56 protein-coding genes and 2 tRNA genes (2 of these 58 cut by a window edge) are annotated in these 56,336 nt (G+C 64.3%); 40 read left to right on the forward strand and 18 right to left on the reverse strand.

Features of this window, described 5'->3' with window-relative positions; all coding sequences use genetic code 11:
* The 12 genes from hisC to CVS48_RS05160 all read left to right on the forward strand — a co-directional run.
* Positions 1-611: the 3' portion of a histidinol-phosphate transaminase gene (gene hisC, locus CVS48_RS05105; RefSeq protein WP_100853531.1), read on the forward strand. The gene continues 496 nt to the left of window position 1, outside the view; only the last 611 of its 1,107 coding nucleotides appear in the window; the start codon falls outside the window, past its left edge; its stop codon occupies positions 609-611.
* Position 612: 1 nt separating this feature from the next.
* Positions 613-1,200 carry an imidazoleglycerol-phosphate dehydratase HisB gene (gene hisB, locus CVS48_RS05110; protein WP_006216836.1) on the forward strand — a complete coding sequence of 196 codons (588 nt, stop codon included), beginning with the start codon at positions 613-615 and terminating at the stop codon, positions 1,198-1,200.
* 33 nt (positions 1,201-1,233) lie between these two features.
* Positions 1,234-1,932: an imidazole glycerol phosphate synthase subunit HisH gene (gene hisH / locus CVS48_RS05115; RefSeq protein ID WP_100853532.1), complete on the forward strand. Its 699-nt coding sequence runs from the start codon at positions 1,234-1,236 to the stop codon at positions 1,930-1,932.
* A 57-nt stretch (positions 1,933-1,989) separates the two neighbouring features.
* Positions 1,990-2,730: a 1-(5-phosphoribosyl)-5-[(5-phosphoribosylamino)methylideneamino]imidazole-4-carboxamide isomerase gene (gene hisA / locus CVS48_RS05120; RefSeq protein ID WP_046805342.1), complete on the forward strand. Its 741-nt coding sequence runs from the start codon at positions 1,990-1,992 to the stop codon at positions 2,728-2,730.
* On the forward strand, positions 2,727-3,548 hold the full coding sequence (gene hisF, locus CVS48_RS05125) for an imidazole glycerol phosphate synthase subunit HisF (protein ID WP_100853533.1): 822 nt from the start codon (positions 2,727-2,729) through the stop codon (positions 3,546-3,548). The genes hisA and hisF overlap by 4 nt, the downstream gene beginning before the upstream one ends.
* Before the next feature lie 2 nt (positions 3,549-3,550).
* Positions 3,551-3,955 carry a phosphoribosyl-AMP cyclohydrolase gene (hisI, locus tag CVS48_RS05130; RefSeq protein WP_100853534.1) on the forward strand — a complete coding sequence of 135 codons (405 nt, stop codon included), beginning with the start codon at positions 3,551-3,553 and terminating at the stop codon, positions 3,953-3,955.
* Entirely contained in the window at positions 3,952-4,302 is a 351-nt protein-coding gene (locus CVS48_RS05135; protein WP_100853535.1) for a phosphoribosyl-ATP diphosphatase, read from the forward strand. Before hisI ends, CVS48_RS05135 begins: the two co-directional genes overlap by 4 nt.
* Positions 4,303-4,319: 17 nt before the next feature.
* Positions 4,320-4,688 carry a histidine triad nucleotide-binding protein gene (locus CVS48_RS05140; protein ID WP_100853536.1) on the forward strand — a complete coding sequence of 123 codons (369 nt, stop codon included), beginning with the start codon at positions 4,320-4,322 and terminating at the stop codon, positions 4,686-4,688.
* A 14-nt stretch (positions 4,689-4,702) separates the two neighbouring features.
* Positions 4,703-4,930 carry a Sec-independent protein translocase subunit TatA gene (tatA, locus tag CVS48_RS05145; protein WP_100853537.1) on the forward strand — a complete coding sequence of 76 codons (228 nt, stop codon included), beginning with the start codon at positions 4,703-4,705 and terminating at the stop codon, positions 4,928-4,930.
* Between the two features lie 72 nt (positions 4,931-5,002).
* Positions 5,003-5,572, forward strand: a complete 570-nt coding sequence (gene tatB / locus CVS48_RS05150) for a Sec-independent protein translocase protein TatB (protein ID WP_100853538.1) — start codon at positions 5,003-5,005, stop codon at positions 5,570-5,572.
* Positions 5,569-6,360 carry a twin-arginine translocase subunit TatC gene (gene tatC, locus CVS48_RS05155; protein WP_100853539.1) on the forward strand — a complete coding sequence of 264 codons (792 nt, stop codon included), beginning with the start codon at positions 5,569-5,571 and terminating at the stop codon, positions 6,358-6,360. The genes tatB and tatC overlap by 4 nt, the downstream gene beginning before the upstream one ends.
* Positions 6,361-6,550: 190 nt before the next feature.
* Positions 6,551-6,940, forward strand: a complete 390-nt coding sequence (locus tag CVS48_RS05160; RefSeq protein WP_100853540.1) for a helix-turn-helix domain-containing protein — start codon at positions 6,551-6,553, stop codon at positions 6,938-6,940.
* A gap of 31 nt (positions 6,941-6,971) precedes the next feature.
* On the opposite strand, the gene CVS48_RS05165 is transcribed toward CVS48_RS05160, so the two are convergent.
* Positions 6,972-8,132 carry a trypsin-like peptidase domain-containing protein gene (locus tag CVS48_RS05165; RefSeq protein WP_100853541.1) on the reverse strand — a complete coding sequence of 387 codons (1,161 nt, stop codon included), beginning with the start codon at positions 8,130-8,132 and terminating at the stop codon, positions 6,972-6,974.
* A 19-nt stretch (positions 8,133-8,151) separates the two neighbouring features.
* Between CVS48_RS05165 and CVS48_RS05170 the strand changes: the two genes are divergently transcribed.
* Entirely contained in the window at positions 8,152-8,928 is a 777-nt protein-coding gene (locus CVS48_RS05170) for a Nif3-like dinuclear metal center hexameric protein (RefSeq protein WP_100853542.1), read from the forward strand.
* Positions 8,929-9,007: 79 nt separating this feature from the next.
* On the opposite strand, the gene mscL is transcribed toward CVS48_RS05170, so the two are convergent.
* Positions 9,008-9,454 carry a large conductance mechanosensitive channel protein MscL gene (gene mscL / locus CVS48_RS05175; RefSeq protein ID WP_100853543.1) on the reverse strand — a complete coding sequence of 149 codons (447 nt, stop codon included), beginning with the start codon at positions 9,452-9,454 and terminating at the stop codon, positions 9,008-9,010.
* A gap of 140 nt (positions 9,455-9,594) precedes the next feature.
* Here mscL and petA point away from each other — a divergent pair, with 140 nt between their 5' ends.
* The 5 genes from petA to CVS48_RS05200 all read left to right on the forward strand — a co-directional run bounded on the left by petA (position 9,595) and on the right by CVS48_RS05200 (position 13,815).
* Positions 9,595-10,236 carry a ubiquinol-cytochrome c reductase iron-sulfur subunit gene (gene petA, locus CVS48_RS05180; protein ID WP_100853544.1) on the forward strand — a complete coding sequence of 214 codons (642 nt, stop codon included), beginning with the start codon at positions 9,595-9,597 and terminating at the stop codon, positions 10,234-10,236.
* A 73-nt stretch (positions 10,237-10,309) separates the two neighbouring features.
* The gene (locus CVS48_RS05185; RefSeq protein WP_100853545.1) at positions 10,310-11,698 is read left to right on the forward strand and encodes a cytochrome b; all 1,389 of its coding nucleotides are present in this window, start codon (positions 10,310-10,312) and stop codon (positions 11,696-11,698) included.
* Between the two features lie 23 nt (positions 11,699-11,721).
* Entirely contained in the window at positions 11,722-12,582 is an 861-nt protein-coding gene (locus CVS48_RS05190) for a cytochrome c1 (protein ID WP_100853546.1), read from the forward strand.
* A 152-nt stretch (positions 12,583-12,734) separates the two neighbouring features.
* On the forward strand, positions 12,735-13,346 hold the full coding sequence (locus tag CVS48_RS05195; protein WP_050448901.1) for a glutathione S-transferase N-terminal domain-containing protein: 612 nt from the start codon (positions 12,735-12,737) through the stop codon (positions 13,344-13,346).
* 13 nt (positions 13,347-13,359) lie between these two features.
* Positions 13,360-13,815, forward strand: coding sequence for a ClpXP protease specificity-enhancing factor (locus tag CVS48_RS05200; protein ID WP_100853547.1), 456 nt, complete (start codon positions 13,360-13,362; stop codon positions 13,813-13,815).
* 70 nt (positions 13,816-13,885) lie between these two features.
* Here CVS48_RS05200 and iolB read toward each other — a convergent pair whose 3' ends face one another.
* The 7 genes from iolB to CVS48_RS05235 are packed head-to-tail and all read right to left on the reverse strand — an operon-like array spanning position 13,886 to position 22,485.
* Positions 13,886-14,683: a 5-deoxy-glucuronate isomerase gene (iolB, locus tag CVS48_RS05205; protein ID WP_100853548.1), complete on the reverse strand. Its 798-nt coding sequence runs from the start codon at positions 14,681-14,683 to the stop codon at positions 13,886-13,888.
* Positions 14,680-15,618, reverse strand: a complete 939-nt coding sequence (gene iolE / locus CVS48_RS05210; RefSeq protein WP_100853549.1) for a myo-inosose-2 dehydratase — start codon at positions 15,616-15,618, stop codon at positions 14,680-14,682. Before iolE ends, iolB begins: the two co-directional genes overlap by 4 nt.
* A gap of 13 nt (positions 15,619-15,631) precedes the next feature.
* Entirely contained in the window at positions 15,632-17,494 is a 1,863-nt protein-coding gene (gene iolD / locus CVS48_RS05215) for a 3D-(3,5/4)-trihydroxycyclohexane-1,2-dione acylhydrolase (decyclizing) (protein ID WP_100853550.1), read from the reverse strand.
* On the reverse strand, positions 17,491-19,488 hold the full coding sequence (locus CVS48_RS05220) for a bifunctional 5-dehydro-2-deoxygluconokinase/5-dehydro-2-deoxyphosphogluconate aldolase (RefSeq protein ID WP_100853551.1): 1,998 nt from the start codon (positions 19,486-19,488) through the stop codon (positions 17,491-17,493). Before CVS48_RS05220 ends, iolD begins: the two co-directional genes overlap by 4 nt.
* A gap of 7 nt (positions 19,489-19,495) precedes the next feature.
* Complete coding sequence (locus tag CVS48_RS05225; RefSeq protein WP_100853552.1) at positions 19,496-20,281, reverse strand: ATP-binding cassette domain-containing protein; 786 nt, start codon at positions 20,279-20,281, stop codon at positions 19,496-19,498.
* Between the two features lie 11 nt (positions 20,282-20,292).
* Positions 20,293-21,429, reverse strand: coding sequence for an ABC transporter permease (locus CVS48_RS05230; RefSeq protein ID WP_100853553.1), 1,137 nt, complete (start codon positions 21,427-21,429; stop codon positions 20,293-20,295).
* A 15-nt stretch (positions 21,430-21,444) separates the two neighbouring features.
* On the reverse strand, positions 21,445-22,485 hold the full coding sequence (locus CVS48_RS05235) for a sugar ABC transporter substrate-binding protein (protein ID WP_100853554.1): 1,041 nt from the start codon (positions 22,483-22,485) through the stop codon (positions 21,445-21,447).
* 221 nt (positions 22,486-22,706) lie between these two features.
* Between CVS48_RS05235 and CVS48_RS05240 the strand changes: the two genes are divergently transcribed.
* The 6 genes from CVS48_RS05240 (at position 22,707) to CVS48_RS05265 (ending at position 27,009) form a co-directional block, all read left to right on the forward strand.
* Positions 22,707-23,603: a MurR/RpiR family transcriptional regulator gene (locus CVS48_RS05240; RefSeq protein WP_100853555.1), complete on the forward strand. Its 897-nt coding sequence runs from the start codon at positions 22,707-22,709 to the stop codon at positions 23,601-23,603.
* A 21-nt stretch (positions 23,604-23,624) separates the two neighbouring features.
* The gene (gene iolG / locus CVS48_RS05245; RefSeq protein WP_100853556.1) at positions 23,625-24,608 is read left to right on the forward strand and encodes an inositol 2-dehydrogenase; all 984 of its coding nucleotides are present in this window, start codon (positions 23,625-23,627) and stop codon (positions 24,606-24,608) included.
* 11 nt (positions 24,609-24,619) lie between these two features.
* Entirely contained in the window at positions 24,620-25,654 is a 1,035-nt protein-coding gene (locus tag CVS48_RS05250; RefSeq protein ID WP_100853557.1) for a Gfo/Idh/MocA family oxidoreductase, read from the forward strand.
* Positions 25,655-25,754: 100 nt separating this feature from the next.
* A tRNA-Thr gene (locus tag CVS48_RS05255) sits at positions 25,755-25,830 on the forward strand.
* A gap of 194 nt (positions 25,831-26,024) precedes the next feature.
* Positions 26,025-26,801 (forward strand): GAF domain-containing protein, encoded by a 777-nt coding sequence (locus CVS48_RS05260; RefSeq protein WP_242001362.1) that lies wholly within the window; start codon positions 26,025-26,027, stop codon positions 26,799-26,801.
* A gap of 1 nt (position 26,802) precedes the next feature.
* The gene (locus CVS48_RS05265) at positions 26,803-27,009 is read left to right on the forward strand and encodes a hypothetical protein (protein ID WP_050448899.1); all 207 of its coding nucleotides are present in this window, start codon (positions 26,803-26,805) and stop codon (positions 27,007-27,009) included.
* A 66-nt stretch (positions 27,010-27,075) separates the two neighbouring features.
* On the opposite strand, the gene CVS48_RS05270 is transcribed toward CVS48_RS05265, so the two are convergent.
* The 3 genes from CVS48_RS05270 to CVS48_RS05280 all read right to left on the reverse strand — a co-directional run bounded on the left by CVS48_RS05270 (position 27,076) and on the right by CVS48_RS05280 (position 31,022).
* Positions 27,076-28,464, reverse strand: a complete 1,389-nt coding sequence (locus tag CVS48_RS05270; protein WP_100853558.1) for a GntP family permease — start codon at positions 28,462-28,464, stop codon at positions 27,076-27,078.
* 140 nt (positions 28,465-28,604) lie between these two features.
* Entirely contained in the window at positions 28,605-29,570 is a 966-nt protein-coding gene (locus CVS48_RS05275) for a Bug family tripartite tricarboxylate transporter substrate binding protein (RefSeq protein ID WP_100853559.1), read from the reverse strand.
* Positions 29,571-29,600: 30 nt separating this feature from the next.
* Positions 29,601-31,022 (reverse strand): amidase, encoded by a 1,422-nt coding sequence (locus tag CVS48_RS05280; protein ID WP_100853560.1) that lies wholly within the window; start codon positions 31,020-31,022, stop codon positions 29,601-29,603.
* A 201-nt stretch (positions 31,023-31,223) separates the two neighbouring features.
* On the opposite strand from CVS48_RS05280, the gene CVS48_RS05285 reads away from it, so the two are divergent.
* The 5 genes from CVS48_RS05285 to CVS48_RS05305 all read left to right on the forward strand — a co-directional run bounded on the left by CVS48_RS05285 (position 31,224) and on the right by CVS48_RS05305 (position 35,240).
* Complete coding sequence (locus tag CVS48_RS05285) at positions 31,224-32,024, forward strand: IclR family transcriptional regulator (RefSeq protein ID WP_100853561.1); 801 nt, start codon at positions 31,224-31,226, stop codon at positions 32,022-32,024.
* A gap of 65 nt (positions 32,025-32,089) precedes the next feature.
* Positions 32,090-32,165: transfer RNA gene (locus tag CVS48_RS05290), tRNA-Asn, on the forward strand.
* Positions 32,166-32,418: 253 nt separating this feature from the next.
* Positions 32,419-33,345: a transcriptional regulator GcvA gene (gcvA, locus tag CVS48_RS05295; RefSeq protein ID WP_100857518.1), complete on the forward strand. Its 927-nt coding sequence runs from the start codon at positions 32,419-32,421 to the stop codon at positions 33,343-33,345.
* A 136-nt stretch (positions 33,346-33,481) separates the two neighbouring features.
* Positions 33,482-33,955, forward strand: coding sequence for a RidA family protein (locus CVS48_RS05300; RefSeq protein WP_100853562.1), 474 nt, complete (start codon positions 33,482-33,484; stop codon positions 33,953-33,955).
* Between the two features lie 61 nt (positions 33,956-34,016).
* A complete protein-coding gene (locus CVS48_RS05305; RefSeq protein WP_100853563.1) occupies positions 34,017-35,240 on the forward strand; it encodes an aminotransferase class V-fold PLP-dependent enzyme in 1,224 nt (407 codons plus the stop codon).
* Positions 35,241-35,299: 59 nt separating this feature from the next.
* On the opposite strand, the gene CVS48_RS05310 is transcribed toward CVS48_RS05305, so the two are convergent.
* Positions 35,300-36,193: a DMT family transporter gene (locus tag CVS48_RS05310; RefSeq protein ID WP_100857519.1), complete on the reverse strand. Its 894-nt coding sequence runs from the start codon at positions 36,191-36,193 to the stop codon at positions 35,300-35,302.
* Between the two features lie 160 nt (positions 36,194-36,353).
* Between CVS48_RS05310 and CVS48_RS05315 the strand changes: the two genes are divergently transcribed.
* From CVS48_RS05315 to CVS48_RS05345, 7 genes are all read left to right on the forward strand, one after another.
* Positions 36,354-37,244: a helix-turn-helix domain-containing protein gene (locus tag CVS48_RS05315; RefSeq protein ID WP_100853564.1), complete on the forward strand. Its 891-nt coding sequence runs from the start codon at positions 36,354-36,356 to the stop codon at positions 37,242-37,244.
* A gap of 283 nt (positions 37,245-37,527) precedes the next feature.
* On the forward strand, positions 37,528-38,847 hold the full coding sequence (locus CVS48_RS05320) for a DUF2868 domain-containing protein (RefSeq protein WP_242001409.1): 1,320 nt from the start codon (positions 37,528-37,530) through the stop codon (positions 38,845-38,847).
* Positions 38,840-40,228: a GTPase/DUF3482 domain-containing protein gene (locus CVS48_RS05325; RefSeq protein ID WP_100853566.1), complete on the forward strand. Its 1,389-nt coding sequence runs from the start codon at positions 38,840-38,842 to the stop codon at positions 40,226-40,228. Before CVS48_RS05320 ends, CVS48_RS05325 begins: the two co-directional genes overlap by 8 nt.
* A gap of 356 nt (positions 40,229-40,584) precedes the next feature.
* Positions 40,585-42,192 (forward strand): ABC transporter substrate-binding protein, encoded by a 1,608-nt coding sequence (locus CVS48_RS05330; RefSeq protein ID WP_100853567.1) that lies wholly within the window; start codon positions 40,585-40,587, stop codon positions 42,190-42,192.
* Positions 42,193-42,328: 136 nt separating this feature from the next.
* The gene (locus CVS48_RS05335) at positions 42,329-43,300 is read left to right on the forward strand and encodes an ABC transporter permease (protein ID WP_100853568.1); all 972 of its coding nucleotides are present in this window, start codon (positions 42,329-42,331) and stop codon (positions 43,298-43,300) included.
* Between the two features lie 10 nt (positions 43,301-43,310).
* The gene (locus CVS48_RS05340; protein WP_100853569.1) at positions 43,311-44,237 is read left to right on the forward strand and encodes an ABC transporter permease; all 927 of its coding nucleotides are present in this window, start codon (positions 43,311-43,313) and stop codon (positions 44,235-44,237) included.
* 7 nt (positions 44,238-44,244) lie between these two features.
* Entirely contained in the window at positions 44,245-45,975 is a 1,731-nt protein-coding gene (locus tag CVS48_RS05345) for a dipeptide ABC transporter ATP-binding protein (protein ID WP_100853570.1), read from the forward strand.
* Positions 45,976-46,034: 59 nt separating this feature from the next.
* On the opposite strand, the gene CVS48_RS05350 is transcribed toward CVS48_RS05345, so the two are convergent.
* The gene (locus CVS48_RS05350; RefSeq protein WP_100853571.1) at positions 46,035-47,495 is read right to left on the reverse strand and encodes a YdgA family protein; all 1,461 of its coding nucleotides are present in this window, start codon (positions 47,493-47,495) and stop codon (positions 46,035-46,037) included.
* A 228-nt stretch (positions 47,496-47,723) separates the two neighbouring features.
* Positions 47,724-49,196 carry a YdgA family protein gene (locus tag CVS48_RS05355; protein WP_100853572.1) on the reverse strand — a complete coding sequence of 491 codons (1,473 nt, stop codon included), beginning with the start codon at positions 49,194-49,196 and terminating at the stop codon, positions 47,724-47,726.
* Positions 49,197-49,501: 305 nt separating this feature from the next.
* On the opposite strand from CVS48_RS05355, the gene CVS48_RS05360 reads away from it, so the two are divergent.
* From CVS48_RS05360 to CVS48_RS05375, 4 genes are all read left to right on the forward strand, one after another.
* A complete protein-coding gene (locus tag CVS48_RS05360; RefSeq protein WP_100853573.1) occupies positions 49,502-51,028 on the forward strand; it encodes a DEAD/DEAH box helicase in 1,527 nt (508 codons plus the stop codon).
* Between the two features lie 57 nt (positions 51,029-51,085).
* The gene (locus tag CVS48_RS05365; protein ID WP_050448879.1) at positions 51,086-51,715 is read left to right on the forward strand and encodes a LysE family translocator; all 630 of its coding nucleotides are present in this window, start codon (positions 51,086-51,088) and stop codon (positions 51,713-51,715) included.
* Between the two features lie 113 nt (positions 51,716-51,828).
* Positions 51,829-53,436, forward strand: a complete 1,608-nt coding sequence (locus CVS48_RS05370; protein ID WP_100853574.1) for a peptide chain release factor 3 — start codon at positions 51,829-51,831, stop codon at positions 53,434-53,436.
* A gap of 24 nt (positions 53,437-53,460) precedes the next feature.
* On the forward strand, positions 53,461-54,147 hold the full coding sequence (locus CVS48_RS05375) for a hypothetical protein (protein ID WP_100853575.1): 687 nt from the start codon (positions 53,461-53,463) through the stop codon (positions 54,145-54,147).
* A 74-nt stretch (positions 54,148-54,221) separates the two neighbouring features.
* Here the strand turns inward: CVS48_RS05375 and bfr are convergent, their stop codons facing one another.
* The 3 genes from bfr to rpoN form a co-directional block, all read right to left on the reverse strand.
* On the reverse strand, positions 54,222-54,698 hold the full coding sequence (gene bfr, locus CVS48_RS05380) for a bacterioferritin (protein ID WP_050448876.1): 477 nt from the start codon (positions 54,696-54,698) through the stop codon (positions 54,222-54,224).
* A gap of 503 nt (positions 54,699-55,201) precedes the next feature.
* Positions 55,202-55,483, reverse strand: coding sequence for a (2Fe-2S)-binding protein (locus CVS48_RS05385; protein ID WP_050448875.1), 282 nt, complete (start codon positions 55,481-55,483; stop codon positions 55,202-55,204).
* A 121-nt stretch (positions 55,484-55,604) separates the two neighbouring features.
* Positions 55,605-56,336 carry the 3' portion of an RNA polymerase factor sigma-54 gene (rpoN, locus tag CVS48_RS05390; protein WP_473186643.1) on the reverse strand. Its footprint extends 696 nt past the window's final position, so 732 of the gene's 1,428 nt are visible here — the last part of the coding sequence; its start codon lies off the right edge, out of view; it ends in the stop codon at positions 55,605-55,607.

The raw sequence follows: 56,336 nt of genomic DNA on the forward strand, positions 1-56,336 counted from the left end.
TGGCCGTGCCCAACAACCCCACCGGCGGCCTCTGGTCCGACGAAGACGTGCAGGCCATCATCGCCGCCGCCCCCGGGCTGGTGGTGCTGGACGAGGCCTATCAGCCCTTCGCCGACCGCACCTGGATGCCGCAAGTGCTGGACGCCCCCAACGTGGTCGTCATGCGCACGGTGTCCAAGATCGGCCTGGCCGGCCTGCGTTTCGGCTATCTGGCCGGCCATCCCGACTGGATCGCCGAACTGAACAAGCTGCGCCCGCCCTACAACCTGGACGTGCTGACGCAGGCCACGCTGATGGCGGTGCTGCGCCACAAGCCCGTGCTGGACGAACAGGCCGCGCGCCTGCGCGCCGACCGCGGCCCGCTGGCCGACGCGCTGGCCGCCTTGCCCGGCGTCAGGGTATTCCCTTCCGCCGGCAACTTTGTGCTTGCCCGCTTTTCCGGCAAGCTGGATGGCAACGCCGTGCATCTTGCGCTGAAAACGCGCAAAATATTGATTCGCAACTTTTCCAACGCCCATCCGCTCCTGGCAAACTGCCTGCGCATCTCGGTGGGCGCCCCGGCCGAGAACGCCGCCTTGCTGGCTGCCCTGCAAGAGATTTTGAGTACTTAACATGCGTACCGCAGAGATCACCCGCAACACCAACGAAACCCGCATCCGCGTGGCCATCAACATCGACGGCACCGGCAAGCAGACGATCGATACGGGCGTGCCGTTCCTGGACCACATGCTGGACCAGATCGCGCGCCACGGCCTGATCGACCTGGACATCAAGGCCGAGGGCGACCTGCACATCGACGCGCACCACACCGTGGAAGACGTGGGCATCACGCTGGGCATGGCCATTGCCAAGGCCGTCGGCACCAAGGCCGGCCTGCGCCGCTACGGCCACGCCTACGTGCCGCTGGACGAAGCCCTGTCGCGCGTCGTGGTGGACTTCTCGGGCCGCCCCGGCCTGGAATATCACATCCCGTTCACGCGCGCCCACATCGGCAATTTCGATGTAGACCTGACGCGCGAGTTCTTCCAGGGCCTGGTCAACCACGCCCTCATCACCCTGCATATCGACAACCTGCGCGGCTTCAACGCCCACCATCAGGCTGAAACCGTGTTCAAGGCCTGTGGCCGCGCCCTGCGCATGGCCATGGAAGTCGATCCGCGCATGGGCGACGTCGTGCCCTCCACCAAGGGCGTGCTGTAACGTTCGCCAACCCCAACGCAGCAGGCAAAAGAAGTGACCACTATCGCCATCGTTGACTACGGAATGGGCAATTTCCACTCCGTCGCCCGCGCCCTGAAGTTCGCCGCGCCCGACGCGGACATCCGCATCTGCAACCAGCCTCAAGACATTGACGCGGCCGACCGCGTGGTGTTTCCCGGGCAGGGCGCCATGGCGGACTGCATGCGCACCCTGAATGAATCCGGCCTGCGCGAAGCCGTCGTGCGCGCTGCCCGCAACAAGCCCTTGCTGGGCGTGTGCGTGGGCGAACAGATGCTGTTTGATTCCAGCGAAGAAGGCGGCACGTCGTGCCTGGGCCTGTTCCCCGGCGTGGTGCGCCGTTTTTCGGGCCCCCGCTTTGCCGACCTGATTCCCGCCGATGACGAAGCCTGCCTGGCCGACACCGGCGACGCGGGTCTGGCCGACACCCGCCCGGAACGGCTCAAAGTGCCGCACATGGGATGGAACAAAGTCCGCCAGACGCGCTCTCATCCCATCTGGGCCGGTATTCCGGACGACACGCACTTCTATTTCGTCCATAGTTACTACGCCGATCCGGATGATTCCAGCCTGACAGTTGGTGAAACCGATTACGGAGTCGCCTTTACCTGCGCGGTGGCGGCGGCTAACATTTTCGCGGTGCAGTTCCACCCCGAGAAGAGCGCCGAGCACGGTTTGCGCCTGTATCGCAATTTTGTAGACTGGCAGCCGTAGGTCACTGACCTGCATGCGCCAGCCCATTCAACCCCTCTTTCTTTTTTGCTGCCCACCATGCTGCTGATCCCCGCCATCGATCTCAAAGACGGGCGCTGCGTGCGCCTGCGCCAGGGTGACCTGGACGATGCAACGGTGTTCTCCGAAGACCCCGCCGCCATGGCCACTCGCTGGCTAGACCAGGGCGCGCGCCGCCTGCATCTGGTCGACTTGAACGGCGCCGTTGCCGGCAAGCCGAAGAACGAAGCGCCCATCAAGGCCATTCTGGAGGCCGTCGGCGACGACATCCCCGTCCAGATCGGCGGCGGCATTCGCGACCTCGACACCATCGAACGCTACCTTGACGCCGGCATTTCGTACGTCATCATCGGCACCGCCGCGGTCAAGAACCCGGGCTTCCTGCAAGACGCCTGCGGCGCTTTCCCCGGCCAGATCATCGTTGGCCTGGACGCCCGCGACGGCAAGATCGCCACCGACGGCTGGAGCAAGCTGACCCGCCACGACGTGCTGGACCTGGCCAAGAAGTTCGAGGACTACGGCTGCGAGGCCATCATCTACACCGACATCGGCCGTGACGGCATGCTGTCGGGCGTCAACGTCGAAGCCACGGTCCGCCTGGCCCAACACGTGCGCATTCCCGTGTACGCCTCGGGCGGCATCGCCGGCATCCAGGACATCGAAGCCCTGTGCGCCGTCGAGGAAGAGGGCGTCGAAGGCGCCATCCTGGGCCGCAGCATCTACGAAGGCACGCTTGATTTCCAGGCAGCCCAGGCTCGCGCCGACGAATTGGCAAAATGACCATTCCCTCCAGCAGCACCGAGGCCGGCGCGCCCGTACAAAGCGCGCTGACCCGCCGCATCATCCCCTGCCTTGACGTCACCGCCGGCCGCGTCGTCAAGGGCGTGAACTTCGTCAACCTGCTGGACGCGGGCGACCCCGTCGAGATCGCCCGCCGTTACAACGAGCAGGGCGCCGACGAGCTCACCTTCCTGGACATCACCGCCACCAGCGACGGCCGCGACCTGATCCTGCCCATCATCGAGCAGGTGGCGTCCCAGGTGTTCATCCCGTTGACGGTGGGCGGCGGCGTGCGCCAGGTGTCCGACATCCAGCGCCTGCTGAACGCCGGCGCCGACAAGATCAGCATCAACAGCGCCGCCGTGGCCAACCCCGAACTGGTTCGGGCCGCGTCCGACTACCACGGCTCGCAATGCGTGGTCGTGGCCATCGACGCGCGGCGCGTGTCGGCGGAAGGCGAACCGGCGCGCTGGGAAGTCTTCACGCACGGCGGCCGCAAGGCCACCGGGCTGGACGCCGTGGCCTGGGCGCGCCGCATGGCCGCCTACGGCGCGGGCGAAATTCTCCTGACCAGCATGGACCGCGACGGCACCAAGTCCGGTTTCGACCTGGAACTGACGCGCGCCGTGTCCGACGCCGTGCCGGTGCCCGTCATCGCCTCGGGCGGCGTGGGCAACCTGCAACACCTGGCCGATGGTGTCACCACCGGCCGCGCCAGCGCCGTGCTGGCCGCCAGCATCTTCCACTTTGGCCAGCACACCGTTGGGGAGTGCAAGCGCTTCATGGCCGAACAAGGCATTTCCGTACGCTTGGATTAACTATGAGCACCGAACCCGCCTGGATGGCTGACGTCGTTTTCGACGAAAACGGCCTGATCCCCGCCATCGCCCAAGACGCCGAAAACGGCCAGATCATGATGGTCGCCTGGATGAACCGCGAATCGCTGGCCGAAACGGCAGCCACCGGCCGCGCCGTGTACTGGTCACGTTCGCGCCAGCGCCTGTGGCGCAAGGGCGAGGAATCCGGACACGTGCAGGAAGTGCACGAATTGCGCCTGGATTGCGACGGCGACGTCATCCTGCTCAAGGTCCACCAGGAAGGCGGCATTGCCTGCCACACCGGCCGCGCAAGCTGCTTTTTCCGCCGCCTGGAAGGGCCGACGGATCACGCATCCTGGGTTACGGTCGACCCCGTGCTCAAAGACCCCGAACTGATCTACAAATGACCGATCAAACGCTAAGCGCCGCCGACATCCTGGCCCGCATCGCCGACACGCTGGAAACCCGCCGCCCTGAAAACGGCGGCGACCCGACCGCGTCCTATTCCGCCAAGCTGCTGGCCAAGGGCCCCGATTCCTTCCTGAAGAAAATCGGCGAAGAAGCCACGGAACTGGTCATGGCCGCCAAAGACGGCGTGCCGGAACGCATCGTCAGCGAAACGGCCGACCTGTGGTTTCACTGCCTGGTCGCGCTGACGCATTTCAAGCTGCGGCCGGAAGACGTGCTGGCCGAGTTGGCCCGCCGCGAAGGCCTGTCGGGCCTGGCCGAAAAAGCCAGCCGCCCCAAAGACTGACCCCGGAGTCCGGAAACATGAGCGACAACTGTCTTTTTTGCAAGATCGCCGCTGGCGAGATCCCGTCCAAGAAGGTCTATGAGGACGAGGACTTTGTTGCATTTCACGATATCAATCCGGCAGCACCGGTGCATTTGCTGCTGATCCCTCGACGTCATGTCACATCCATGCAGGATATTACGGCCGAGGACGCAGGTTGGTTGGGTAGAATGATGTCGTTGGCGCCGCGGCTAGCAGCCGAAAACGGCTGCCGTCCGGGCCCTGATGGCGGATTTCGCATCATGATCAACTCTGGCGTCGAAGGCGGCCAGGAAGTCCCGCATTTGCATTTCCACATCATTGGCGGCTCGCGACCCTGGAAAGGGCGCGTGGCCCCCACCGCGTAATTCGGAGAAACATCATGGGTAGTTTCAGCATTTGGCATTGGTTGGTTGTTCTGGTCATCGTGGCGCTGATCTTCGGCACCAAGAAGCTGCGCAACATCGGTTCGGATCTGGGCGGCGCGGTCAAGGGGTTCAAGGAAGGCATGAAGGACGCCAACGGCGACAAGCCCGCGGACCCGATCGCGCAACAGCGCGTGTCCGATGACACCATCGACGTGCAGGCCAAGGAAAAGACCAACTCCTGAGCCGCGGCTCTTATCCCGGGCCCGCCCTGAAAGGGCCGGCCCTTATTGCTTCACTTCCCGAGCGGCCGTCGCATGTTTGATGTCAGTTTCACTGAACTGATGGTGGTCGGCGTCATCGCCTTGATCGTCATCGGTCCCGAACGCCTGCCCAAGGTAGCCCGCACCATCGGCCACCTGTTGGGTCGCGCGCAGCGTTACGTCAACGACGTTAAGTCCGATATCCAACGCGAAATCGAAATCGACGAGCTGCGCAAATTCAAAAGCGAAATGGAAGACGCCGCGCAAGGCGTGCAAACGTCGCTGAATGAAACGCACGCTTCCTTGCAAGAGCCGGTTCAGCAGTTTCGTGCCGAACTCGACGAAGTGGCCCGTGAAGCCAATGGCAAGGTCGCACCCGTGATCGTGGGCGACGCCCCGGCTCCCGCTGCCAGCGCCCCGGCCGAATCCGCGCCCGAACCCGCACGCACCATCGCGCCCCCCGGGCAAAGCCACAATCTGGATCTGGATCTGCCTCCCGCATCCGAATCCAGCCCGGCTGCGCCCCCCGCCTCTCAACAACCTGCCCCGGCGCCCCGCGCGCCCAAGGCTGACGACGCCGCGCCCGCCGCCAAGCCCGTCCCGCCCTCCGGAACACCGACGTGACCCAGGACGCTTCCCAAGAAGAAGGCCAGCAAGAGACCTTCATCTCCCACCTGGTCGAATTGCGCACGCGGCTGCTGCGCGCCGTCGGCGCGGTTGTGGCCGTGTTCATCGTGCTGTTCATCTATCCCGGCGCATCGGCCATCTATGACGTGCTGGCGGCCCCCATGCTGGCGTCGCTGCCCGAAGGCACGCGCATGATCGCCACCGGCGTCATCACGCCGTTCATGGTGCCGGTCAAGGTCACGATGATGGCGGCGTTCATCGTGGCGCTGCCCGTCGTGCTGTACCAAGCCTGGGCCTTTGTGGCGCCCGGTCTGTACCGCCACGAAAAGCGCCTGGCGCTGCCGCTGATCGTCTCCAGCACGTTCCTGTTCATCGCGGGCATGGCGTTCTGCTACTTCGTGGTGTTCCGCACGGTGTTCCATTTCATCGCCACGTTCGCGCCGCAGTCCATCACGCCGGCCCCGGACATCGAGGCCTACCTGAGCTTCGTCATGACGATGTTCATGGCGTTCGGGATCACCTTCGAAGTGCCCGTGGCCGTGGTGCTGCTGGTGAAGATGGGCGTGGTCGAACTGTCCAAGCTGCGGGCCGCGCGCGGCTACGTGGTGGTGGGCGCCTTCATCATCGCTGCCGTGGTCACGCCGCCCGACGTGGTCAGCCAGTTCATGTTGGCGGTGCCGCTGTGCCTGCTTTATGAAGTTGGGCTGATTTGCGCCCGCATGGTCACGCCCAAGCCCGGCGCGGCCGACGACGCCGTCTCTGACTCACTGACCGAGCGTCACTGACAGCGCGTCGCTGAGCCTGCGTCGCGTGGGGCCGCCTTCGGGCGGCCCTATTCGCATCCGCCGCCTGTATCTGCCGCTCGTACTGCGCAATTCATGGTGCAAGAAGCGGCGCAAGACTCCATGCAAACGCGGCACAGTATCGGACTCTTTCACTCTTGTCGGCGCCCGGCCGCCACCCTACATTGTGGGCATGTCGCCTGCTCAAAGGCTGCGCGCCCTGATGCGGTGGCGCGGCATCCACAGCCAAAACCAATTGGCGCGCCTTTCCGGCGTGCCGCAATCCTGCATCCACCGAATTCTTACCCGCGATGAGCACTACGCCCCCTCGCGCGCCACCTTGCTACGGCTGGCGAAAGCGTTGGATACCACCGTCCCTTGGTTAAGCGACGGCGTGGTGAGCGTGGCGGAAGTTGGCTCAAGCTGCTTGCCAGCGACTTCCACGCCGGATGCGCCGGCAGCCGCCCCGGACAGCTACTGCGCCGAGATCGGCGCATTGCTGCAGAGCCAACCCGAGAGCACAAAAAAAACCGTGTTGTCGATGGTGCGCCTGCTGGTCGAACGGCAGCCGCCCGATGCCTAGCGGCGTGCAAGCCAGGCGCCACCGCAGCCCGCTAGCGCGGCTTGCCGGGGCGCGTGCCCACCACCACGGCCACCTCGACCGCCTTGCCTGCGCGCAAGACGCCCAGCGTGGTGCGCTGGCCAGGCGGCAACTGCGCAATCTCGGCCAGCAATTGGGTGGTGTCGGCCATGCGCTTGCCATTGACCGTCTGCACGATATCGCCCACGCGCAAGCCGGCGCGCGCGGCGGGGCCGTCGCGCATCACGCCGGCAATGATCACCCCGCGCGTGTCATTCTTGAGTTCAAACGCGCGAGCAAGCTCGGGCGTCACGTCCTGCGGTTCCACGCCCAGCCACCCGCGCTTGACCGAGCCCGTCTTGACGATGTCGTCCATCACCTTGCGCGCAATCTCGATCGGCGTGGCAAAGCCGATGCCCATCGACCCGCCCGATTCGGAATAGATAGCCGTGTTGATGCCCACCAGATTGCCCTCGGCGTCCACCAGCGCACCGCCAGAGTTGCCCGGGTTGATGGCCGCGTCGGTCTGGATGAAGTTTTCGTAGGTGTTCAGCCCCAGCCCATTGCGCCCCAATGCCGACACGATGCCCTGGGTGGTGGTCTGGCCCACGCCAAACGGGTTGCCTATCGCCAGCACCACATCACCCACCCGCAGGCCACGGTCGGCGGCCAGCGTGGCGGCCGGCAGCGTCCGCAACGAACTCAGCTTCAGCACCGCCAGATCCGTATCCGGGTCCGCGCCCACCACTTTCGCGGTGTCGCGCCGGCCGTCGCTAAGCGCCACTTCGATGGCGTCAGCCGCCTGCACAACGTGATAGTTGGTCAACACATGGCCGTCCTGGCTCACGATGACGCCAGAGCCCAGGCTGGTCGTTGCCTGACGCCGGCTCACGCCCGGCACCTGCCCGAACAACTGGCGCAGCACCGGATCGTCGGGCAGCGGCACCAGCGGCACATTGACATGCTTGGTCGTGTAGACGTTCACCACCGAGGGCGCCGCGCGCGCCACGCCGTCCGCATACGATACCGGCCCCACGCCGCTGCCGGCGGTTGGGCGCGCGGCCGCCGCGGCGGCAGGCGGCGCGGCCCCCGGCCCGGCAAGGCGCAGCAGGTCCGGCCGCAAGGTGGTGACCACGAATAGAATACCCAGGCAGACCGTGACGGCCTGAGCAAATATCAGCCAATATCGGCGCATGATTCTGATAGGACGAGCAATGAAAAAAGTGGACTCTCACGTGCTGGCCAGTTGGCTGGACGACACCCTGCAAGCCGCCCGCTTCAAGGACTATTGCCCCAACGGCTTGCAAGTGGAGGGCCGATCCGAAGTCGCACACATTATCACCGGAGTCACCGCCAGCGAAGCGCTGCTGCGCGCGGCAGTTGAACGGGGCGCGGATGCCGTGCTCGTGCATCACGGCTGGATGTGGCGCAACGAAGACCGGCGCGTGATCGGTACGCGCCGCACACGCATGGCGCTGGCACTGAAGAACGATCTGAACCTTTACGCCTACCATTTGCCGCTGGATGCGCATCCCACGCTGGGCAACAACGCGCAACTGGCCCGCGTACTGGGCCTGACGCCCGCGCGGCGCGATGATGGGTCGCCGCTCACCTGTGGGCAAGACAATCTGGTGTGGCTGGGCGAGGCCTCCGGCCTGAAGACGCTGGGCCAACTGGGCGCGCGCGTGGCCGAACGGTTGGGCCGGCAGCCACTGGTGGTGGGCGACCCGGATCAACCCTTATCAAGCGTGGCGTGGTGTACGGGTGGTGCGCAAGGCATGCTGGCCGACGCCGTGGATGCCGGCGCCAGCGCTTACATCACAGGCGAAGTGTCTGAATCCACTGTGCATCTCGCGCGCGAGACCGGCGTCGGCTTTATCGCGGCCGGCCACCACGCCACCGAGCGCTACGGCGTCCAGGCGCTGGGCCAGGCCGTGGCAGAGCAATTCGGCATCAAGGTCGAGTTCATTGACCTTGATAATCCGGCATAAAGCGGGGACGCCCGCTGCGGTTCAGTACCCAGCGGGCCGCAAGCCCGTGGCGCGCGCGCCACGCAGCCCTTGCAGTGTCTTACTTCTTGAGCAGATCGCGGATTTCGCGCAGCAGCGCCACGTCTTCGGGCGTTGCGGCCGGCGCGGCCGGTGCTTCCTCGGCCTTGGTGCGGGCCTTGTAGATGGCCTTGACCATCCAGAAAATCACGAACGCCAACAACACGAAGTTGATGAGGATCGTCACGAAATTACCCCAGGCGAACACGGTAGCGCCCGCTTTGGTCAGGTCGGCATACGTCATCGGGCCGTTGTAGCCGGCAGGCATCGACAGCACAAAGAATTTGTTCGAAAAATCGACTGCGCCACCCAGGATGAAATTGACCAAAGGCATGATGATGTCTTTCACCATCGAATCGACGATCCTGCCGAACGCCGCGCCGATAATGACACCCACCGCCAGGTCAACCGCGTTGCCTTTTACAGCGAAATCTCGGAATTCTTTGACGAAACCAGTCTTTTTGCTCATAAAAGCACTCCCATCGTGATACGCCCTTGAGTGGGCTGGCGCTATAATACGCGGTTGCTATGTTGTTACATATTCCCGCGAACCCGATGCCGCAGAAATGATGCTACTCGTAGAGCGGGCGCATCAACAAGGATAGGAAGATGAGTCAGGATACGCTGGTGCACGATGATGACGGTGCGGTTGATCCCAACCTGCCACCTGATCCTTCGCGACGTTTCTGGGTTACCACCGCCTGTGCTGTGGGTGGCGTAGCAGGTGTCGCAACGGCAGTGCCGCTTGTGAGCACATTTTCTCCCTCTGAAAAGGCCCGCGCGGCCGGGGCCCCCGTTGAAGTGGATATCGGCGATATACCCGTCGGCTCCATGAAAACCGTGGAATGGCGTGGGAAACCGGTGTGGATCATGCACCGTTCTCCCGAACAGCTCGCCGCCCTCAAGACGCTTGACCCCTTGCTGGCCGACCCGGAATCCGAGCGGCCTGGCTACACTCCCGAATATGCCAAGAACGAAGTTCGCTCGCGCAAGCCCGAGATCTTCGTTTGCGTCGGCATCTGTACTCACTTGGGCTGCTCGCCCACCTCGCACTTCGAAACAGGCGGCGGTGGCGGCATGGGTGCCAATTGGCAAGGCGGATTCCTCTGCCCCTGCCACGGCTCCACGTTCGACCTGGCTGGCCGGGTCTACAAGAACAAGCCTGCTCCCGATAATCTCGAAGTTCCGCCGTACCAGTATCTGAGCGATACCCGCATCATTGTGGGCGTCGATGAAGACAACAAGGCCTGACGCTCGCGTCGCGCTTTTTTCCCGATTACGTAAGTAAAACAAATACGCCACGTATTAGAGAAGGAGCCGTTACATGGCTGGCGAGAAAACCGTCGAGACAACAGGCCTGTTGGGGTGGCTGGACCGGCGTTTTCCGGTGACATCCACCTGGAAAGCCCATCTGTCCGAATACTACGCACCAAAGAATTTCAACTTCTGGTATTTCTTTGGCTCTCTGGCCTTATTGGTCCTGGTGCTGCAGATCGTGACCGGCATTTTCCTGGTCATGCATTACAAGCCGGACGCCGAACGCGCGTTCCAGTCCGTTGAATACATCATGCGCGAGGTCCCCTGGGGCTGGCTCGTGCGCTACATGCATTCGACCGGCGCATCGATGTTCTTCGTTGTCGTCTACCTGCACATGCTGCGCGGGCTGCTTTACGGTTCCTACCGCAAGCCGCGCGAACTCGTGTGGATCTTCGGCGTGGCGATCTTCCTCTGTCTGATGGCGGAAGCCTTCTTCGGTTACCTGCTGCCGTGGGGCCAGATGTCGTATTGGGGCGCCCAGGTGATCGTGAACCTGTTCGCCGCCATTCCGTTCATCGGCCCGGAACTGTCCATCTGGATCCGTGGCGACTACGTCGTGTCGGACGCCACCCTGAACCGCTTCTTCGCCTTCCACGTCATCGCGATTCCGCTGGTGCTCGTGGGCCTGGTCGCGGCTCACCTGGTGGCGCTGCACGAAGTCGGCTCGAACAACCCGGACGGCATCGAAATCAAGCAGGGTCCGAAAGACAAGTACGGCCGGCCCAAGGATGGCATTCCGTTCCACCCGTTCTATTCCGTGCATGACCTGATGGGCGTTGCGGGCTTCCTGCTCGTGTTCGCGTTCATCGTGTTCTTCGCGCCGGAAATGGGCGGCTACTTCCTCGAGTACAACAACTTCATTCCTGCTGACTCGCTGAAGACGCCGCCGCACATTGCACCGGTCTGGTACTTCACGCCGTTCTATTCGATGCTGCGAGCCACCACCGACGAATTCACGTGGGTACTGGCGGGCGCATCGGTACTGGGCGCGCTGGCGTTGCTGATCAAGAGCAACCTGCGCGGCATCCTGCGCATTGCCATCCCCGGCATCCTGATCGTCGTGGCCGTGCTGCTGCGCGTGATCGACGCCAAGTTCTGGGGCGTGGTGGCCATGGGTGGTACGGTCGTCATCCTGTTCTTCCTGCCCTGGCTGGACCATTCCCCGGTCAAGTCGATCCGCTACCGGCCCACGTGGCACAAGTGGATCTACGGCATCTTCATGGTCAACTTCCTGGTGCTCGGCTACATCGGTACGCAGCCGCCCAGTCCGCCGTTGAACATCACGTCGCAAATCGGCACGCTGCTGTACCTGGCATTTTTCTTCCTGATGCCGGTCTGGAGCCGCCTTGGCACCTTCAAGCAAGTGCCCGAGCGCGTTACGTTCCACGCCCACTGAGCCCACCAGATAACGGATTAACCATGATCAAGAAGCTGATTGGTGCCGTGGCCTTGATGCTCACGTGTACCACCGCATTTGCCGCCGAAGGCGGTTTCCCCCTGGACAAGGCGCCGTACCGCGTCAACGACATGTCGTCGCTGCAAAACGGCGCCAAGCTGTTCGTCAACTACTGCCTGAACTGTCATAGCGCGTCCTCGATGCGCTACAACAAGCTCAAGGACATTGGCCTGACCGACCAGCAAATCAAGGAAAGCCTGCTGTTCACCGGTGAAAAGGTGGGCGACATGATGCACATCGCCATGACGCCCCAGGACGCCAAGAAGTGGTTTGGCACGACGCCCCCGGATTTATCCGTGATCGCCCGCGCCAAATCGGTCAACGCCGGCCCGTCCGGCGCCGACTACATCTACACCTACCTGCGCACCTTCTACCGCGACACGTCGCGCGCCACGGGGTGGAACAACCTGGTTTTCCCGTCCGTGGGCATGCCGCACGCCCTCTGGGAACGCCAGGGTCCGCGCGAGCTGACGACCGTGGCCATGCATGAAGTGGAAGTCAAGGATGCCAAGGAAGGCGCGCCCAAAAACTGGGAACGCATCACGACGGTGTACGATGCTCAAGGTTTTTCCACGGTCAAGGCCGAACCGGTAGCTGATTACCACGGCCATGCCACCTTTGATGCCAAATTTAAGGCCGCCAACCCGGCCCAAGTCGCAACATACGACAACGACGTCGCAGACCTGACCGCGTTCATGTCCTGGATGGCTGAGCCCGTCCAGACATTGCGCGTCCGTATCGGCGTCGGTGTCATGTTGTTCCTGCTGTTGTTCTTCCTGGTTACGTGGCGCTTGAACGCCTCGTACTGGAAACACGTGCGCTAACCGCAACGCCCCGCCAGGCATGCAAGCCGCTACCTCATTAATAAGGGACGGCAACGGAGGATAGGGCCGTACGCCTATCCCGCCTGGCAATTGGGGCCAGCGCCTGCTAGATTTAGGCGCTGGCCTTTCGTTTTTCATAAAGGACTTTCACCATGATGGTGCTCTATTCCGGAACCACGTGTCCGTTTTCGCAACGCTGCCGCTTCGTGTTGTTCGAAAAGGGTATGGACTTCGAGATCCGTGACATCGACCTGTACAACAAGCCCGAAGACATCGCGGTGATGAACCCGTACGGTCAAGTGCCCATCCTGGTCGAGCGCGACCTGATCCTGTACGAATCCAACATCATCAACGAGTACATCGACGAGCGCTTCCCGCATCCGCAACTGATGCCGGCTGATCCCGTCATGCGCGCCCGTACCCGCCTGTTCCTGTACAACTTCGAGAAGGAACTGTTTGTTCACGTCTCGACGCTGGAAGACCGCAGCACCAAGCCCGACGAGAAGAAGCTGGCCAACGCGCGCCAGAACATTCGCGATCGCCTGGCCCAGTTGGCCCCGATGCTGCTGAAGAACAAGTACATGCTGGGCGAAGAATTCTCGATGCTCGACGTGGCCGTGGCTCCGCTGCTGTGGCGCCTGGATCACTACGGCATCGAACTGCCCAAGAACGCGGCTCCGCTGCAAAAGTACGCCGAACGCATCTTCTCGCGCCCGGCCTACATCGAAGCGCTGACGCCTTCGGAAAAAGTAATGCGTCGTTAAGGCTGGCTGTGTGATGGGTGAAACTTCGACCAAACCGTATCTGATCCGCGCACTGCATGAATGGTGCACCGACAACGGCTACACGCCGTACATCACCGTGCAGGTCGATGAGCACACCATGGTGCCCGTCGCGCATGTCCGTGACGGTCAGATCACACTGAACGTGGGCACGTTGGCCACCAACCGCCTGGTGCTGGGCAACGAATTCATTGAATTCCAAGCCCGCTTCAGCGGCGTGACCGAAAACGTCTACGTTCCCGTCGGCGCCGTCAGCGCCATCTACGCGCGCGAAACCGGCGCGGGCATGGGCTTCGAAGTGCAGCCCTACGAACCGCCGGAAGCAGGCGCCCAAGGCGCGGCGGAATCCGCAGCCCTGGAAGGCGTCGAGGCCCAGGCCGACGCCACGCCCAGCGACGACGGCGGCAACGACGACGAACCCAAGCGCCCGCGCCTGACTATCGTCAAGTAGTGTGCGTGACACGAAGACGGCGTGCCTGGCACGCCGTCTTTGCTTTTCCGCTTCACTGAACCCAACAGCCTCACGCTGACGCCTGAAGTAGCCACTCGTGCCTGGGGTCGTTGCGAAACGCCCATTCGCGTCGCGGGCCCGCCATCGTGTTCAGGTAGTAGAGATCGTAGCCATGGGGCGCGACGCAGGGGTGGTAGCCGCGCGGCACCATCACGACATCGTGATCTTCCACGGCCATGGCCTCATCCAGACTGCGATCATCGGTATAGACGCGCTGAAACGCGAACCCCTGCGGCGGATTCAAGCGGTGGTAGTACGTCTCTTCCAACTGCGTTTCGCCCGCTGCCGCCGTGTCGTGCTTATGCGGCGGGTAGCTTGACGCATGCCCCGCCGGGGTGATCACTTCGACCACCAGCAAGCGCTCGGCCTCGTCGCCTTCCGGCAGGATGTCGCACACATGCCGCGCATTGCTGCCTTGCCCGCGAACGCTGCGTTGCATCGACATCGGCTCGATCACGCGCGGAGCATGGCGCCCCAGCGCGGGGGCAAAGCAAAGTCCCAGCTCAACATTCGTGATCGCGCGTATCGACACGCCTCTGCCTGGCGGCACGTAGACGGCATAGGGCGACACCGGATCAAACACGGACATGCGGCTACCCAGCGCCCGATAGCGGTGCGCGCCGACGCCTACATCCACCTCGCCAGCCAACACCACAATGCAGCATTCGCGCGCGTCCGTACTGAATAGCTCCTCTTCATCGGGCAGCATGCGCAACGCACGAAACCCCACATGCCCCCACCCCGCGCTGGCGGGCGTGACTTCCACGATCTGCCTGCCGCTTGCGCTGGCCTTGATCAATAAACTCATGCCTGATCTCCCTGAAGGTCAGCCACCATGGCGGACAAGGTTTGATAGCCCAGCTTTGCATATTGGTAGGACGGTGCCACGGCGGGATCCTGCTCGGCCTCAACCACGAGCCAGCCTTGATACCCCGCGTTGCGCAATGCCGCCAAGACCGCGCGAAAGTCGATGCAGCCGTCACCGGGCACCGTGAACACGCCGTTCATCACCGCATCCAGGAATGACCAACCCTCGTTGCGAGCCGCCCTCGCGATGCCGGGCCGTACATCCTTGCAATGCACGTGCACGATGCGACGCGCGTGCCGCGTCAATTGCGCCACAACGTCGGTATCCAGGCCCGCGACGGCACCCGCCAGATAGCAATGCCCCGTGTCGAACAGCAGGCCCACGTTCTGGTCAGTGACCGCCATCAATCGGTCGACGTCGTCGGCCGTTTCAACATAGGCGCCCATGTGATGGTGATACGCCAGGGTCAGGCCGTAGCGCGCTTTCAAGTGCTCGCCAAAGGCGTTCAAACGCTTGCCATAGTCGTTCCAGGATGCGTCGCTGCGCCAGCGCGGCCGCTTGGCCAGGGGTGTGCCGCGTTGCCCCTGGATCGAATCGGCAACCTCGCCATAGACCACCACGTTGCAGCCCTGCGCCTGCAACTTTTCCATATGCGCCGCGCTGTCGCGGATCTCTGCATCCACGCCCTGATGGGCGAGTCGGCCCGAATACCAGCCGGATACGCATGCCACGCCATACTCCGCCAACACGGCCTTCAGTGCCTGCGGCGACTGGGGAAACTTGTTGCCCAGTTCGAAACCCGCGTAGCCGATCCGCGCACCTTCAGACAATGCCGTTGCAAGCGGCGTGTCGCCGCCTAGCGAAGGCAGGTCGTCGTTGCTCCACGAGATGGGATTGACACCTATGCGCACCTTCCACGCAGACTCTCTGTTCACGATGCCAGCTCCTTCAAAGTACCTGTCGGCGTTTGTCGGCGACGTAGGCGGCGTGGGCCGCTTGCGCTTGAACGCGGTCGGACACTTCCGGCACGGCCACGTCCCACCAGCAACCGCCGTCCGACGTCGTGCGAGACGCCGACGTGTCAATGACCAACACCGTGCTTTGTTGACGGCTGCGTGCCTCGCGCAAGCGCAGTTGGAGTTCGGTTACGTCAGCCACGTGCTCGGCATGCGCGCCAAGGCTGCGGGCGTGCGCCGCAAAGTCGATACGTGGGGCGATGCCCGCAGGGGCGATGCAGTCGTCCAGCAAGTTGTTGTAGTTCTCGCCGCCGCAAGCGTGCTGCAGGCGGTTGATGCATCCAAAGCCACGGTTGTCGAGCACCACGATGATCAGCTTGATCCCCAGCATGACCGAGGTGGCAATCTCGGAGTTCATCATCAAGTAGGAACCGTCGCCCACCATCACAATGACTTCCTTGTCGGGCTGGGCCAGCTTGACGCCCAGGCCACCCGCGATTTCGTATCCCATGCAGGAATAGCCGTACTCCACGTGGTAGCCGCCCGGCCGGCTGCTGCGCCACAGTTTGTGCAGTTCGGCGGGTAGCGTCCCCGCGGCGCACACGACAATGTCGTGGCTCGCCGACGCCGCATCGGAAGACTGCACCGCGCCAATTACGTCGGCTTCGTAGGGCAAGCCATCCGGCGCCGCCGTGGTCAAGGCCAGGACCCGTTCACGCCATTGCGCCCCAAGCCGCCGGGATTCCTCCGTCCACTCGGTGTCGGCGCGCCAGCCGGCCAACGCGTTGCCCAACTGCGCCAACGCAAGCGCCGCGTCCGCCACGAGGGCCTGCCCACGCCGCTTGCCGGCGTCCAGCGCCTGCACGTTGATGGACAGCAACGGCGTGTCGCCAAACAGGGCGTTCGATCCGGTTGTGAAATCCTGCAAGCGCGTGCCCACGCCGATGATCAGATCCGCCCGCGCGGCCATGGCGTTCGACGCGGGGGAACCGGTGACACCGATGGCCCCCAGATTCATGGGATGGTCCCAGGCAAGCGTGCTCTTGCCGGCCTGCGTTTCGGCCACCGGCACACCATACGCCTTGGCAAACGCGGCCAGCGCTTCCGACGCCTGGGCGTAGAGCGCGCCGCCGCCCACCACCAACAACGGCCGGCGCGCAGCACGAATGGCCGCCACCGCGCGCCGCAGCGCATCCTCGTCGGGAGGAGGGCGCAGAAAATGCAGGGGCGCGGGCTGCAGGAATTCAAGCGGGCAATCAAACGCCTGCGTCTGCACATCCTGCGGCAGGGCCAGCGTGACTGGCCCGCACAGCGCGGGATCGGTCAGCACCTGAATCGCGCGCGGTAACGCGGTCAAGATCTGCTCGGGCCTGACCAGGCGGTCGAAGTACCGCGACACGGGCCGGAACACGTCATTGGCCGTCGTGTCGCCATCGCCAAAGGGTTCAAGCTGCTGCAGCACCGGGTCGGGGGCGCGTGAGGCAAAGGTGTCGCCCGGCAGCAGCAGGACCGGCAAACGGTTGACGTGCGCAAGCGCCGCGGCGGTGACCATGTTGGTGGCGCCGGGGCCGATGGATGTCGTGGCCGCCATGATGCGCCGGCGCATGTGCGCCTTGGCATAGGCGATGGCCGCGTGCGCCATCGCCTGCTCGTTGTGGGCGCGCAAGACGGGCAAGGCGTCGCGCGACTCTGCCAATGCCTGACCCATGCCCGCCACATTGCCATGACCAAAGATTGCCCACATGCCACCCACGTAGGGCGTCAGCGTGCCGTCCGGCTCTTGAACGCGCAACGCGGTCAGATAGCGCGTGAGGGCTTGCGCCATCGTCAGGCGCAGGGTTTGGCGGGCGCTCATGACGCGGCCCTTTCGGTGGACGCGGATACGATGTCGGCGCGGGCCACCATCGTCCTGTGGGTGTCGGAACGGCTCGCTTGCCAGCCGGTGATCAAGCTGCGAAAGCTCGCGGCAACCTGATCGACCAATTCCGCATCGGCGATATCTTCGCGCAGCCAGGCCGCGGCGGGCTCGCTCCAGACGCTGCGGCCGATCATGAAGCCCTTCACCACCTGTGCCCGCGCTTGGGCAAAGCCCTGCAATAGCGTCGGCACCGGCTGGTTCAAACCCAGGATGACCGCTCCCCGGCAATGCGGGTCGCGTTGCGCCACCAACAGATCCAGCGCCTCCCAGGATTCGGCCTCCATCATGCCCAGCTTCCACCACTCCGGCCGGATATCCAGGTTGTACAAGCGCCGTACCGAACGCAGCACGGCAGCATCGGCGGTATCGCCGAAGAGCATGTCGTCAGGGGGAATGATTTCCAGCAGCAGTTCGTGGCCGCTATGGCGCGTGGCCTCCCAGACATGCCGCAGTTGGTCTTCCTGCGCGACGCGCAAATCCGCGTCGTCATCGGGGTGGTAATGCACCAGGCATTTCACCACCTGATCGCGCGGCCATTGCTGCAAACGCGAGGCCAGGGACCGGCCGCCATCGAAGCGCAACGGGCGCGAGCCCGGCAGCTCGATGGGCCGGCCCACCCACCACCCCCGGCCGGTCGACTCGTGCAGGCTTTGTTCGCCATAGACGTCGTCAATCAGCACCCCGATGCGGCCTTGCACGCCGGGCGCCTGGGCCACCACGTCGACCGCCCGCACGATCAGGCGCTTGAGCGCCGCGATATCCGCATCGGACCGGCCATGGCTTGCCGCCAACTCGTGAAACTGCGAACGATGGTCGAACGCCAGCACATAGAGTTCGTGCCAATCGGGACGCGGCGTGGTCACGCGGTGCAAATGCGACAACATGACGTCGGTGTCCGGCTGCCGGGATTTATTCCCCGACAACCAGTAGCGCAGTTCGGCTTGCGTGGGCATGGCGGGCGCGCAGCCGTGCCGCGACACCACGATGGCGCCGCATGCGTTCGCCATGCGCGCCGACTCCTCCCAACCCTGTCCACGCAGCAATCCCGCCATCAACCCTGCTGCGAAGGCGTCCCCCGCGCCCAACACATTGAGAACCTGCACGTCTTCACCCACGACGTTGAGCGCGTCCTCGATGCGTTCGGGCACATCACCCGGCACAATGGCGCAGCCGTAGGGGCCGAGTTTGATCACGAGCACGGCCGCGCTGTGGGCGCGCACCGTTCGCAACGACGCCATCAGGTCCGTGGGCACGCCGCCGGCGATCAGGAATTCTTCTTCGGTGCCGATGATCAATTCAAAATGGCCCAGCAAGGCCAGCAACTGCGCGCTGACCTCGGCATCGGGCACATAGCGGCGTTCGCCGTCGCCCCGCTCGGCCAAGCCCCACAGCACCGGGCGGAAATCGATATCCAGAACCCGCGTCACGCGATGTTGCGCCGCCAGTTCCAAGGCGCGCAGGGACGCCTGGCGCACGCGCGCGGTGCTCAGATGCGTACCCGTGACCAGCAGCGCCCGGCATTGCGCAATGAAGCCGGCGTCGATGTCATCAGCGTCCATGGCCATGTCCGCGCAGTTTTCGCGATAGAACAGCAGCGGGAACGTGTCGCGGTCCTTGATGCCAAGCAGCACCAATCCCGTCAGCCGTTGCGGATCTTGCCGCACCTGGCTGACATCGCACCCCTCGGCCTGCAACGCGCCCAGCAAAAAGCGCCCCATCTGCTCGTCGCCCACGCGGGAAATCATGGCGGACTTCAGGCCCAGGCGCGCCGCGCCGGAAGCGATATTGGCGGAAGAACCGCCCAGGTACTTCGCAAAGCTGGAGACCTCTTCCAGCGCGCATCCAATCTGCTGCGCATACAAATCCACGGCCAGACGACCCAGGCAGGCCAGGTCAACACGGCGACCTTCGGGAAAGCAAAGTTGTTTCATGGCACCCTCAGACGATCACGCCTTCAAGATCACGCATCAAGGCCTGCATTTCGGCCCCCCCCGCCATCATGTCCAGCACCTCTTCCTTGGAGATGGCGTCTTTCCGGTACGTGCCCAAGGATCGGCCCCGATTCAACAGCGTGAAGCGGTCGGCGACGGGGTAGGCATGGTTGACGTTGTGCGTGATGAAGATGACGGCGATGCCGCGTTGGCGCGCCGTGGCGATCAGCTTGAGCACATTGGCCGATTGCTTGACGCCCAGCGCCGCGGTGGGCTCATCCAGAATCAGCACCCGGGCGCCGAAGTGCATGGCGCGCGCGATCGCCAGGCATTGCTTTTCACCGCCCGACAGAGTGCCGACGGCCTGCTGGGGATCACGCACCCGGATGCCCATTTCGCCCAGCTTCTCGCGCGCCGTGCTGGCAGCCTCGCGATGATCCATGACCGGCAATACGCCCAGCCACCGGCGCGTGGGTTCTCGGCCCATGAAGAAATTGCGCGCGATGCTCATCAGCGGCACCAGCGCCAGATCCTGGTACACCGTGGCAATGCCGGCGTTCAGCGCATCACGCGGCGACGTAAAGCCGGCAGGCTTGCCGTCCAGGAAATAGCGCCCTTCATCCGGCGGATGCACGCCCGCCAGCGTCTTGATCAGCGTCGACTTGCCGGCGCCGTTATCGCCCAGGAGGCAGTGCACTTCACCGGCACGCAATTGAAAGGTCACCCCGTTTAACGCAATAACCGAGCCGAACGTCTTGCGTACGCTTTCAAGTTCAAGGATGGCTTCGCTCATGGTGGACTCCTTCAATGCCTGGCCACGGCGACGCGGCGGCGCACGATGCTGTTGAAGACCACCGCCAGCAGCAGCATGATGCCCAGGAAAACGCGATACCAGTTGTTGTCGATGCTGGTGTAGCCGATGCCGATCTGCACGACGCCGAAGATCAGTGCGCCAAACGCCGCCCCGACCACGGACCCAAACCCGCCCGTCAGCAGACACCCACCGATGACGGCGGCGATGATGGCTTCAAACTCTTTTTGCAGGCCGCGATCCGCCGCGGCCGAGCCGGCGTCCACCACTTGCAGTACGGCGAACAAGGCCGAGCAGAAGGCCATGATCATGAACAGGATGAGCTTCACCCGCGCAACGGGTATGCCCATGTTCTTGGCCGCCGAGGCGTGCCCGCCGGCGGCCAGCACCGCGTTGCCAAACCGCGTGCGCGCCAGTACGAAGGCACCGATTGCCGCCAGGCCCAGCCACCACGCCACGACCTTGGGCAGGCCGATCGCCAGCGCGCCGCCTCCATCGCGCGCATCGATCCAACCCATTGCCGCCAGGCCGTCGAACAGGCCCGTCAGCAGATAGCCTTGGAAGAGCGTCTGCATGACCCAATCGGATTCCAGCAGGTCGCGCAAGATTAAGGGGCCGTTGGCGCTGATGATGGTCTTGCCGGTGAACAGCGTGGACAAGGCCAGCGTCAATCCGCGCAGGATGTAATAGAACGCCAGCGTGACGATGAACGAAGGCAGGCCGGTGCGGATGACCAGATACCCGTTGAGCGCGCCAATGGCGATGCACAGGCCGAACATGAACAGGCACGCCAGCCATGGCGGCCACCCCCAGTACAGCGTGGGGATCGCCAGGCCCATGCCGGCAAAGCCGATCATCGAGCCGATGGACAAGTCGAATTCGCCGCCAATCATCAGCAAGGCCGCGCCAGTGGCCAGAATGCCGATGAAGGCCGCCACCGTCGCCCAGTTGACGATGCCTTCGGCGCTGAACATACCGGAGCCTCCGGCCACCAGGCCGAACACCAGGAAAACCGCCACCGTTCCAGATACCGATGCCGCTTCCGGCCTGCCCAGCAGGCGCTGTGACCATGCCAGCGATTGCACACGCTCGTCGGGCGATGACGGCATCACTGCCGAGCCTTCTGCCATGTCGTGCTCCTTCGCTTAGCGGTACTGGCCGGCGTACTTCTCCACCTTGGAAAGATTCTCCTGGGTGATGAAGCCCGGCCCCGAGCTGATGTGACGCGGTCCGTACACCGGCGTCAGCCCGTATTCCTCGAACCGCGCGACGGCCTTCGCGTTGGCTTTCAGCGCGGCTTGAATCGACTCGGCCGGCGCGGCGCCGCGCGCGCGATCCGCCTTCATCGCCACCATGACGGCTACGGGGATGTAGCCCTGCAGGAAGGGTTGCTGATCGATGGCGAACTGCACTGTGCCGGCCTTGATGGCGCGAGCGAGCTCGTCGGACAGGTCGAACGAGGCAAACCAGATCTTGTTCGTCAGCCCGGCCTTTTCCAGCAGGCGCAAGGTGGGGCCCGCCGCATCCGGACCCAAGGCCAGAATGCCCTGTGTGTCGGGGTGCTGGCGCAAGTACGCGGACACCTTGGATTCCACCGCACTGGGATCCACGCCCCCGGTATCAAGCGTGCTGGCCCGGAAATCCGCGCCGATGGCATCGGCAAAGCCCTTGCAACGTTCGAAGGAAACGGGGTTGGTGGCGTAGTGATTCACGCATAGGAAGCGTTCCACGCCGGCCGCCTTCGCGCGCAGGCCGGCCGCGTAACCGGCATCGTATTCGGGCTGGCCCACATGCATGATGGCGCCCAGTTGCTCGGACTGTTCGGCCGACCCGGAATTGATGGTGATCAGCGGGATGCGCTTGGCCCGGACTTTCTCCAACGCGCGCTGCAGCACGTTGAAATCGGCAATGGTGACCATCACGCCGTCATAGTTGGCGGCGGCCGCCTGTTCGATCAGACGCGCCATTTCCGCGATATCGCCGGTGGCGGGATTGCGGTAGTCCACCTGCACCCCGAAGTCCTCGCCCGCCTGCTTGAGCGAATTCTTGATGACGTTCCACCAGGAATCGGAATCAGGCGCGTGGCTGATCAAGACGTATTTGTCGGCCATCGCTGGCGAGACGCCCAGCAGGAATGCGCTGAACAACAAGGCGCGCAGTGTGAATTTGAATCGCGGGTGCGTCATCTGTCTTCTCCGTGCGGCGTTGCGGCAGGGCGGCGGGCTTGTGTCGTCAAGCCCTTGCCGTTCCAGCGTCTGGCCGATCAATGTGCAGGGATCATAGGCCGGAATGGAATTTAATTCGTGGGTGTAAACCCTATAGAAATTATTTTCTAACTATTCTTATAGATTCCTATAATTCTTTCGATCCGCCTCCGATACCCAGCCTTCCCAATCGCCGAGCCGCCATGCCGAAATCCGCCACCAAGACCGCCCCCTACGCCACCGTCGCGCAATTTCTTGGCGACATCTCGCTTCAGTACCCGGGACTGAGCCGTCAGCTCAAAGCGGTGGGCAGATACATCGAGCAAAACCGTGACCATGTCGCCCTGGACCGCATCCAGGACATGGCGGAGCGTTGCCTGGCGCAGCCGTCGGCGATCGTCCGCTTCGCCAAGCATTTCGGGTTTTCGGGTTTTTCGGACATGCAGCAACTGTTTCGTGACGGCATGGCGCAGCAGATTGCGCCGGGCCGCAGCTACCAGGACCGGATTCGCGACCTGATCGAATCCACGCCCGAAAACCTGTCGTTGTCGACCTTGTCGCACGAAGTCATCGGCGGCGGCATCGCCAGCCTGGAAGCCCTGTCGCGCGATCTGGATCCCAAGGCTTTCGATGCCGCGGTAAGCCTGCTGGAAGAGACGCCTGCCGTATGGGTGGTGGCGTCGCGTCGCTCATTTCCGGTGGGCGCGTATCTGGCCTATGCGCTGCAGCACACCCGCAAGGCCGTGCATTGGATGAGCGGATTGGGCCACATGCAAGAAGGCCAGCTACGCAGCTTGGGCGCGGGCGATGTGATGATCGCCATCTCCTTCATCCCCTATGCCGAAGAAACGGTCGCCACCGTGACGGAAGCGGTGGCCCGCGGCGCGCGCGTCATCGCTATTTCCGACAGCCAGATGAGCCCGATCGCGCGCGTGGCCAGCGCCACCCTGGTCGTGCAGGAAAGCTCCACCTTCGGTTTCCGATCCCTGACCAGCACCATGAGCCTGGTGCAATCGTTGTTCATCGCGCTGGCCTACAAACTGGAATTGAAGTTTGACGCCAGCGAAACCGGCGCCGCGCAAGCGCGCGCCAGACCCTGACCCCTTTGCGGAGGCTACAGCATGAAAGTCGCACTCTTTGGCGCCGGACGTATCGGCGCTATCCACGCCGCCAACCTGGCCGCCATGCCAGGCCTGACACTGGCGACGGTGTGCGATCCCGCCACCGGCTTGGCGGATGCGCTGGCGGACAAGCACGGCGCGCGCCGGGCAAGCGAGCAAGACGCCTTGAACGACCCCGACATACACGCCGTGCTGATCTGCTCGTCGACCGACACGCACAGCGACTTGATCCTGCGCGCCGCGCACGCCGGCAAGCACATCTTCTGCGAAAAGCCGGTGGACCTGTCCATCGAGCGCGCCATCCGTTGCCAGGACGCCGTGGCCGCCGCAAACGTGCGCTGCATGATGGGCTTCCAACGCCGCTTTGACCCCACCTTCGCCTCGGCCCGCAATCGCTTGCAACGCGGCGAAATCGGCGCCCCGGAAATGCTGATCATCACCAGCCGCGATCCGGGCGCGCCCAGCCAGGCGTATGTGCGGCAATCGGGCGGCATGTTTCGCGACATGCTGATCCACGACTTTGACGTCTTTCGCTGGCTGCTTGGCGAAGAGGCAACGATGATCCATGCAAGCGGCTCGTGCCTGACGGACCCGCGCATTGCCGAGGCCGGCGACATCGATTCCGCCGCCGTGACGCTGCGCACGGCCAGCGGAAAACTTTGTCAGATCAACGCCTCGCGTCGGGCTGCCTATGGGTACGATCAGCGCTTCGAAATCCTGGGTTCCGACGGCATGCTGGCCTGCGGCAACCATCGTCCCACCGAGGTCGAGCACTGGACGGCAGCGGGGCTCATCCAGGACGTGCCCGAGCCGTTCTTCCTGCAGCGCTACCGGGAAGCCTACCGGCTGGAGCTGGACCATTTCTTCACGCAATTGCGCTCGGGCGGCGCGCTCTGCACCACGATCGCCGATGGCGTCGCCGCGCAACGGCTCGCGGATGCCGCCACCCAATCCCTGTCCAGCGGCCAGCCGGTCGAACTTTGAGAGGCGTCACCATGAGCACTGCAAGCGCACCCTTGCGCGTAGGTATCGCCGGCCTGGGCCGGCTTGGGCGGCGGCACGCTGAAAACCTGGCGTTTCATACGCCAGACTGCATCTTGACGGCAGCGTGCAGCCCCGTCGAAACCGAGCGCGCCTACGCTGAAGCCACGCTGGGCGTACGCAAGACATACAGCGATTTCCATGCCTTCCTGCACGACCCGGAATTGGACGCCATCGTGCTGGTCACTCCCACGTCCCTGCATGCCGACCAGGCAATCGCCGCACTGCAGGCAGGCAAGCACGTCTTCATCGAAAAACCGTTGGCGCTAGATGTGACGGATTGCCTGCGGGTGGAGGTCGCCGCGTCGGCACGTCCCGACCTGATCGCCATGGTGGGCTTCGTCAGGCGCTTCGACCCCAGCCATGCCCACGCCTTCGACAGCGTCCGGCAAGGCGACATCGGCCGGCCATTCCTGGTGCGCTCGCAAACCTGCGACCGCCTGGATCCGGACGGCGGGTTCCTCGCCTTCGCGCCCACCTCGGGCGGCATCTTCATGGATTGCAGCGTGCATGACGTCGACCTGGCGCGCTGGATGCTGGGCAACCCCAAGGCCACGCGCGCGTTCGCCAGCGGCACCATTGCGGTTCACGAGGACCTGGCCGCCATGGGTGACGTGGACAACGGGCTGGCCATTGTTGAATTCGAGGGTGGCGCCCGCGCCGTGTTCTATGCGTCGCGCACATTCGCGCACGGACACGAACAACACACCGAAATCATCGGTACGCAGGGCAAGCTATTGATCGGACAGGGCGCGCCACGCGACCATGTTGTGCGCAGTGATGTGCACGGCGTGCGCCATCAGGCGACGGCCGATTTCTTCGAGCGCTTCTCCGATGCCTTTCGGCATGAGCTGACGGCTTTCGTAAACGCCTGCCGCACAGGCGGCGCCTCGCCGCTGTCGCTGCAAGACGCCACCGAAGCCACACGTATTGCCCGCGCCATCACGGCATCGCTGCATCACGGCCAACCGCAAGAGATTCAGCGATAAAGGCGGTCGGCGGACCCGTTTTCCCCCGGGGGACCGCTGACCTTACAAACACGGCAATATTCATTACAATGCAGACCCTGCGCGTGCCCCGGCACGCCGTGCCGGTGTAGCTCAGTTGGTAGAGCAGCTCACTTGTAATGAGAAGGTCGAGGGTTCGATTCCTTTCACCGGCACCAATCCGCAGCGCAAAAGAATCGCAAGATAGTCTGAAAGCCCGCACCCGTTAAGGATGCGGGCTTTTTATTTTAAAAATCCCATAGGCACTCAACGGGCCTACAGCCGCCATGACATCGTCTGATTTCCATGTTGCCCGCGCGTCGCAGCGGCTAATTGGCCATGCCCCGGACTACACTCGTGCCCATTCCCTGGTTTGAAAAAACTCGGCGGCGTGAATACCAATCATCTTCCGGGGGCCCAACAAAAACGCTTTTGGCAAAAAAAGTGGCCAAGAGAAGTTCTGTTTAACGGCCCTCCCATTATCGTTGCCGCTTCGGCTGCCGTAAAAAGCTGGCGCGAGCCCCTTTTCGATGAATGGATGTTTGGGCTTGCTACGGCCACCTGCGTCTGGCTGATAGTGGCCACCCTGGTGCGCGTCGCGAGCGCGCGCGCTGAAGATGAGAAGGATGGTCCGGCGGTCATCCACGAAGGACTCTATGCAGCCGTTTCCACGGTCCATACCATGCTTTCCGAATGGTGCCAGAAACGCAATTTCGGGGCGGACATCCGCGCGACCTTTCACCGAGTCGTCCCACCCATTCGCGAACCTCGAGAAATCGAACAGATCATCAATTACGCGGGCGCGAGCGGCGAGGGCGTTGGCCGGACATTTCCTATCCATACCGGAATAACCGGTAGGGCCATCCGAAATAAGAAGCCGTTGGTGATGTCCAGTCAAAACGGCACGGAAGAACCGCTCCGCACCGAACTAGTGAGCGACTGGGGATACACGGAAGCAGAAGCCCGCAAACTTGGGCCTGGTCGCTATTCTGCAATGGCCGTGCCGGTTCTGGACCGTTCTGGACGGCATCCAATTGGCGTGATCTACTTCGATTCGAGTGACCGCGCACTATTTGAACGCGATGACGTTGTGGAGATCGTTGGCGTTGGTACCAAGGCCATTAGCGACTTTGTCACGAAAAGGTATTGATATGAAGCCCATAACCGAACGACAAGCCGAAACTTTCGTCAAAGAGTCCAAGCTTATTTCGAAGCCGGGTGCGGTCATGAAAGTTCATGAGCTGACGCTTACCGACTTTGGGGTGCGCGCGATCACGAGCGGAAGCGCGGGCATTCGGCAGGGTGCGCGGGAAGATGCCGGGCCGCCCTCGCCATTGAAAACGTCGGCTTCCGCGTAAAGCCAGAAAAGGAAGCCTGCAGGCTTCCTTTTTTTACCGGGTAGATTTAACGCCGCCCCGCCGCCCTCAACCCAAAGCCGGCAGCATGTTGAACAGCAGCACCATGATCAAGCCTGCTACCGCCACGATCGATTGCACGACGGAAATCGTTTTGGTGGCTTCGCCCATCGTCATGCCGAACGACTCTTTCACCATCCAGAAGCCGGCGTGATTGGCGTAGTTGAAGAACAGCGAGCCGCAGCCGATCGACAGCGCCAGCAGCGGCAGGTTCAAGGTGGGGTCTGATCCCGCCAGCGGCGCCAGCAGGCCCGCCGCGCCCACGATGCCGACCGTGGCCGAGCCGGTGGACACCGATAGCAGCATGGCGATCAGCCAGCCCAGGATCAATGGCGGGAACGCGAATTGATGCGTCAGGTGCACGATGGCGTCGCCCACCTTGGCGCTGGTCAGCACCTGCTGGAACGCGCCGCCGCCCGCGATGATCAGCATGATGCCGGCGATGGGCTTCAGGCTTTTGCCCAGGCCGTCTCGCAGCTTTTCGGCGTCACCGCCGCGCATGAACACCAGCGTCACGGCGGCGAACAACACGCCCAGCAACATGGCGACCAGCGGGTTGCCCAGAAAGGCCGCCACGTGCATCAGGCTGGAATCCTTGGGCAGCAGCATCTCGGCCAGCGCGTGCACCAACATCAGCAGGGCAGGCAGCAAGGCCGCCAGGACACCCAGGCCGACGCTGGGTGCAGACGCGCCCGAACCGTGTTCCGTGGTGGCGGTGAACTGCTCCAGCAAGGCCTCGTCCGGGCGGGTCGTCATGCGCGGCGTGAGGAACGCGCCGTACAGCGGGCCACCCAGCACCATGGCGGGCAGGGCGGCAAGAAAGCCGTAGATCATCGTGGGGCCGACGGTGGTCTTCAAGGTGGCGATGGCGGTCAGCGGGCCGGGATGCGGCGGCACCATGCCGTGCATGGCGGCCAAGGCGGCAATGACGGGCACGCCCACGTAGATGTAGGCCGACCCTTTGAAGCGTTGCTGGCCTTCCAGCTTGCGCGCCACGCTGAAGATCAGCGGCAGCATGACCACCAGGCCCACTTCGAAGAACATGGGGATGCCGATGACGAACGCCACCAGCGTCATGGCCCACGGAATCATGCGAACAGAGGTGCGCCGCAAAATGGCGTTGGCCAGGCGCTCGGTGGTGCCGGAATCCGCCAGGATCTTGCCCAGCATGGCGCCAAGCGCGATGACCACGCCGACCGCGCCCAGCGTTTTGCCCGCGCCGTCGGTCAGGTTCTTCACGATAGCCGTGGGCGCCATGCCCGTGGCAAAGCCGACGCCGATCGACACGATCAATAGCGCCAGCAGCGGATGCATGCGTATGCGGGAAACGATGAGGGCGACCAGCACCAAGACGCTCACCAGGGCGGTGAGCAGCAACTGAATGTCGAACGAAGACATGGAGTAATCCAGAAAAATCGAGAAAGGTCGCGAGCCTTCTGGTTGTCATGATAAGGGATCAGCCTGACGCGCTTCGGTCACGCCGGAACTGCCGGACGAATAGGCAATTTCCGGCATGTGCGCCAAGCGCTTTCAGCCGATCAATCCGGCTTGATTCCCGCGGCCTTGATGATGGCCACGTTGCGATCCAGTTCGCTCTGCACCTTGGCGCGGAACGCGGCGGGGTCCTGGTAGGTGGCGTCAAAGCCCAGTTCCTGCAACCGGGCGCGCGTGTCGGGCTCGGCCATCACGGCCTGGATTTCCTTGGACATCTTGGTCACAACGGGCTCGGGCGTGCCTTTGGGCATGACCACGCCGAACCAGGTCTGGAAGTCGTAGCCTGCCACGCCGCCTTCCGCCACGGTGGGCACATCGGGCACCAAGGACGAGCGCTCGCCGCCGGTCAAGGCCACCGCGCGCACCTTGCCTGCCTTGATCTGCGGCAGGCCCGCCACCAGCGTGTCGATCGACAGCGGGATCTGGTTGCCGATCAGGTCCGTCATGGCGGGCGCGCTGCCGCGATAGGGCACGTGCAGCAGCTTGGCGCCGGTGCGCTGAGCCAGCGATTCGCCGGCGATATGGGGCGTGGAGCCGTTGCCGAATGACCCGAAGCTAAGCGGCTGCGTGGCCGACTTGCTGGTGATGTCGGCCACCGTGCCGATGCCGGTCTGCGGATTGGTCAGGATCACGAACGGCGTGCTGCCCGCCACGGCCACATATTCATAGCTCTTGAGGGGGTCGTAATTCAGATTCGAATACAGCAGCGGGTTCGACGTGAAGGTGGGCGCGCCCGTGATCATCAAGGTGTAGCCGTCAGGCGCCGCGCGCGCCACGGCCACCGCGCCGATGCTGGTGTTGGCGCCCGGCTTGTTCTCGATCACGACGGTCTGGCCCAGGCGCTCGCCCAGCTTGGCGGCAAACAGCCGGCCGATGACGTCGGTGGAGCCGCCAGGCGGGAACGGCACCACCATCGTGATCGGCTTGGAGGGATACGTGTCGGCCGACGCCAGCAGCGGCGTGGCGGCCAGAGCGCATACGGCGAGGGCGCTCGAAAAAGCTTTCTTCATGGATTTCCCCTTGTGTTGTGTTTGGAATGGTCAGTCGGGCAGCACGGGCGCCCGGCGCCAGTGCTGGGTGGCAAGCTCGAATGCATGCGCCAATTGCAGCAGCGCGTGTTCCTGCCGATAACGGCCAACGATCTGGATGCCGACCGGCAAGCCCTCATCGGTAAAGCCACAGGGCACGGAAATGGCGGGATGGCCGGTTAAGGACAGGTAGTAGCCCGAGCGCATCCAGTCGATGTAGTTCTGCATCGACGTGTCTTCAATACGGCTGACGGTTTCCTCTTCGACCGGAAAGGGCAGCACCTGGCTGACCGGGCCGATCAGGAATTCGTGGGTCTGCATGAAGGCATGCATGCGCGCGAACAGCGCCGCCCGGTCGCGCTCGGCCTGCAAGACGGCGGCGGGGGACTGCGTCAGCCCCAGTTCGATATTCCAGATCACCGTGTCTTTCAGTTGAGGGCGATGCTCGCGCAGCGCGGCCTCGTAGCCCACCGCGAAGACCTGGCCGCGCAGCGCTTGGAAGGCGTCGTTGGCGCCGGTGAAATCCGGGCACGCCGGCTCCACCCGCGCACCCAGGTCCGTGAAGACCGGCAACTGACGCTCCAGCACCTGCGTCACCGCGCGCTGCACCGGCAGGCCGCCCCAGTCGGGCGCGTAGGCGATGCGCACGCCCTTGAAATCGCGCGACAGGCTGTCCAGGAAGCGCGCTGGGTCCTGCTCGATCGCCAGGGGGTCGCGCGCGTCGGGGCCCGCCGTGGCGGCCAGCAGCAGCGCCACATCCGCCACGGTGCGCGCCATGGGGCCGGCAACCGTCAATGCGTTGTAGGGGCTTGCCGTGGGCCATTGCGGCACGCGGCCGGGCGAAGGGCGCAGCCCCACCACGTTGCAGAACGACGCCGGGTTGCGCAGCGAGCCGCCCATGTCGGTGCCATCCGCCAGGGGCACCATGCGCGCAGCCAATGCCGCCGCCGCGCCGCCGCTGCTGCCGCCCGCCGTCATGCGCAGGTCGTACGGGTTGCGGGTGGCGCCGAAGACCGTGTTGAAGGTTTGCGAGCCCGCGCCGAATTCGGGCAGGTTGCTCTTGCCCAGCGTGATGGCGCCGGCCGCGCGTTCGCGGGTAACGATAAGGCTGTCGCGCTCGGGCACGAAGTCGCGGTATAGCGGCGATCCGTAAGTCGTGCGCAGGCCGGCCGTCAGGAACGAATCCTTGTGCACGATCGGCAGGCCATGCAGCAAGCCCAGCGGGTGGCCGTTCGCTTGCCGTTCGTCGGCCAACGCGGCCTGGGCCAGCGCGCCTTCCCCGTCCAGCGTCACCACGGCGTTGACGTGGGGATTGCAGACGTCGATGCGCGCCAGGTGCGCGGCGGTGACCTCGCGGGCGCTGAGGTGGCCGGCGGCGATCTCGGCGCGCATCGCCACGGCGCTAAGGTCGCAAAGGGAAGAGGTGTTGCTCATAAGGCGGGGCTCATGCGGGAGACTCATACGGGGACTCATTCAGCGGCGTTGATGTATTGCTATGCGATACAAAGTATTGAATAATCAACTTTATAGTGCGTATTCAGCGCCCGGACAATTCGGGGAAACTAGCCCCGGCAAAGCCTTCGCGCCTCATCCACCCTTGCTTTCAGCGCCTTGCGCCCCTTCGGCTTCCCACTCATGACGACTCGCAAAACCCCGCTGGCCGACGCCGCCACACCCGACGCGGACGACGCCCTGTTTGTGGCCTCGCTGGAAAAGGGCATGCGGGTGCTGGATGCCTTTCGCGACGCCTCGGATTCACTGGGGCTGACCGACATCGCCACCCTGACCGGGCTGGGGAAAAGCGCCGCGCAGCGCTTCGTCCATACCTGGGAACGCCTGGGCTATCTGGTCAAGGACGCGGCCACACGCCGCTACCGGCTGGGTCCGCGCGTGGTGGAGCTGGGCTATTTCTTTTTGCGCAACGACCGCCTGGTGTCCATGGCCGCGCCGCATCTGGTCGCCCTGCGTGACCGCTGCGGGCTGGCCGTACACATGAGCGTGCTGGCGGGCAGCGACATGATCTATCTGCTGCGCCTGCCCAGCCGCCAGCTGACCCTGGCCGAGATGCTGCCGGGCCGGCGCATGCCCGCGTGGTGCAACAGCGGCGGCCGCATGCTGCTGACCCAGCAAGATGACGACGTCATCCTCCAGGCGCTACTGCACGCGCCGCCACGCGCCTTCACGCCGCGCACGGTGGTTGAGCCCGACGCCTTGCTGGCGCTGATCCGCCAAGCGCGCGACGACGGCTACGCGCTGACCGAAGACCAGGTATTGCAGAATCAGGTGGGCGCGGCGGTGCTGTTGCGCGATGCGCGCGATGTGCCGCTGGCGGCCATCAGCGTCAGCGCGCCTCGGCATGATTACCCCAGCGACCGGTTGCTGCGCGATATCGTGCCGCAACTGTTCCGCACGGCCCACGCGATCCAGCACGCTTGAACAAAATTTTCAGGCCGCTTTGCATTCTTCCCATTTTTTGTGCATAATTCGGCCCCTCTACCTGTTCCCCGATAGCTCAGTCGGTAGAGCGACGGACTGTTAATCCGCAGGTCGCTGGTTCGAGCCCAGCTCGGGGAGCCAAGAATTCAGCAGTGCATGTAATGCTTGCAGCAAGATCGCAGCAAAACCCGCATCGCTAGCAGTACCCCTAAAAGGCCCGCAACTTGTTTGCGGGCTTTTTGCATTGGCGATTGGCACAAGCGATTGGCAAAAGTGCTTGGCACTCGTGCTTTACATCCCGGCTTTCGAAACGCGTAGCATCACGTACATCCGTATCGAAATCACCGCGCGGCATCAAAGCGCAACACCACCGAGCCACACCTCCACCTTCCCCATGCGTTCCACGCGATCCCTGCCCGCCCTGGTATCCCTGCGCGCTTTTGAAGCGGCAGCGCGGCGCCTTAGTTTTTCGCTGGCCGCGCAGGAGCTCTTCGTCACGCAAAGCGCCATCAGCCATCACATCCAGCGGCTGGAAAGCGAACTGGGCGTTGCGCTCTTTGAACGCCGCACGCGCGCGGTGGCGCTGACGCCCGCCGGGCAGGCCTATTACGACCATGTGCACGCGGCATTCGAACTGCTGCGCCAAGGCACTGACCAGATCCGCGCACCCGCCACCGCGCGCGTCACGCTGAAGGTCGGCTTGCTGGCCTCGTTCGCCACGCGGTGGCTGGCGCCACGGCTACCCGCGTTTGCCGCCGCGCATCCCGGCATCGACCTGCAATTGCAGCCCGACATCGGTCTGGCCGACGTGGCGGGCGGCGAGGTGGACGTGGCCATACGCTATGGCCGTGGCGCATGGCCCGGCGTGAGCGCGCGGCTGCTCATGACGGAATCCCTGTCCGTGGTTTGCGCGCCGACGCTTGGGCGGGGACGCAAGCGCGCCCGCACCCCGGACGATCTGCTGCGTCACCCCCTGTTGACCTCGCACGCCAGGCAACCCTTTGAATGGGATGCCTGGGCGCGGCGCTTCGGCATGGACCTGGGCCGCGCCCAAACGGTGCGCCTGCATGACTACAACATCGTGGTCGAAGCCGCCTTGGCGGGGCAGGGGTTGGCCATGGGACGGCACCGGCTGATCGCCCCGCATCTGGCCAGCGGCGCGCTGGTGCAGGCGCTGCCCGACGCCGTCCTGCAAGACCCCCGCATAGGCTGGTGGTTTGTGACGCCACGCGGAGCGCTGTCACCGGCGGCGCTCGCCTTGCGCGACTGGCTGGCCGAAGCCGCCCGGGCGGACGACCCGGCCGGCGCTGCTACGCATTAGTTTGACTCATGCGTCGGGTGCAAGAATTGATTGGTCAGGCAGCGGCGCGGCCGATAGCATCAACACTTGCCTCCGTGCACTCGCCGTGCGACCCACGCACCGCATGCACCCCCTACTTATTCACAGGTGATCCGCCATGACTCAAACGATTTCCGGCCGCGTCAGCGAACTGGGCTACCCCCTGGAAGCGGCCGCCGCGCCCGCCGCCAACTATGTGCCTTTTGTGCTGGAAGGAAACCTGCTCACCATCTCGGGCCAGATCTCGCGCAAGGGCGGCAAACCGCAGTACCTGGGCCAGTTGGGCAACCAGATTTCCGATGCCGACGGCGTTGAAGCGGCCCGCCTGTCCGCGCTGGGATTGCTGGCGCAAATTGCCGCCGCCACCGGCGACCGCCTGGACCGCGTGGCGCGCGTGGTGCGCCTGGGCGTCTTTGTGGCCAGCACGCCCGACTTCAATCGCCAGAGCGCCATCGCCAACGGCGCCTCTGACCTGATGGTGGAGGTGTTCGGTGATGCCGGCCGCCATGCGCGCAGCGCCGTCGGCGTGGCGTCCTTGCCGCAAGGCGTGGCGGTGGAAATCGAAGCCGTCATCGCCCTGACCCCAGCCTGAGCCTTGGGCGCCGGGCAACACGCCGGCGCCTCCCAACGGCAACCCACCCACAGCCGCCACCATGTCCGCCGCCCCCAGTCCCGCCCCCCTCAGCCCCGCCACCATCCAGGCCTTGCGCGCCCAGACACCGGGCACGCAAACCAGCGTCCACTTCAATCACGCCGGTTCCTCGTTGCCGTCGTCCGGCACCGTGCAAGCCATCCAGGCGCATTTGCATCGCGAAGCCACCCAGGGCCCCATGGAAGCCGGCGTGGCCTCGCGCGCGTTGACGGAAAGCGCTCGCACGCTGGCTGCCCAACTGCTGAATGCACAGCCGGAAGAAATTGCCCTGACCAGCGGCAACTCAGCCGGCTGGGGCGCGGCCTTCGCGGCGCTTGCGCCGTGGCGGCCGGGCGACCGCATCCTGGTCGGGCGCCATGAATGGGGCGGCAACCTGGCCACCATGCGCTTTAGCGCCGAGCGCGCGGGCGCCGTGCTGGAGACCATTCCGTCGGACGCCAGCGGCTGCGTGGACGCCGACGCACTGGCCGCCATGCTGGACGAGCGCGTGCGGCTGATCACGCTGACGTGGTTGCCCGCCAACGGCGGCCTGATCAACCCGGCCGCCGCCATCGGCCGCGTCGCGCGCAAGGCCGGCATTCCCTACTTTGTGGATGCGGCGCAAGCGCTTGGCCAATTGCCGATTGATGTGGCCGACATCGGCTGCGACGTGCTCACCAGCGTGGGCCGCAAAGCCCTGCGCGGCCCGCGCGGCACCGGCCTGCTGTATGTGCGGCGCGGCTTCCTGGACCAGTTGACGCCCGCCTTCGTCGACACCCATTCCGCCCCCTTGGGCGTGGACGGCCGGCCCATGCTGCGGGCGGACGCCGCGCGGCTGGAACCGGCCGAAGCCTCGATGGCGCTGCGCTGTGGCTTGGCCCATGCCTTGCAAGAGGCGTTGGAACTTGGGATGGATGCCATCCGCGCCACCTTGGACGCTACCGCCCAAACGCTGCGCGCCGAGCTCGCGGCCATTCCCGGCATTACCGTGCTGGACCAGGGCCGTGAAAAATCCAGCCTGATTGCATTCAATCTGGACGGCTGGAACGCCGCCGACGTGCAGCGCGCGCTGGCGGCGGACGGTATCACCATCGGCAGCAATGGCGTGCCCTACACGCCGCTGGACATGCAGGCGCGCGGCCTGTCGCAGATTGCGCGCGTGTCGGTCAGCCCCCTGACCAGCAGCGACGAGATCGACCGCCTGCTGGATGCGTTGGGGCAGCTGGCGCGATCAGCGCCGGGCTGAACTCGGAACTCGGAACTCGGAACTCGCAACTCGGGCCTCGCCTTGAGTCCGAGATCCATCTACCCCGCCACCCGCCGCACAAACGGCGACCACTTGGAAAAGACCAGCAGGTTGCCGCCCATCACCAGCACCAGGCCCACCAGCGCGGGCGGCGTCCACTGGTAGCCCTCGGCCACCGTCGACACGCCCAGCGCCACCACCGGGAACAGCACCGTGCAGTAGGCGGCGCGCGCAGGCCCCATGCGCCCGACCAGCGTCAAGTACGCCGTGAACGCAATCACCGACCCCGGAATGGCCAGATAAAGCAGGGCGCCGACATACGGCGTCGACGTGTCGAACTGAAACGGCAGGCCGGCCACCAGGCAGCCCGTCAGCAAGATCGCCGCGCCGTAGAGCATGCTGTAGGCATTGCCGGTCAGGGGCCGCACGCCCGCGCGCTGCTGCAAGGACGACAGCATGTTGCCGGTGGAAAAGCAGAACGTGCCCAACAGGGCAAAGCCCAGTCCCAGCAAGGTTTCATGGCTGGCCTGCTGGCTGGCAAGCTCGGGCCAGAACAGCAGCACCAGGCCCGAAAAACCGACCGCCCCCGCCACCATCACGCGGGGCGCAATCCGGGTGCCGAACCACAGGCGGGCGTTCAGCGCGTTCCACAGCGTGGCGGCCGAAAACACCACCGATACCAGGCCGCTGGGGATCCATTGCGTGGCCGTGTAGAAGCACAGGAAATTCAAGCAGAAAAGACATAGCCCCTGGCCAACACAAAGCCAATGCCCGCGCCGGTCCAGCGTCTGCAGCTTGCGAGTCAAGCGCAGCACGGCAAACAAGACCAGGCCCGCCAGCGCGAAGCGATAAAAGATCGACACGGGAATGGCCACCACGCCCAGTTGCAGCTTGATGGCGATCCAGGTGGTGCCCCAGATGACGACAGTCAGGAAATACAGAAACAGGTTCACGATGCGATGCGCAAAAAAAGGGGACATGAGGCCGCCACGGTTAGGCCGCCCGCCTGACCGCCAGTGTGCGCCGCCCCCTTTCAAGGCGATTGCCGGATCTTGCTGTTTTTGCGCGGCCAGGCGGCGCGGCGCGCCCAAGATCGCTTAGCATTTCGCCACTATGGGCACCGCTGCTTCGGCCCCGGCCGACTTCTCCGTCTTTCGCACTTTGTCGCGTTCCACCGCCACGCTGGAACGCGCGTCGCCCTTGGGCGAAGGCATGGCCATCTCGCAATGGCGGCGCAGCGCGCACGAAACACTGGGCTACGACACGCCCGGCCATCACACGCTGTCGCTCTACCTGCATGGCGGCGACAAGTCGTTTCGTGTCGGCCGCGACACGCTGCATGGCGGCGCCGGAAAATTCTGCGTGCTGCCGGCCGAACACTATTCGCGCTGGTGCATGAACGACACCGTGCACTTTCTGCACCTGTACATCGCCCCCGAGCGGCTGGCCCGCGAAGCCGTCATGCGCCTGGACTGCGAGCCCCGCGCGCTGGAACTGCGCGACCGCACCTACATCCAGGACCCGTCGCTGATCGACGTGTGCCGGCAACTGCTGGGCACCGATTGGGCGCAACCCGCCGACCGCCTGGCCGCCAGCAGCGCCGCCGAAACCGTGCTGCACCATTTGCTGCAACAGGGCGTGGCGCGCAAGACGCCGCAACCCGCGCGCGGGGGCCTGGCGCCCGCCGTTCGCCGACGCGTCATGGACTATGTGGACGCGCACCTGCACGACCCCTTGACGCTGGACCAACTGGCGGGCGTGGCGGCCCTGTCCACCTACCATTTCGCCCGCATGTTCCACACCTCGTTCGGCGAGCCGCCGCACGCCTGGGTACGCGCGCGGCGCCTGGCGCATGCGCGCGGGCTGCTGGCGGCCGGCAAGGGCGACCTGGCCGGCATCGCGCAGGCCAGCGGCTTCGGCAACGCCAGCCACCTGTCGCGCGTGTTCCGCGAGGCCATCGGCCTCACCCCCGGCCAATACCGCAACGCACACCGCCAGCACTGATCGCGACCGCTCTCCGGTTTCGCCGTCGGGTCCGACGTGTGCCCAGCTCTCCGGCCGGGCTGTCTGGCCCGCTTTCCGCCCCCGTTGACGAATCCGCCCGGTCTACAATGGCGCATCGCCCTTTGCGGCCTCACGCCGCGGTCCGACCGCGCTGCCTACCGACGCGATGCCGTCCTCGACCTCTCGCGCTTTTGATCCCCCGCCTGGCCCCGCCGCCCCGCGCCCCTTGCGCGCGCATTGGCTGGCCGAACTCATCCGCCTGCGTGAAACGCATTGGGGTCCGATGGACGATGCGGACGCGGTCCGGCGCGTGCGCCAGCTTGACACCGATCTGCCGTCGCGCATCCTGGCCCGCGCCGACTTGCTGGCGCAACGCGAAAGCCTTGCCCCGCTGGTGGACGGCTGGAGGCGCAGCGCCCAGGCCATGCTGGCGGCGCTGTTCGTGCTGGCCCTGATGTCCGGCATTGCCGTGGCGCTGGGCGCATTGGGCGACGGTTCCCGACCCGTGAACGTGCTGTGGGCGCTGGGCGCCTTGCTGGGTCTGCACGCGCTGACCTTCCTGCTGTGGCTGGCCAGCTTTCTGCTTAAGCCCTCCGCCGCGACCGGACTGGGGCGGCTCTGGCTCTGGGCCACCCGTAAGCTCGCGCGCGGGCCCGACGGCGCACTGGTGCCGCAAGCCTTTCTGAACCTGCTGGCGCGCGCGGGCGCCTTGCGCTGGCTGTTTGGCGCGGTCAGCCATCTGCTGTGGCTGACCGCGCTGTGCGCCGCGCTGGCGGCCTTGCTGGTGGCGCTGTCCACCGCCAGTTACCGCTTCGTCTGGGCCACCACGCTGCTGGCGCCCGACACCTTCGTCTGGCTGACCCAGGCCATCGGCTGGCTGCCCGCGCATCTGGGCTTTCCGATGCCGGATGCCGCCGTCATCCGGGCCAGCGACGGCGCGCAGACGGTGGCGGCCAACGCGCAGGTGCGATGGTCGTGGTGGCTGATCGGCGTGCTGGTGGTCTACGGCATCTTGCCGCGCCTGCTGGCCGGGGCCTTATGCGTCGGCGCCACGCTGCGGGCGTTGCGCCGCTTGCGCATCGACCCCACGCTTGCCGGCTTCTCGCCGCTGCGCGACCGCCTGGAGCCGCCCGCGCAATCCACCGGTATCGACCGCCCGGTCGACGCGCTGCATCAGCCCCGCATGCAGTCCGCGTCCCTGTCCGCCCTGGCGGGGCAACCCGTGCTGCTGGGGCTGGAACTGCCCGCCGACCTGGCCTGGCCCCCCGCCGGCCTGCCCGCCAGCGTGCAAATGGCCGGCAACCTGGACACGCGCGAAGAACGCAACCGCGTGCTGGACGCCTTGGCCCAAGCCGCGGCATCGCGCCTGCTGATCGCCTGCGACGCCCGCCAAACACCCGACCGCGGCACCTTGTCGCTGATCGCCGAACTCTCCGCCCATGCAGGCCACACCGGCGTCTGGCTGATTGCTTCCTCCGAAGACGGCGCGGCCACGCGCGCCACGCTGTGGCGCGAGCGCTTGCTGGCGCTGGGTTTGCCGGCCGACGCCATTCTGCAAACGCCCACGCTGCCGCTCACGTGGCTGGAGGCCGGCCATGGCTGAGGACATCATCAAGATCGCCCTGGTCGGCCACACCAATACCGGCAAGACCTCGCTGTTGCGCACCTTGACGCGCGACACCCGCTTTGGCGAGGTTGCCGACAGCCCCGGCACCACGCGCCACGTGGAAGGCGCACGCCTGCGCCTGGGCGGGCGCGCGGTGCTGGAATGGTTTGACACGCCGGGCATGGAGGACAGCATCGCGCTGCTGGAATACCTGGAACGGCTAGGCGCCACGGACGAACGGCTGGACGGCCCCGCGCGCATCCGCCGCTTTCTGGACACGCCCGAAGCGCATGGCCGCTTCGAACAAGAAGCCCGCGTCCTGGCAAAAATGCTGGAGTGCGACGCGGCGCTTTACGTGATCGACGCGCGCGATCCCGTGCTGGGCAAGCATCGCGACGAACTCGCCATTCTTGCCGCCTGCGGCCGTCCCTTGCTGCCCGTCTTGAATTTCGTGAACGCGCCCGCGCACCGCGCCGATGAATGGCGCGGCGCCATGGCGCGGCTGGGCCTGCATGCCGTGGTGGAATTCGACACCGTGGCGCCGCCGCTGGACGGCGAGCAACAGCTCTACGCCAAGCTGGGCGTGCTGCTGGACCGCCACGCCGGCGCACTGGCGCGCCTGGCCGACAGCCTGTCCGCCCAACGCCGCGAACGCCACGCCGCGGCCTACGAACTGCTGGCCGATCTGCTTATCGACGTGGCGGCGCTGCATCTCACCAGCCCCAACGATGACAACGCGCTGACCGCTGCGTCAAACCAGTTGCGCGACCACGTGCGCCAACGCGAACAGGCCTGCGTGAACGCCTTGCTGGCGCTCTACAACTTTCGCGCGTCCGACTTCAGCGACGACGCGCTGCCGCTGCAAGGCGAACGCTGGGGCATGGACCTCTTCCATCCGCAGGCACTCAAGGACATGGGCGTGCAAGTGGGCATGGGCGCCGCCGCCGGCGCCATGGCCGGCGCGGCAGTGGACCTGCTCAGCGCGGGCCTGAGCCTGGGCACGGGCATGCTGATCGGCGCGGCAGCGGGCGGCTTGTGGCAGGGCGTGGAGAAACTGGGCAAGCGTGTCGCGGGCAAGCTGCGCGGCTGGCGAGAGATCAGTGTCGACGACGCCGTGCTGCGCTTGCTGGCCTTGCGCCAACGCCAACTGATCGACGCGCTGGAACGCCGCGGCCACGCCGCGCGTGAACCCTTGAAGCTTGCCCCGCCCGATGACGAGGCCTGGAAAAAAGGGCCTTTGCCCGACGCGCTGAAAGAAGCACGCAGCCGCCCGGAATGGTCAGCGTTGGGCAAGCACCATGAAGACAGCGACCGCCGCAAACGCATCGTTCAAGAGCTGGCGCGCTCCCTTGCCGCCGGCCCCGCCGACGCCACCTGAATGGCCACCAACCTGCACCATTCAAGGCAGACGGCAAGCACGGACTATCCCCAATCCAAACCGATTGACGCTTAAACGAATGCGTCTATAAGATTCGATCTGCATTGGCGCGGGCCCGTCCCGGTCATGACAATCAAAAGGGGTTGGGTCTATCGTGAAGTCGAAGTCTTCCGCAGTGATACCCGCAGTGATACCCGGCATCGCCCTCCACGGCCTGTGCGCAGTTCGCGCCACGCGCCGCTCGACCTCGCGCCGTCTTTCGCAGTAAGCAGCAACGCCATGCCCTGGACCCCGTCGGGGCCGGGGCTCTGTCACTTCTGTCGCGCGATCCGCGCACTACACGGAGCATGAGGGCTATGCGTACTTTTCCCCACCTGAAGCAAGCTGCGCTGGCGGCCACCATTGCCGCATCGCTGGCGTTCAGCGCCGGCGCGGCCGCCAAGACCTTCCACTGGGCGTATCAGGGCGACGCCACGTCCATGGACCCGATGGCCTTGAACGAAACGTTCACGTTGGGCTTCCAGGGCAATATTTACGAGACACTGGCCGGCTATGACGGCGACCTGAAATTGACGCCCCTGCTGGCCGAAAGCTGGGAAAACCCGGAGCCCAACAAGTGGGTGTTCAAGCTGCGCAAAGGGGTCAAGTTCCACGATGGCTCGCCCTTCACCGCCGATGACGTCATCTTCTCCTGGAAGCGCAGCCTGACCCCCGGCTCCGACATGAAGGGCTACGGCGCCAAGGCTTCCGACATCAAGAAGATCGACGACTTCACCATTGAAGTCACGACGCCCACGCCCAACCCCATCCTGCCGCGCGAATGGGTGTTTCTGTACATCATGAGCAAGACGTGGGCCGAGAAGAACAAGACCACCGAAGCCACCAACGTCAAGGGCGACAACCAGGGCAATTACGCCAACCTGAACGCCAACGGCACCGGCCCCTTCATGCTGGTGTCGCGCCAGCCGGACGTGAAGACGGTGCTCAAGCGCTACGACGGCTACTGGAACAAGAACATCAAGACCAACGTCGACGAAGTCATCTTCCAGCCCATCACTCAGGAAGCCACGCGCGTGGCCGCCTTGATCTCCGGCGAAATGGACCTGGTGCAACCGGTGCCGGTACAAGACTGGAAGCGCCTGGAAGACGCCAAGGGCGTCAAGCCGCTGACCGCGCCTGAAGCCCGCACGATCTTCATCGGCATGGACCAAAGCCGCGACGAACTGCTGTTCTCGGATGTAAAGGGCAAGAACCCGTTCAAGGATGCAAAGGTGCGCGAAGCCGTCGTGCTGGCCGTGGACACCAAGGCCATCAACGAGAAGATCATGCGCGGCGCGGCCAAGCCGCTGGGCTCGCTGGTGGCCACCGCCATCAACGGCTACTCGGATTCCTACGGCGCGCCGTTCAAGCCCGACACCGAACGTGCCAAGAAGCTCCTGGCCGAAGCGGGCTATCCAAAGGGCTTCACGGTCACCATGGACTGCCCGAACGACCGCTACGTCAACGACGAAAAGATCTGCCAGGCGGTCGCCGGCATGCTGGCGCGCGTGGGCATCAAGATCAACCTGCTGGCGCAGACCAAGTCCAAGTACTTCGGCAAGATCCTGCTGCAAGCGGGCAACCAGACCAGCATGTACATGCTGGGTTGGACGCCCAGCTCCACCGACGCGCACAACGTGCTGCTGAACCTTGCCGCCTGCCGCGACGCGAAGACCGCCGCCGGCCAGTTCAACCTGGGCGGCTATTGCAACAAGAAGGTCGACGACCTGACCAACAAGATCGGCGTTGAAACCGATCAAACCAAGCGCAACGCCATGATCAAGGAAGCCTTCGAGATCGTGCGCACCGACTTCGGCTACCTGCCGCTGCACCAGCAGCCGATGTCCTGGGGCGTGAAGGACAACATCAAGGTCATCCAGCGCGCCGACGACGTGCTTGATCTGCGCGACGTGGTGTTGCCGTAACCCCTCTTGTCGTAATCCTTTGACGACCTGAGCCCCGGATGGCGCAAGCCATCCGGGCGCGCCCGGCCCAGCCCCGCTTTTCGGCTTTTCATGGCAAGCGCGGCCCGGCGTTATCTGCAAACGAGGGCAACTGATAATGCTTTCTTTTATTGCGCAACGACTTATCCAGTCGGTGCTGGTGATGTTGACGGTGGCGCTGATCGCGTTCTCCATGTTCCGCTACGTAGGCGACCCCATCGCCAGCATGGTCGGCCAGGACACCACGCCTGAACAACGCGCGGAATTGCGCGTGCGGCTCGGCCTGGACGACCCCTTCGTGGTGCAATTCGCGCGCTTCGTCGGCAACGCGGTGCAGGGCGACTTCGGTATCTCGTACCGGCAGCGCCGGCCCGTCAGCGAGCTGCTTGAAGAACGCATGCCCGCCACCCTGGAACTGTCGTTCGTATCCGCCGTGATGGCCCTGGCGCTGGGCATTCCCATGGGCATCTACACGGCGCTGCGGCGTCACGGCGTGGTGTCCAAGGCCTTCATGGCGCTGTCCCTGGCCGGCATTTCGCTGCCCACCTTCCTGATCGGCATCCTGCTTATCCTGGTGTTTGGCGTGCAGCTTCGATGGCTGCCCAGCTTCGGGCGCGGCGATGTCGTCAGCCTGGGATGGTGGACCACGGGGTTCCTGACCAAATCCGGATGGCTGGCGCTCATCATGCCCGCCATCACGCTGGCGCTGTTCCAGATGACCTTGATCATGCGGCTGGTGCGCGCCGAGATGCTGGAAGTGCTGCGCGCCGACTTCATCAAGTTCGCGCGCGCCCGCGGCCTGCCGGAAAGGCTGATCAATTTTCGCCACGCGCTGAAGAACACGATGGTGCCCGTCATCACCATCACGGGCCTGCAACTGGGTTCCATCATCGCGTTCGCCATCATCACCGAAACCGTGTTCCAGTGGCCCGGCATGGGCCTCTTGTTCATCCAGGCGATCAGCATGGTCGACATCCCCGTCATGGCGGCCTACCTGGTGCTGATCGCCTTCATGTTCGTGGTCATCAACCTGGTCGTCGACCTGCTGTACTTCGCCGTGGACCCGCGTCTGCGCGTGCAGAGCAAGTAAAGGAATCAACATGATTGCTCGCATCGCTCCCATGTTTGCCCGCGCGGCCGACAGCGACATCTGGCACAGCTTCAAGCGGTCGCCCGGCGCCATCATCGCCGCCGTCGTGACGCTGGCCATTCTGCTGGGCGCCCTGTTCGCGCCCATCATCGCGCCGCACAATCCCTTCGACCTGGCTTCCTTGAGCATCATGGACGCCAACACGCCGCCCGCCTGGGAAGAGGGCGGCAGCCCCGACTTCCTGCTGGGCACAGACGACCAGGGCCGCGACATACTTTCCGCCGTGCTGTATGGCTCGCGCGTGTCCTTGCTGGTGGGCTTCGCGTCGGTGTTGTTCTCGATGGTGCTGGGCGTCACGCTGGGCCTCATCAGCGGCTACGCCGGCGGCCGCATCGACAGCTTCATCATGCGTATCGCGGACGTGCAACTGTCGTTTCCCGCCATCCTGGTGGCGCTGCTGATCGACGGCGTGGCGCGCGGCCTGTTGCCACGCGACATGCACGATCAGCTGGCGCTGTATGTGCTGATCTTCGCCATCGGCATTTCCGGCTGGGTGCAGTACGCGCGCACGGTGCGCGGCTCTACGCTGGTCGAGCGCAACAAGGAATACGTGCAGGCGGCCAGGCTGATCGGCATCGGGCCCATCACCATCCTGCGCCGCCACATCCTGCCCAACGTCATGGGGCCGGTGCTGGTCATCGCCACCATCCACCTGGCGATCGCCATCATCACCGAGGCCACGCTGTCGTTCCTGGGCGTGGGCGTGCCGCCGACCGCGCCGTCGCTGGGCACGCTGATCCGCATCGGCAACAGCTACCTGTTCTCGGGCATGTGGTGGATTTCGATTTTCCCCGGCGTGGCCCTGGTGGCGCTGGTGCTATCGGTCAACCTGCTGGGCGACTGGCTGCGCGACGCGCTCAACCCCAAGCTGCGCTGAGGACGTCATGGCCCTGTTGAACATAGAAGACATCCGCATCGAATTCCCCAGCCGCCGCGGCACGCTGGTGGCGGTGGACGGCGTATCGCTGGCCCTGGAAAAGGGCGAGATCCTGGGCGTGGTGGGCGAGTCGGGCGCCGGCAAGTCCACCATCGGCAACGCGGTGATCGGCTTGCTGGAAGCGCCCGGGCGCCTGGCGGGCGGTTCGGTTCTGCTGAACGGTGAACGCATCGACACGCTGACGCCCGCGCAAAAGCGCAAGGTGCGCGGACGCCGCATCGGCATGATCTTCCAGGATCCGCTGACCTCGCTGGACCCGCTGCAAACGGTGGAAAGCCAGTTGGTGGAAACCATGCAGGTCCACCTGAACCTGACACACGCCGAGGCCAAGACGCGCGCGGTGCAATTGCTGGTGCAAGTGGGCATCGACCAGCCGGAACTGCGCGTGAAGCAATACCCCCACCAGTTCTCGGGCGGCATGCGGCAGCGCGTGGTGATTGCGTTGGCGCTGTGCTGCGAGCCCGAAGTCATCATTGCCGACGAACCCACCACCGCGCTGGACGTCTCCATTCAGGCGCAGATCCTGGAACTGCTGAAGAAGCTGTGCCGCGAAGAGCAGGTGGGCATGATCATCATCACGCACGACATGGGCGTGATTGCGGACGTGACCGACCGCGTGGCGGTGCTGTATCGCGGCAAGCTTGTTGAACAAGGCCCCACCGCCAAGATTCTGGGCGACCCTGACCACCCCTACACGCGCAGCCTGATCTCGGCCGTGCCGCGTCCGGACATCAAGCTCAAGCGCTTTCCGCTGGTCACCTACATCGAAGACGTCAAGACGCCGTCACAGCCGCTGGACCTGGCCACGCACTGGCTGGGCCAGCGGCGCGACTTCGGCGCGCAGACGGATGGCCCGCTGGTGCAGGTGCGTGATCTGTCCATGCGCTTCGTGTTGAAGAGCGCGCTGTTCAAACGCAACCAGCGCACGCTGGACGCGGTCAAGCGCGTCAACTTTTCCATTGGCGAAGGCGAAGTGTTTGGGCTGGTGGGTGAATCCGGCTCAGGCAAGTCCACGGTGGCGCGGCTGATATCCGGCCTGTACACCCCGTCGGAAGGCTCGGTCACGTTCGGCGGCACGGACCTGACCGCGCTGAAGGGCGAAAAGCAACTGAACCCGTTCCGGCGGCAGATCCAGATGATTTTCCAGGATCCGTTCTCGTCGCTGAACCCGCGCATGCGCGTGCTGGACATCATCGCCGAACCGATCCGCTTTCATAAGCTGGCGGCATCCGAGGCCGAGGCGCGCCGTATCGTCGCCAACCTGCTTGATGTGGTGGGCCTGGGCGACCGCGCGGCCGAACGCTTTCCACATGAATTTTCCGGCGGCCAACGCCAACGCATCTGCATCGCCCGCGCGCTGGCCACCCGCCCGCGCTTCTTGATCTGCGACGAACCCACGTCGGCGCTGGACGTATCGATTCAGGCGCAGATCCTGAACCTGCTGAAAGACCTGCAAGAAGAGCTTGGGCTGACCATGCTGTTCATCAGCCACGACCTGCCGGTGATACGCCAGATGTGCGACCGCGTCGGCGTGATGCGCTACGGCGAACTGCTTGAGGTAGCCGAAACCGAGAGCCTGTTTGAGCGTCCGCAACATCCGTACAGCCAGCACCTGCTTGGCTTGATGCCGCGCCTGCAATCCATGTCTCGTGAAGGCTTGGATGTGGCGGAAGGCTGACACCAACGATGCGCATCATGAACAGGCGCGGCTATGGTGGAAGGCCAAGCCTCAAGTCCTCAAGGCCCAAGATCGCGCATGCCGCCAAGTCGGCCCAGGAAGGTGTCCAATGGCATAACGGCGCCGTTGGCTTCCACCATGCCGTCAGCCAGGTTCACACGGGCCAGTATGGCGTCGCCGTCAATGCTGGCCAGTCCCATTTCACGCAGCGCATCCGCAATAGTGTCGACCTGCTTTGCGGCCATCGTCTTGCGGATGCGCAGCGGAACCTCTACGCCAGGCGGACGCTGCCGCAGAGCGATCACGTCGCGCAGCATGGGCTTGGATAGCGCCATGCTGAAATCCAGCGTCTTCAGCATGCCAAGCAGGGGAATCTGAAGCTGCGGCTGCGTAGGGTCGGCCGGGGCCAGGCCAAGATCCAGCTTCAGGGCGGACGTGTTCGACGCCGAGCGCACTGTCAGCGATGAGGACAGGTTGGGCTTGCGGGCAAGAAACTGCTGAAGATACAGCGCCATCGACGCCATCAATTGCTGCGCGCCCGCCCCGTACTCCGTTTCACCGGCACGGTCGGCCAAGGTCAGAGAGCTATCGATCAGGGACTTGAAGGCGTGCTGATCCCAGTTCTTGACGGCTGCGGCCCATTGCAGGCCGACGGTTTCATTCCCCGTTTCCCGCCCCTTCAACGCGCCGATATCAACATTTGCGTCGATGGCCCAAAGACGGCCGGTTCGCGCGGCGTCCACGGCAAGAGCCGTGTCCTTCGCCACCCATAGGGGTTGGCCATGCTCGGTGAAGGTAGCCGTTGTGAACGACAGCTTTTGTTGCGTGGCAAACGCGCCGGCTGGCATGCGGGTCAGTTCCTGGCGCCAACTCGGCGCGATCAGCTCAAAGCTTGAAGACGGATGCCGATGCCCCGACACCAGCAGCTTGTCCGCGCGCCACTGCGCAACCCCGCGTTGCCGAGCGGCGGAGTAGGCAACGTTGCCCGTCAGGTTCCAGGCCTGGATGATGGCCGTGCCTTGTTGCAGCGCCATCACCGTTGCGTCGAAGCGGGCCGAATACTGCTTGCGGTAATCAATCTCGTATTCGCCCGACACCGGCACTTTGCCATTGGCGGCGGCAAACCAATCTTTGACGAAGGCGGAATCTTCCAAGCGAATGCGGCCCGCCACCATCGCTGGCGCATACCTTCCCGCCTTCAGGCGTTGAAGCGGAAACGGGCCATGGTCCAGCGTTTCGACAAACTTGAGCTCTTGCGCCTGGCCCGTCCCCGCCGCGGCGGGCGCCAACGTCAACCGGTACCGCCGCGTGGCCGAGAAAACGCCCCGCTCGGATGCCATCAGTTCGATGACGGGCGCGGCTTGGCCGCCCCATGCGCCCAATGCCTGCAACGCGCCGTTGATCTGTCCCAGCGTCTGGTCCAGATCGCTTTCCGCCCGTTTGCCTGTGTACCAGGCCGCCCCGGCGACCGTCGCGCCAAGCGCCAATCCCAGCACGCCTGCAATCCCTATTTTCTTCATGGTTCCATACCCGATGACCTGAGGTCACAGTATGGACAGCAACCGGTATCAGCATGCCCGCCGGACATGTGCGAACGTGACGCCACATGTCCGGCTCATACCGATTCCGAGATTTTTCTTGTTTTGCTTGCCTGGGCATTCACAAAAAAAAACTGCCACGCCTTTACGGCGCAGCAGTCTTCATGCGACGGCGCCGATGTCTATCGACGCCGTGGGGTCACAACACGCTTATCGCGCGCCACCCATCGCGCCGCTCATGACCATCATCAGGAACTGTTCAACAGGCATCTTCTTGCCGTTGAAGTCGACCTGGCCGTCGGCGTAGTTCAGGTAGGTGACGATGTTGTTGTCCTCGACCTTGGCCATGCCCATCGCGGTGGCCATGGTGGCGACCATTTCGGCTTGGCCCTTGGCGGTTTGCGCGGCTTGTTCGGCCGGCACGCCACGCATCTGCGGTTCAACAGCCATCAGGTCGCCCAGGTTGCCCTTGGACAGCACCAGCTTGGCGTCCAGCTTGCGCACGGCTTGCGTCAGGGTATCGGCGATTTCACCGTCCATGGACGCGGGCTTGGCGAAGTCCAGATTCAGGTTGAACGTGGACGTGCCGTTGGCGGTACGCACTTCCAGCGGCGACACGGCCAGCGTGGGGTTGCCCGCCAGGATCTGTTCAACATTGGCCTTGATGACCTGCTGCTCTTCCGGCGTGAACTCAGGCAGTTGCTCTTCGCCGTTGCTTTGCATCATGCGGCGCGAGGCGGCTTCGTAGACGTCGTTCAGCGCCTTGAACGCCTTGGAGTCCAGCTTCTGCACGTCAATGCCCAGCTTCATGCCGGCCACGTCCTTGGCCTGCACGTTGATCATGCCAAAGTCCAGAGCCATCTTCGCGCCCATGGCCGAACCGCTTTCGGTCATGTCGACGGCAATCGACGTGTCCTTGAACTGGACGGGCGGTTTTTCCTTGGACGTGATCGTCCAGTCCTTCAGCGTCAGCTTCTGGTTGCCCACGTACATGTCGTTGGACGCCGGCGTCATGTCGCTGGTCAGCGCAATGCCTTGCAGGGTCATGTTGACCACGTCGCTGTTTTCGCTCTGGCCGGCCAGCACCAGCTTGTCGGTCTTCAGGTCGAAGATGCCGTGCTTGGTGTCGATCGTGTAGTCGAAGTTACCCGTCATGCCCGAAAACGAGAGGCTGGTGGTGTCCTTGGCGACTTCGGCGGGGGCCATGTTGAACTTGCCGGTGATGTCCTTGCCGTAGCTGACGCTGTAGTGGCCGGACAACGGCGCCGCGCCCTTGGTGGCGGCAAACCATTCCTTGACGGTGGGGGTCTCTTCCAGCACGAAGTCGCTGGCCACCATGGCCGGCGCGAAAGAACCCGACTTCAGGTTCGACATCGGCAGGGGGCCATGCGACAAATGCTCGACGAACACCATGTCGCGCTCTTCGGCGGGCTTGCCCTCGGCGGCCGGCAGGGTGAACTTGACGCGATAGCGCGCGGTGGACGAAAACACGCCGCGCTCGAAAGACATCAATTCCACGCTGGAAGCAATGCCCCACTGGTCGCTGAACTTCTTCAGTTCAACGTTGGCGTCGCCGATGGACTGGTTGACAAACGCCTCGGCCTTTTGGCCCGTGTACCAGGCCGTGCCGGTCCACACCGCGCCCAGAACAACCACGACGCCCACTAATGCCGATTTCTTCATAGCGACCCTTTATTTCTTTGAATGGATAGATGCGCAGCGATTATAGGGAGTGCGCCCTAGGGAAAACACGTATTTCGTTCTGATACGCTGCAATTTGTTACTTCGCAATACAGCACCGGTAAAGCAATCCGCTGCTGCACCGCCACATCAGCTACAATCGCCGAGTGTGCTTTGCCAATCTGCACACGTCCGCTATGGCCCTTCGCTGCCAAGCTTCGCCCATCAGGGCGCTTCCCTTTTCTCCTTATTCGTCCGCCTGGATTGGAGTCTCTCAACTTGAGCGACGGGCTGCCGCTGGAGTTGTTTTGACTACCTCTTCCCCTTTCGCCGACCTCGGGCTGGCTGATTCCCTGTTGCGCGCCATTGCCGATACCGGCTACACCGCACCCACGCCTATTCAAGCCCAGGCGATTCCCCAAGTTTTGAAAGGTGGCGATTTGCTCGCCGCCGCGCAAACCGGCACCGGCAAGACCGCCGGTTTCACGCTGCCCATCCTGCATTTGCTGATGCAGCAAAAGCCGGAAGCGCGCAAGCCCGGCCGCCCCCGTTGCCTGATTCTGACCCCGACGCGCGAACTGACCGCGCAGGTGGCCGAATCGGTACAAACCTACGGCAAATACACCTCGCTGACGTCCATGGTGATGTTTGGCGGCGTCAATATCAACCCCCAGATCTCCGCGCTGCGCAAGCCGCTGGACATCCTGGTGGCAACGCCGGGCCGTCTGCTCGACCATTGCGGCCAGAAGACGGTGGACCTGTCCGGCGTCGAAATCCTGGTGCTGGACGAAGCCGACCGCATGCTGGACATGGGCTTCATCCGCGACATCCGCAAGATCCTCGCCCTGCTGCCCAAGCAACGCCAGAACCTGCTGTTCTCGGCCACGTTCTCGGATGAAATCCGCACGCTGGCGCGTGGCGTGCTGAACAACCCGGGCGAAGTCTCGGTCACCCCGCGCAACACCGCCACCGAACTGGTCACCCAGACGGTGCACATGGTGGAACAGCATCATAAGCGCGACCTGATCAGCCACATCATCCGTGAAAGCGGCTGGCACCAGGTGCTGGTGTTCACGCGCACCAAGCACGGCGCCAACCGCCTGGCTGAAAAGCTGGTCAAGGACGGCCTGACCGCCGCCGCCATCCACGGCAACAAGAGCCAATCGGCCCGCACCCGCGCGCTGGCCGGCTTCAAGGACAGCACCGTGACGGTGCTGGTGGCGACCGACATCGCCGCCCGTGGCCTGGACATCGACCAGCTTCCCCAGGTGGTGAACTTCGAACTGCCGAACGTGCCGGAAGACTATGTGCACCGTATCGGCCGTACCGGCCGCGCCGGCGCCACGGGCGCTGCCGTCTCGCTGGTCGACAACAGCGAAATCAAGCTGCTGAAAGACATCGAGCGCCTGATCAAGAAGACGATCGAGCGCAAGCCGGTCGAAGGCTGGACCCCGTCGCCCACCAGCGCCGCCGCCTTCGAACGCCAGGAACGCGATGAAGACGCGCGCAGCCCGCGCGGCGGCAACCGCAACGGCGGTCGTGGCGGCAATGGCGGTAACGCCGGCCGTGGCGGCAATGCCGGTGCCGGCCGTTCGCGTCCGGCCCAGGGCCAGGCCCGCGCCGCCACCGGCGGCCGCGCCCCCGCACCGGCTCGCGCCGGCGGCGAGGGTCGTGGCAATGGTGGCCAACGCGACGGCAAGCCCGCTGACCGTCCGGCTCACGCCGGCCGCGGCGAAAGCCGTCCGCAGCAGGCTCCGCGCCGTCCCGAAGGCGCCCCGCGTCCGGCGGGCAATAGCGGTTCGGGTCGTCCGCGCGCGGCCTTGCTGGGCAAGTAAAGCCAAGCGAGTAATATCCCGGCACCTCTTTCCTGCGATCCAAGGACCCGCGCCATCATGCCCTTATCCACCTGGTTGACGTTCTTCCTGGCCTCCTGGGCCATTTCGTTCTCACCCGGGGCGGGCGCGATTTCCGCGATGTCCTCTGGATTGAAATACGGCTTTGCACGCGGCTACTGGAACACGGCCGGCCTCATCCTCGGCATCCTGTTCCAGTTCGTCGTCGTGGCCGTAGGCTTGGGCGCAGTGCTGGCCACGTCTGAAATGGCCTTCAATGTGGTCAAGTATCTGGGCGTGGCGTATTTGATCTACCTGGGCGTGCGTCAGATTCGCACCGACGCCGCGCCCGTCGCGGTGGATGCGGGCGACCCCAAGCAGGCATCGATCCGTGAGCTCGTCATGCGCGGTTTCCTGATCAACACCATGAACCCGAAGGGCACGGTGTTCCTCTTGGCCGTGGTGCCGCAGTTCGTGGACCCCACGTTGGCGCTGACGCCGCAATACATGGCGCTGGCCGGTACGCTGGCCTTCACCGACCTGGTCGCCATGGGTGTCTACACGTTGTTGGCGGCGCGCGTGCTGCGCCTGCTGCGCGATGCCAAACACATCCGCTGGATGAACCGCACCTTCGGGTCGCTGTTCATTCTGGCTGGTGTATTCCTGGCGTCGTTCCGCCGCCATTCCTGAATTTTCGGGCCTTGCGGTGCTTGCTGGCGACAGCGCGTGCCCCAAGGCTTTTTCATGCACGATGCCGTACCGCGCCGGCTCCAAAAGCGGCGTTAAGTACAATCTCCCCGACCATGAATATCCCTCAAGAAGTTGCGCGGCGCCGAACGTTCGCGATCATTTCCCACCCCGACGCGGGCAAGACCACGCTAACCGAAAAGCTGTTGCTGTTCGCAGGCGCGATCCAGATCGCCGGTAGCGTGAAGGCGCGCAAAGCCTCGCGCCATGCCTCGTCCGACTGGATGGAAATCGAAAAGCAACGCGGCATTTCCGTGGCCTCGTCGGTCATGCAGATGGAATACCGCGACTGCGTCATCAACCTGCTCGACACCCCGGGCCACCAGGACTTCTCTGAAGATACCTACCGGGTGCTGACGGCGGTGGATGCCGCGCTGATGGTGATCGACGCCGCCAACGGCGTGGAACCGCAGACGATCCGCCTGCTGCAGGTTTGCCGCGCGCGCAACACGCCCATCATCACGTTCATCAACAAGATGGACCGCGAAGTGCGCGAGCCGCTGGAACTGCTGTCGGAAATCGAAGGCCACCTGGGCATGGACGCCGTGCCGTTCTCGTGGCCGGTCGGCATGGGCAAGGCATTTGGCGGCGTGTTCGACATCCGCCGCGACCGCATGCGCGTGTTCCGCCCCGGGCAGGAACGCCGCTCGGACAATGACGACGTCATCGAAGGGCTGACCAACCCCGAAATCGCCCGCCGCTACGGCTCGGCGTTCGACCAGGCCAGCGGCGAGATCGAACTCATCAACGAAGCCGCGCCCCCGTTCGATCGCGACCAGTTCCTGGCCGGCAAGCAGACCCCGGTGTTCTTCGGGTCCGCCATCAACAACTTCGGCGTCCAGGAAGTGCTGGACGCGCTGGTCGACCACGCGCCGCCCCCCGGCCCTCGCATGGCGCTGCAACGCGAAGTGCTGCCCGAAGAACCCAAGTTCACCGGCGTGGTGTTCAAGGTGCAAGCCAACATGGACCCGGCCCACCGCGACCGCGTTGCATTCGTGCGCGTCAGCTCCGGCCGCTTTGAACGCGGCATGCGCTTGAAGGTGGCCCGCACCAACAAGGAAATGCGCCCCAACAACGTGGTGTCGTTCCTGTCGCAACGGCGCGAGTTGCTGGACGAGGCCTATGCCGGCGACGTGATCGGCATTCCGAACCACGGCGTGCTGCAACTGGGCGACGTGCTGACCGAAGGCGAAACGCTGCAGTTCACCGGCCTGCCGTTCTTCGCGCCTGAGCTGTTCCAGGCGGTCGAAGTGAAGGATCCGCTGCGCACCAAGCAACTGCGCACCGGCCTGACCCAACTGGGTGAAGAGGGCGCCATTCAGGTGTTCCGCCCCGAGGCCGCTGGCGGCTCGTTGCTGCTGGGCGCCATCGGCCAATTGCAGTTTGAAGTGGTCGCTCACCGCCTGAAAACCGAGTACGGCGCGGACGCCCGGATGCTGCCTTCGCGCTACACAATGGCACGTTGGATTACGTCTGAAAACCCGAAGGCGCTGCGCAAGTTCATGGATGCCAATGCCGCCCATATCGCCTATGATGTTGTCGATGCGGCGGCGTTTTTGATCAGTTCCCATGCGCAGTTGCGCGTAGCCGAGGATCTGTATCCCGAGGTTAAATTCCATGCCATGCGCGAGCATGGAGGCAAAGTTTTCGGGGACAAGGCGTAGGCCCGTTCGGGCTCCGCACGGCAGATGAGGGTAGCAATGTCTTGGCGCTTATTATTCGCAACGCTCCTGATCGCGCTTGGCGCGTCGGCCTGGGGCGGTATTCAATTGGGTGACTGGCTGGTAGCACACGCGCCGCCCGCGGCACCGGCTCCTGGACAGGACGCGGCGGCTTCGCAGCAGCCTGTTCTGGACGCCAACGGACGCCCTTACGTGGCGCAACCCCCGCAGCCCCGCATCGACGGCACGCTGGGCGTGCCGGACAAGCCCGCTGACCGGGAATGGCAGGTCAATACGGTGTCGCTGTTCGACACCGTCAGCGATCCCGCCGTGAAGCTCTCGCGCGAACGCATCACGCCTGAGCAGGCCCGCGAAATCGCGGCGGCCTCGGAAGTGCCGCTGCCGTCCGGCTCGTCGGACGTCACCACGATGGATCTGCAGGTGCCTGGCACCTCCACCGCCATCAACGGCGGCCAAATGCAGGCCGGTGGCTACGGCACGTCGCAAATGGTCCAGGCGCCGCCCCCTCCGCCCAACACGTCGCCCGCGCCCGGAGTTCCCGGCTGGCAGGACGCGCTCAAGCGCGAGTTGGCGCAGTGCGCCACGCAAGGCTTCTTCGAGCGTCCTTCGTGCTCCTGGAACGCGCGCAACAAGTACTGTGCGCCGAACCGCGCCTGGGGCACGATGGCCGAATGCCCGGCCCGTCCGCAGTAACTCCGTATTTTTTACGCAGCACATGAAAATGGCGCCCCGAGGGGCGCCATTTCATTGCCTGGCTGTCGGACCGATTACTCGGGCACGGACATCTGGCTTTGCAGGTAGTTCTGGATACCGACCTTGTCGATCAGTTCAATCTGGGTTTCCAGATAATCGATGTGCTCTTCGGTGTCGTCCAGGATGTCCTGGAACAGATCGCGCGAGACGTAGTCACGCACCGATTCGCAATAGGCAATGGCTTCCACGACGGTGGTGTGCGCCGCTTGCTCCAGCTTCAGGTCACAAGCCAGCAGCTCGGGCACGTCTTCACCAATCAGCAGCTTGTGCAGGTCTTGCAGGTTGGGCAGGCCATCCAGCATGAAGATGCGCGCGATCAGGCGATCCGCGTGCTTCATCTCACCAATGGATTCTTCGTACTCGTGCTTGCCCAGCTTGTCGAAGCCCCAGTGGTTCAGCATGCGGGCATGCAGGAAATATTGGTTGATGGCCGTCAGTTCGTTGGTCAGTTGCTTGTTCAAGAACTGGATGACGGTTTTGTCGCCTTTCATAATGGACTCCTTGCAGTCAGGCGCGACGCGCGAGTGCATCGCGACAAAGGAGCGCACGATGCCGCGCGTACGCAACCCCGGCAGACTACCACCTGGCGCGGGGCCGCGCCTAGCCTTGCTCTGCATTTGGTAAACCGCTTTAGAACCGCTACAAGAAAGCGACAAGCCAATGAGAATGAGTATGCGTACTTGATGCCTTGCTCATGCAAGGCAAGCGCTATGCGGCCTTGCGCGCACCCATCCACGGCAAACGCTCGGCATATTGCGCGCGAGGGGTCTGGAAATCAGAGGAAGACGGGGTGTTTTCGGTGAGAAACGCGCTGATGCCGTCGGGTTGCGGTTTTGCAACCCGGAGCGGGCAAAAGGGGACCGACGGAAAAACGGCGAGAGAAGCGGCAGGAAAACGAGCCGGCACGGCAGCGAGAGCAGCAGTAGAAAAACCGGCAGGAAAAACAGCGCGGCCCGCTGGGAAACCTCAGCGAGCCGGAATGGAACGGCAATGCTCAGCCCGCGGCGACCAGCGGAATGGGGAAGCTGCTGTTGTTGGCAGCCGCGCCCGACTCGACCAGAGTGGCAGGAGCATTAACCGGAACGGCGATGGAGCGAACGTCGCACACGCTGGAGCAGCGGCCGCCCGGCAGGTATTCGGCGGCGGTTGCCGCGCAGCAGCCGCAGCACGTGGCTACGCCCAGCTCGAATTGCAGGTCGGACAGCGTCGTCGCGCCACCGTCCACGCTGGCGCGGACTTGGCGTTCGGTGATGGCATTACATACGCAAATGTACATGCGAATGATTATCGAAAATTATTCGACGAATGACAAGCCCCGTCCACAAAAAAAGTTGTAGCGGAATTGTCACGCAAGCCCTTGAAACAAAGGACGAATCCGCGCGGAATCGTCCCCTATTTCAACGTGCGCCGGCCTGCGCCTTGCGCAGCGTGGCGGGGGCAATCCGCAGTGCTTCGCGGTACTTTGCCACCGTCCGACGGGCGATGACTATCCCCTGATCGGCCAGTTTCTGCATGATCTGGCTATCGGACAAGGGCTTGGCGCGGTTCTCTTCAGCCACCATTTGGCGGATGAATGTCTGCACCGCAGTGGCGGAAGTTGCATCACCGCCGTCCGTGGACACGCCCGTGCCGAAGAAGCGCTTGAGCTCCAAGGTACCGAACGGAGTGAGCATGTACTTCTGTGTTGTGGCCCGTGAAATGGTCGATTCGTGCAATCCAAGTTCGCCGGCGATATCCTTCAGGATCAGCGGACGCATGGCGGATGGCCCCTGGCTGAAGAACGCGGTCTGGCGCTCCACGATCGCCTGGGCGACTCGCAGGATCGTGTCAAAGCGCTGCTCCACGTTGCGGATCATCCATCTGGCTTGCTGCAATTGGGTCTGCAGGCCCGCGTGCGCGGATTCCTTCTGATTGCCCAACATCTGCGCATACAGGCCGTTGATCTGCAAACGGGGCACCGCAGCGCTATTGAGGGTGACTTGCCAGCCGCGCCGGGTCTTGCGCACGATGACGTCCGGCACGGCGTAATCGGCTGCCGGCACCGTCCAGGCCCGCCCGGGGCGGGGTTCTAGCCGCAGAATCAGGGAATGGGCGGCGCGAAAGGTGGCTTCGTCACAGCCCACGGCGGC

This window comes from Achromobacter spanius (genome assembly GCF_002812705.1).
GTDB lineage: Bacteria > Pseudomonadota > Gammaproteobacteria > Burkholderiales > Burkholderiaceae_B > Achromobacter > Achromobacter spanius.

Coding starts and splice junctions, on each gene's coding strand:
- CVS48_RS05230 (WP_100853553.1), bottom strand. CDS start 21,429: ATGGCAGAAGGCTCGGCAGTGATGCCGTCATCGCCCGACGAGCGTGTG.
- mscL (WP_100853543.1), bottom strand. CDS start 9,454: ATGAGCAAAAAGACTGGTTTCGTCAAAGAATTCCGAGATTTCGCTGTA.
- hisI (WP_100853534.1), top strand. CDS start 3,551: ATGAGCACCGAACCCGCCTGGATGGCTGACGTCGTTTTCGACGAAAAC.
- iolD (WP_100853550.1), bottom strand. CDS start 17,494: ATGAGCGCCCGCCAAACCCTGCGCCTGACGATGGCGCAAGCCCTCACG.
- gcvA (WP_100857518.1), top strand. CDS start 32,419: ATGCGTTCCACGCGATCCCTGCCCGCCCTGGTATCCCTGCGCGCTTTT.
- tatA (WP_100853537.1), top strand. CDS start 4,703: ATGGGTAGTTTCAGCATTTGGCATTGGTTGGTTGTTCTGGTCATCGTG.
- CVS48_RS05225 (WP_100853552.1), bottom strand. CDS start 20,281: ATGAGCGAAGCCATCCTTGAACTTGAAAGCGTACGCAAGACGTTCGGC.
- petA (WP_100853544.1), top strand. CDS start 9,595: ATGAGTCAGGATACGCTGGTGCACGATGATGACGGTGCGGTTGATCCC.
- CVS48_RS05320 (WP_242001409.1), top strand. CDS start 37,528: ATGGACGATGCGGACGCGGTCCGGCGCGTGCGCCAGCTTGACACCGAT.
- CVS48_RS05375 (WP_100853575.1), top strand. CDS start 53,461: ATGAGGGTAGCAATGTCTTGGCGCTTATTATTCGCAACGCTCCTGATC.
- CVS48_RS05250 (WP_100853557.1), top strand. CDS start 24,620: ATGAGCACTGCAAGCGCACCCTTGCGCGTAGGTATCGCCGGCCTGGGC.
- CVS48_RS05140 (WP_100853536.1), top strand. CDS start 4,320: ATGAGCGACAACTGTCTTTTTTGCAAGATCGCCGCTGGCGAGATCCCG.
- CVS48_RS05285 (WP_100853561.1), top strand. CDS start 31,224: ATGACGACTCGCAAAACCCCGCTGGCCGACGCCGCCACACCCGACGCG.
- CVS48_RS05305 (WP_100853563.1), top strand. CDS start 34,017: ATGTCCGCCGCCCCCAGTCCCGCCCCCCTCAGCCCCGCCACCATCCAG.
- CVS48_RS05330 (WP_100853567.1), top strand. CDS start 40,585: ATGCGTACTTTTCCCCACCTGAAGCAAGCTGCGCTGGCGGCCACCATT.
- bfr (WP_050448876.1), bottom strand. CDS start 54,698: ATGAAAGGCGACAAAACCGTCATCCAGTTCTTGAACAAGCAACTGACC.
- CVS48_RS05365 (WP_050448879.1), top strand. CDS start 51,086: ATGCCCTTATCCACCTGGTTGACGTTCTTCCTGGCCTCCTGGGCCATT.
- CVS48_RS05165 (WP_100853541.1), bottom strand. CDS start 8,132: ATGCGCCGATATTGGCTGATATTTGCTCAGGCCGTCACGGTCTGCCTG.
- CVS48_RS05235 (WP_100853554.1), bottom strand. CDS start 22,485: ATGACGCACCCGCGATTCAAATTCACACTGCGCGCCTTGTTGTTCAGC.
- CVS48_RS05300 (WP_100853562.1), top strand. CDS start 33,482: ATGACTCAAACGATTTCCGGCCGCGTCAGCGAACTGGGCTACCCCCTG.
- hisF (WP_100853533.1), top strand. CDS start 2,727: ATGACCATTCCCTCCAGCAGCACCGAGGCCGGCGCGCCCGTACAAAGC.
- CVS48_RS05355 (WP_100853572.1), bottom strand. CDS start 49,196: ATGAAGAAATCGGCATTAGTGGGCGTCGTGGTTGTTCTGGGCGCGGTG.
- CVS48_RS05200 (WP_100853547.1), top strand. CDS start 13,360: ATGGGTGAAACTTCGACCAAACCGTATCTGATCCGCGCACTGCATGAA.
- tatB (WP_100853538.1), top strand. CDS start 5,003: ATGTTTGATGTCAGTTTCACTGAACTGATGGTGGTCGGCGTCATCGCC.
- hisB (WP_006216836.1), top strand. CDS start 613: ATGCGTACCGCAGAGATCACCCGCAACACCAACGAAACCCGCATCCGC.
- CVS48_RS05275 (WP_100853559.1), bottom strand. CDS start 29,570: ATGAAGAAAGCTTTTTCGAGCGCCCTCGCCGTATGCGCTCTGGCCGCC.
- CVS48_RS05240 (WP_100853555.1), top strand. CDS start 22,707: ATGCCGAAATCCGCCACCAAGACCGCCCCCTACGCCACCGTCGCGCAA.
- CVS48_RS05160 (WP_100853540.1), top strand. CDS start 6,551: ATGTCGCCTGCTCAAAGGCTGCGCGCCCTGATGCGGTGGCGCGGCATC.
- CVS48_RS05385 (WP_050448875.1), bottom strand. CDS start 55,483: ATGTACATTTGCGTATGTAATGCCATCACCGAACGCCAAGTCCGCGCC.
- CVS48_RS05335 (WP_100853568.1), top strand. CDS start 42,329: ATGCTTTCTTTTATTGCGCAACGACTTATCCAGTCGGTGCTGGTGATG.
- CVS48_RS05270 (WP_100853558.1), bottom strand. CDS start 28,464: ATGTCTTCGTTCGACATTCAGTTGCTGCTCACCGCCCTGGTGAGCGTC.
- CVS48_RS05220 (WP_100853551.1), bottom strand. CDS start 19,488: ATGAAACAACTTTGCTTTCCCGAAGGTCGCCGTGTTGACCTGGCCTGC.
- CVS48_RS05190 (WP_100853546.1), top strand. CDS start 11,722: ATGATCAAGAAGCTGATTGGTGCCGTGGCCTTGATGCTCACGTGTACC.
- CVS48_RS05195 (WP_050448901.1), top strand. CDS start 12,735: ATGATGGTGCTCTATTCCGGAACCACGTGTCCGTTTTCGCAACGCTGC.
- iolG (WP_100853556.1), top strand. CDS start 23,625: ATGAAAGTCGCACTCTTTGGCGCCGGACGTATCGGCGCTATCCACGCC.
- hisA (WP_046805342.1), top strand. CDS start 1,990: ATGCTGCTGATCCCCGCCATCGATCTCAAAGACGGGCGCTGCGTGCGC.
- CVS48_RS05345 (WP_100853570.1), top strand. CDS start 44,245: ATGGCCCTGTTGAACATAGAAGACATCCGCATCGAATTCCCCAGCCGC.
- CVS48_RS05340 (WP_100853569.1), top strand. CDS start 43,311: ATGATTGCTCGCATCGCTCCCATGTTTGCCCGCGCGGCCGACAGCGAC.
- CVS48_RS05325 (WP_100853566.1), top strand. CDS start 38,840: ATGGCTGAGGACATCATCAAGATCGCCCTGGTCGGCCACACCAATACC.
- CVS48_RS05185 (WP_100853545.1), top strand. CDS start 10,310: ATGGCTGGCGAGAAAACCGTCGAGACAACAGGCCTGTTGGGGTGGCTG.
- CVS48_RS05370 (WP_100853574.1), top strand. CDS start 51,829: ATGAATATCCCTCAAGAAGTTGCGCGGCGCCGAACGTTCGCGATCATT.
- CVS48_RS05170 (WP_100853542.1), top strand. CDS start 8,152: ATGAAAAAAGTGGACTCTCACGTGCTGGCCAGTTGGCTGGACGACACC.
- CVS48_RS05265 (WP_050448899.1), top strand. CDS start 26,803: ATGAAGCCCATAACCGAACGACAAGCCGAAACTTTCGTCAAAGAGTCC.
- CVS48_RS05350 (WP_100853571.1), bottom strand. CDS start 47,495: ATGAAGAAAATAGGGATTGCAGGCGTGCTGGGATTGGCGCTTGGCGCG.
- CVS48_RS05135 (WP_100853535.1), top strand. CDS start 3,952: ATGACCGATCAAACGCTAAGCGCCGCCGACATCCTGGCCCGCATCGCC.
- CVS48_RS05280 (WP_100853560.1), bottom strand. CDS start 31,022: ATGAGCAACACCTCTTCCCTTTGCGACCTTAGCGCCGTGGCGATGCGC.
- iolB (WP_100853548.1), bottom strand. CDS start 14,683: ATGAGTTTATTGATCAAGGCCAGCGCAAGCGGCAGGCAGATCGTGGAA.
- CVS48_RS05315 (WP_100853564.1), top strand. CDS start 36,354: ATGGGCACCGCTGCTTCGGCCCCGGCCGACTTCTCCGTCTTTCGCACT.